The sequence below is a fragment of the Furfurilactobacillus entadae genome, from assembly GCF_045862745.1.
Taxonomy (GTDB): Bacteria; Bacillota; Bacilli; order Lactobacillales; family Lactobacillaceae; genus Furfurilactobacillus; species Furfurilactobacillus entadae.
The window spans coordinates 154,895-212,065 of record NZ_BQXN01000001.1; the positions used below are offsets into that span (position 1 = coordinate 154,895).

Annotated in this window: 54 protein-coding genes, 1 tRNA gene and 1 other RNA gene (2 of these 56 only partly in view); 37 read left to right on the plus strand and 19 right to left on the minus strand. The window is 48.1% G+C overall.

Annotation, left to right across the window (positions count from 1 at the left end):
• Positions 1-947 carry the 5' portion of a hypothetical protein gene (locus ACKTR5_RS00845; RefSeq protein ID WP_407878367.1) on the minus strand. Its footprint begins 712 nt before the window's first position, so the window shows 947 of its 1,659 coding nt (coding positions 1-947); the start codon lies at positions 945-947; its stop codon lies beyond the left edge, outside the window.
• Between the two features lie 386 nt (positions 948-1,333).
• A complete protein-coding gene (locus ACKTR5_RS00850; RefSeq protein WP_407878368.1) occupies positions 1,334-2,839 on the minus strand; it encodes an amino acid permease in 1,506 nt (501 codons plus the stop codon).
• Between the two features lie 154 nt (positions 2,840-2,993).
• Here ACKTR5_RS00850 and ACKTR5_RS00855 point away from each other — a divergent pair, with 154 nt between their 5' ends.
• The 5 genes from ACKTR5_RS00855 (at position 2,994) to ACKTR5_RS00875 (ending at position 7,925) form a co-directional block, all read left to right on the plus strand.
• On the plus strand, positions 2,994-3,341 hold the full coding sequence (locus ACKTR5_RS00855; protein WP_407878370.1) for a putative DNA-binding protein: 348 nt from the start codon (positions 2,994-2,996) through the stop codon (positions 3,339-3,341).
• A 37-nt stretch (positions 3,342-3,378) separates the two neighbouring features.
• Positions 3,379-4,842 carry a signal recognition particle protein gene (gene ffh / locus ACKTR5_RS00860; protein ID WP_407878372.1) on the plus strand — a complete coding sequence of 488 codons (1,464 nt, stop codon included), beginning with the start codon at positions 3,379-3,381 and terminating at the stop codon, positions 4,840-4,842.
• 166 nt (positions 4,843-5,008) lie between these two features.
• Positions 5,009-6,193, plus strand: coding sequence for an NAD(P) transhydrogenase subunit alpha (locus ACKTR5_RS00865; RefSeq protein ID WP_407878374.1), 1,185 nt, complete (start codon positions 5,009-5,011; stop codon positions 6,191-6,193).
• 2 nt (positions 6,194-6,195) lie between these two features.
• Positions 6,196-6,510 (plus strand): NAD(P) transhydrogenase subunit alpha, encoded by a 315-nt coding sequence (locus ACKTR5_RS00870; RefSeq protein ID WP_407878375.1) that lies wholly within the window; start codon positions 6,196-6,198, stop codon positions 6,508-6,510.
• Positions 6,507-7,925 carry an NAD(P)(+) transhydrogenase (Re/Si-specific) subunit beta gene (locus ACKTR5_RS00875; protein ID WP_407878377.1) on the plus strand — a complete coding sequence of 473 codons (1,419 nt, stop codon included), beginning with the start codon at positions 6,507-6,509 and terminating at the stop codon, positions 7,923-7,925. The genes ACKTR5_RS00870 and ACKTR5_RS00875 overlap by 4 nt, the downstream gene beginning before the upstream one ends.
• Positions 7,926-8,164: 239 nt before the next feature.
• Here ACKTR5_RS00875 and ACKTR5_RS00880 read toward each other — a convergent pair whose 3' ends face one another.
• From ACKTR5_RS00880 to ACKTR5_RS00895, 4 genes are all read right to left on the minus strand, one after another.
• Entirely contained in the window at positions 8,165-8,368 is a 204-nt protein-coding gene (locus ACKTR5_RS00880) for a DUF378 domain-containing protein (protein ID WP_407878379.1), read from the minus strand.
• Between the two features lie 182 nt (positions 8,369-8,550).
• Complete coding sequence (locus tag ACKTR5_RS00885) at positions 8,551-8,697, minus strand: hypothetical protein (protein ID WP_407878381.1); 147 nt, start codon at positions 8,695-8,697, stop codon at positions 8,551-8,553.
• A gap of 186 nt (positions 8,698-8,883) precedes the next feature.
• Complete coding sequence (locus tag ACKTR5_RS00890; RefSeq protein WP_407878383.1) at positions 8,884-10,203, minus strand: Ig-like domain-containing protein; 1,320 nt, start codon at positions 10,201-10,203, stop codon at positions 8,884-8,886.
• 178 nt (positions 10,204-10,381) lie between these two features.
• Positions 10,382-10,454, minus strand: a tRNA-Asn gene (locus ACKTR5_RS00895).
• Positions 10,455-10,583: 129 nt separating this feature from the next.
• Here ACKTR5_RS00895 and ACKTR5_RS00900 point away from each other — a divergent pair.
• The 5 genes from ACKTR5_RS00900 (at position 10,584) to ACKTR5_RS00920 (ending at position 15,736) form a co-directional block, all read left to right on the plus strand.
• Positions 10,584-10,817 (plus strand): DUF2187 domain-containing protein, encoded by a 234-nt coding sequence (locus ACKTR5_RS00900; RefSeq protein WP_407878385.1) that lies wholly within the window; start codon positions 10,584-10,586, stop codon positions 10,815-10,817.
• A gap of 171 nt (positions 10,818-10,988) precedes the next feature.
• Complete coding sequence (locus tag ACKTR5_RS00905) at positions 10,989-11,189, plus strand: cold-shock protein (RefSeq protein ID WP_407878387.1); 201 nt, start codon at positions 10,989-10,991, stop codon at positions 11,187-11,189.
• Between the two features lie 143 nt (positions 11,190-11,332).
• Entirely contained in the window at positions 11,333-12,280 is a 948-nt protein-coding gene (locus ACKTR5_RS00910) for a DMT family transporter (protein WP_407878389.1), read from the plus strand.
• A gap of 15 nt (positions 12,281-12,295) precedes the next feature.
• The gene (locus ACKTR5_RS00915) at positions 12,296-13,324 is read left to right on the plus strand and encodes a CAP domain-containing protein (RefSeq protein ID WP_407878391.1); all 1,029 of its coding nucleotides are present in this window, start codon (positions 12,296-12,298) and stop codon (positions 13,322-13,324) included.
• A gap of 279 nt (positions 13,325-13,603) precedes the next feature.
• A complete protein-coding gene (locus tag ACKTR5_RS00920; RefSeq protein ID WP_407878393.1) occupies positions 13,604-15,736 on the plus strand; it encodes a GH25 family lysozyme in 2,133 nt (710 codons plus the stop codon).
• A 76-nt stretch (positions 15,737-15,812) separates the two neighbouring features.
• On the opposite strand, the gene ACKTR5_RS00925 is transcribed toward ACKTR5_RS00920, so the two are convergent.
• The gene (locus ACKTR5_RS00925; protein WP_407878394.1) at positions 15,813-16,790 is read right to left on the minus strand and encodes a hypothetical protein; all 978 of its coding nucleotides are present in this window, start codon (positions 16,788-16,790) and stop codon (positions 15,813-15,815) included.
• A gap of 263 nt (positions 16,791-17,053) precedes the next feature.
• On the opposite strand from ACKTR5_RS00925, the gene rpsP reads away from it, so the two are divergent.
• The 5 genes from rpsP (at position 17,054) to rplS (ending at position 19,436) form a co-directional block, all read left to right on the plus strand.
• Positions 17,054-17,326, plus strand: a complete 273-nt coding sequence (gene rpsP, locus ACKTR5_RS00930; protein WP_407878396.1) for a 30S ribosomal protein S16 — start codon at positions 17,054-17,056, stop codon at positions 17,324-17,326.
• 20 nt (positions 17,327-17,346) lie between these two features.
• Entirely contained in the window at positions 17,347-17,640 is a 294-nt protein-coding gene (locus ACKTR5_RS00935) for a KH domain-containing protein (protein ID WP_407878398.1), read from the plus strand.
• A 36-nt stretch (positions 17,641-17,676) separates the two neighbouring features.
• Positions 17,677-18,201, plus strand: a complete 525-nt coding sequence (rimM, locus tag ACKTR5_RS00940; RefSeq protein WP_407878400.1) for a ribosome maturation factor RimM — start codon at positions 17,677-17,679, stop codon at positions 18,199-18,201.
• Complete coding sequence (trmD, locus tag ACKTR5_RS00945; protein WP_407878402.1) at positions 18,191-18,928, plus strand: tRNA (guanosine(37)-N1)-methyltransferase TrmD; 738 nt, start codon at positions 18,191-18,193, stop codon at positions 18,926-18,928. Before rimM ends, trmD begins: the two co-directional genes overlap by 11 nt.
• Positions 18,929-19,082: 154 nt before the next feature.
• A complete protein-coding gene (gene rplS, locus ACKTR5_RS00950) occupies positions 19,083-19,436 on the plus strand; it encodes a 50S ribosomal protein L19 (RefSeq protein WP_407878403.1) in 354 nt (117 codons plus the stop codon).
• A 141-nt stretch (positions 19,437-19,577) separates the two neighbouring features.
• Here the strand turns inward: rplS and yjeM are convergent, their stop codons facing one another.
• Both yjeM and ACKTR5_RS00960 read right to left on the minus strand, forming a co-directional pair.
• Positions 19,578-21,074: a glutamate/gamma-aminobutyrate family transporter YjeM gene (gene yjeM / locus ACKTR5_RS00955; protein ID WP_407878405.1), complete on the minus strand. Its 1,497-nt coding sequence runs from the start codon at positions 21,072-21,074 to the stop codon at positions 19,578-19,580.
• 58 nt (positions 21,075-21,132) lie between these two features.
• Positions 21,133-22,563 (minus strand): C69 family dipeptidase, encoded by a 1,431-nt coding sequence (locus tag ACKTR5_RS00960; RefSeq protein WP_407878407.1) that lies wholly within the window; start codon positions 22,561-22,563, stop codon positions 21,133-21,135.
• A 272-nt stretch (positions 22,564-22,835) separates the two neighbouring features.
• Here ACKTR5_RS00960 and ACKTR5_RS00965 point away from each other — a divergent pair, with 272 nt between their 5' ends.
• The 3 genes from ACKTR5_RS00965 (at position 22,836) to ACKTR5_RS00975 (ending at position 26,256) form a co-directional block, all read left to right on the plus strand.
• Positions 22,836-23,726 carry a YitT family protein gene (locus ACKTR5_RS00965; protein ID WP_407878409.1) on the plus strand — a complete coding sequence of 297 codons (891 nt, stop codon included), beginning with the start codon at positions 22,836-22,838 and terminating at the stop codon, positions 23,724-23,726.
• A 76-nt stretch (positions 23,727-23,802) separates the two neighbouring features.
• A complete protein-coding gene (gene glpK / locus ACKTR5_RS00970) occupies positions 23,803-25,308 on the plus strand; it encodes a glycerol kinase GlpK (protein WP_407878410.1) in 1,506 nt (501 codons plus the stop codon).
• 24 nt (positions 25,309-25,332) lie between these two features.
• Positions 25,333-26,256, plus strand: a complete 924-nt coding sequence (locus ACKTR5_RS00975; RefSeq protein WP_407878412.1) for a DMT family transporter — start codon at positions 25,333-25,335, stop codon at positions 26,254-26,256.
• A gap of 69 nt (positions 26,257-26,325) precedes the next feature.
• Here the strand turns inward: ACKTR5_RS00975 and ACKTR5_RS00980 are convergent, their stop codons facing one another.
• Positions 26,326-26,559: a hypothetical protein gene (locus tag ACKTR5_RS00980; protein ID WP_407878413.1), complete on the minus strand. Its 234-nt coding sequence runs from the start codon at positions 26,557-26,559 to the stop codon at positions 26,326-26,328.
• A gap of 64 nt (positions 26,560-26,623) precedes the next feature.
• On the minus strand, positions 26,624-27,454 hold the full coding sequence (locus ACKTR5_RS00985) for a Cof-type HAD-IIB family hydrolase (protein WP_407878415.1): 831 nt from the start codon (positions 27,452-27,454) through the stop codon (positions 26,624-26,626).
• 199 nt (positions 27,455-27,653) lie between these two features.
• Between ACKTR5_RS00985 and ACKTR5_RS00990 the strand changes: the two genes are divergently transcribed.
• The gene (locus tag ACKTR5_RS00990; protein ID WP_407878417.1) at positions 27,654-29,015 is read left to right on the plus strand and encodes an RsmF rRNA methyltransferase first C-terminal domain-containing protein; all 1,362 of its coding nucleotides are present in this window, start codon (positions 27,654-27,656) and stop codon (positions 29,013-29,015) included.
• Between the two features lie 90 nt (positions 29,016-29,105).
• On the opposite strand, the gene fni is transcribed toward ACKTR5_RS00990, so the two are convergent.
• The 4 genes from fni to mvk form a co-directional block, all read right to left on the minus strand.
• Positions 29,106-30,137 carry a type 2 isopentenyl-diphosphate Delta-isomerase gene (gene fni / locus ACKTR5_RS00995; protein WP_407878419.1) on the minus strand — a complete coding sequence of 344 codons (1,032 nt, stop codon included), beginning with the start codon at positions 30,135-30,137 and terminating at the stop codon, positions 29,106-29,108.
• 75 nt (positions 30,138-30,212) lie between these two features.
• A complete protein-coding gene (locus ACKTR5_RS01000; protein ID WP_407878421.1) occupies positions 30,213-31,292 on the minus strand; it encodes a phosphomevalonate kinase in 1,080 nt (359 codons plus the stop codon).
• Positions 31,293-31,372: 80 nt separating this feature from the next.
• On the minus strand, positions 31,373-32,353 hold the full coding sequence (gene mvaD, locus ACKTR5_RS01005; protein ID WP_407878423.1) for a diphosphomevalonate decarboxylase: 981 nt from the start codon (positions 32,351-32,353) through the stop codon (positions 31,373-31,375).
• A 44-nt stretch (positions 32,354-32,397) separates the two neighbouring features.
• A complete protein-coding gene (mvk, locus tag ACKTR5_RS01010; RefSeq protein WP_407878425.1) occupies positions 32,398-33,333 on the minus strand; it encodes a mevalonate kinase in 936 nt (311 codons plus the stop codon).
• 210 nt (positions 33,334-33,543) lie between these two features.
• On the opposite strand from mvk, the gene ACKTR5_RS01015 reads away from it, so the two are divergent.
• The 3 genes from ACKTR5_RS01015 (at position 33,544) to ACKTR5_RS01025 (ending at position 37,753) form a co-directional block, all read left to right on the plus strand.
• Positions 33,544-36,351: a helicase C-terminal domain-containing protein gene (locus tag ACKTR5_RS01015; RefSeq protein ID WP_407878427.1), complete on the plus strand. Its 2,808-nt coding sequence runs from the start codon at positions 33,544-33,546 to the stop codon at positions 36,349-36,351.
• 78 nt (positions 36,352-36,429) lie between these two features.
• On the plus strand, positions 36,430-36,930 hold the full coding sequence (locus ACKTR5_RS01020) for a cell wall elongation regulator TseB-like domain-containing protein (RefSeq protein WP_407878429.1): 501 nt from the start codon (positions 36,430-36,432) through the stop codon (positions 36,928-36,930).
• 91 nt (positions 36,931-37,021) lie between these two features.
• Positions 37,022-37,753 carry a DnaD domain-containing protein gene (locus tag ACKTR5_RS01025; protein WP_407878431.1) on the plus strand — a complete coding sequence of 244 codons (732 nt, stop codon included), beginning with the start codon at positions 37,022-37,024 and terminating at the stop codon, positions 37,751-37,753.
• Positions 37,754-37,845: 92 nt separating this feature from the next.
• On the opposite strand, the gene ACKTR5_RS01030 is transcribed toward ACKTR5_RS01025, so the two are convergent.
• Together ACKTR5_RS01030 and recU are read right to left on the minus strand one after the other, a co-directional pair.
• Positions 37,846-40,113 (minus strand): transglycosylase domain-containing protein, encoded by a 2,268-nt coding sequence (locus ACKTR5_RS01030; protein ID WP_407878433.1) that lies wholly within the window; start codon positions 40,111-40,113, stop codon positions 37,846-37,848.
• Positions 40,114-40,138: 25 nt separating this feature from the next.
• A complete protein-coding gene (gene recU / locus ACKTR5_RS01035) occupies positions 40,139-40,753 on the minus strand; it encodes a Holliday junction resolvase RecU (RefSeq protein WP_407878435.1) in 615 nt (204 codons plus the stop codon).
• Positions 40,754-40,897: 144 nt separating this feature from the next.
• On the opposite strand from recU, the gene ACKTR5_RS01040 reads away from it, so the two are divergent.
• From ACKTR5_RS01040 to ACKTR5_RS01060, 5 genes are all read left to right on the plus strand, one after another.
• Positions 40,898-41,458 (plus strand): DUF1273 domain-containing protein, encoded by a 561-nt coding sequence (locus ACKTR5_RS01040; RefSeq protein ID WP_407878436.1) that lies wholly within the window; start codon positions 40,898-40,900, stop codon positions 41,456-41,458.
• 68 nt (positions 41,459-41,526) lie between these two features.
• The gene (gpsB, locus tag ACKTR5_RS01045; protein ID WP_407878438.1) at positions 41,527-41,931 is read left to right on the plus strand and encodes a cell division regulator GpsB; all 405 of its coding nucleotides are present in this window, start codon (positions 41,527-41,529) and stop codon (positions 41,929-41,931) included.
• Positions 41,932-41,951: 20 nt separating this feature from the next.
• Positions 41,952-42,327, plus strand: an RNA gene (rnpB, locus tag ACKTR5_RS01050) — RNase P RNA component class B.
• Between the two features lie 135 nt (positions 42,328-42,462).
• Positions 42,463-43,620 (plus strand): THUMP domain-containing class I SAM-dependent RNA methyltransferase, encoded by a 1,158-nt coding sequence (locus ACKTR5_RS01055; RefSeq protein ID WP_407878440.1) that lies wholly within the window; start codon positions 42,463-42,465, stop codon positions 43,618-43,620.
• A gap of 176 nt (positions 43,621-43,796) precedes the next feature.
• On the plus strand, positions 43,797-44,891 hold the full coding sequence (locus ACKTR5_RS01060) for an NAD(P)/FAD-dependent oxidoreductase (RefSeq protein ID WP_407878441.1): 1,095 nt from the start codon (positions 43,797-43,799) through the stop codon (positions 44,889-44,891).
• On the opposite strand, the gene ACKTR5_RS01065 is transcribed toward ACKTR5_RS01060, so the two are convergent.
• The gene (locus ACKTR5_RS01065) at positions 44,884-45,291 is read right to left on the minus strand and encodes an RNase H family protein (RefSeq protein WP_407878443.1); all 408 of its coding nucleotides are present in this window, start codon (positions 45,289-45,291) and stop codon (positions 44,884-44,886) included. The two genes, ACKTR5_RS01060 and ACKTR5_RS01065, sit on opposite strands and share 8 nt — an antisense overlap.
• Positions 45,292-45,352: 61 nt before the next feature.
• Between ACKTR5_RS01065 and ACKTR5_RS01070 the strand changes: the two genes are divergently transcribed.
• The 7 genes from ACKTR5_RS01070 (at position 45,353) to ACKTR5_RS01100 (ending at position 53,261) form a co-directional block, all read left to right on the plus strand.
• Positions 45,353-45,733, plus strand: coding sequence for an EbsA family protein (locus ACKTR5_RS01070; RefSeq protein ID WP_407878445.1), 381 nt, complete (start codon positions 45,353-45,355; stop codon positions 45,731-45,733).
• 64 nt (positions 45,734-45,797) lie between these two features.
• Entirely contained in the window at positions 45,798-47,462 is a 1,665-nt protein-coding gene (locus ACKTR5_RS01075; RefSeq protein ID WP_407878447.1) for a formate--tetrahydrofolate ligase, read from the plus strand.
• 51 nt (positions 47,463-47,513) lie between these two features.
• A complete protein-coding gene (gene lspA / locus ACKTR5_RS01080; protein ID WP_407878485.1) occupies positions 47,514-48,002 on the plus strand; it encodes a signal peptidase II in 489 nt (162 codons plus the stop codon).
• Positions 48,003-48,058: 56 nt separating this feature from the next.
• The gene (locus ACKTR5_RS01085; RefSeq protein WP_407878487.1) at positions 48,059-49,015 is read left to right on the plus strand and encodes an RluA family pseudouridine synthase; all 957 of its coding nucleotides are present in this window, start codon (positions 48,059-48,061) and stop codon (positions 49,013-49,015) included.
• Between the two features lie 6 nt (positions 49,016-49,021).
• Positions 49,022-49,564 carry a bifunctional pyr operon transcriptional regulator/uracil phosphoribosyltransferase PyrR gene (pyrR, locus tag ACKTR5_RS01090; RefSeq protein ID WP_407878449.1) on the plus strand — a complete coding sequence of 181 codons (543 nt, stop codon included), beginning with the start codon at positions 49,022-49,024 and terminating at the stop codon, positions 49,562-49,564.
• A 29-nt stretch (positions 49,565-49,593) separates the two neighbouring features.
• Complete coding sequence (locus ACKTR5_RS01095) at positions 49,594-50,673, plus strand: carbamoyl phosphate synthase small subunit (protein ID WP_407878489.1); 1,080 nt, start codon at positions 49,594-49,596, stop codon at positions 50,671-50,673.
• Complete coding sequence (locus tag ACKTR5_RS01100; protein ID WP_407878451.1) at positions 50,673-53,261, plus strand: ATP-binding protein; 2,589 nt, start codon at positions 50,673-50,675, stop codon at positions 53,259-53,261. The genes ACKTR5_RS01095 and ACKTR5_RS01100 overlap by 1 nt, the downstream gene beginning before the upstream one ends.
• An 89-nt stretch (positions 53,262-53,350) precedes the next feature.
• On the opposite strand, the gene ACKTR5_RS01105 is transcribed toward ACKTR5_RS01100, so the two are convergent.
• Positions 53,351-55,054: an NFACT RNA binding domain-containing protein gene (locus ACKTR5_RS01105; protein ID WP_407878453.1), complete on the minus strand. Its 1,704-nt coding sequence runs from the start codon at positions 55,052-55,054 to the stop codon at positions 53,351-53,353.
• 169 nt (positions 55,055-55,223) lie between these two features.
• Between ACKTR5_RS01105 and ACKTR5_RS01110 the strand changes: the two genes are divergently transcribed.
• From ACKTR5_RS01110 to ACKTR5_RS01120, 3 genes are all read left to right on the plus strand, one after another.
• Positions 55,224-55,649: a MarR family winged helix-turn-helix transcriptional regulator gene (locus ACKTR5_RS01110; RefSeq protein ID WP_407878455.1), complete on the plus strand. Its 426-nt coding sequence runs from the start codon at positions 55,224-55,226 to the stop codon at positions 55,647-55,649.
• Between the two features lie 111 nt (positions 55,650-55,760).
• The gene (locus ACKTR5_RS01115; RefSeq protein WP_407878457.1) at positions 55,761-56,639 is read left to right on the plus strand and encodes a DegV family protein; all 879 of its coding nucleotides are present in this window, start codon (positions 55,761-55,763) and stop codon (positions 56,637-56,639) included.
• A gap of 77 nt (positions 56,640-56,716) precedes the next feature.
• On the plus strand, positions 56,717-57,171 hold the 5' portion of the coding sequence (locus ACKTR5_RS01120; protein ID WP_407878459.1) for a DNA-3-methyladenine glycosylase I. The gene runs 64 nt beyond the window's last position; only the first 455 of its 519 coding nucleotides appear in the window; it begins with the start codon at positions 56,717-56,719; its stop codon lies beyond the right edge, outside the window.

Here is a 57,171-nt window from a genome sequence, read left to right on the forward strand (position 1 = left end):
TTAGGCCACCGTAAGGAAGTGCCGGTTTTAGTTGTAAGGGCCCGATAGACTAACCAAATGAGGGCAATCGTGCAGATGAGGCCGAGACTCCACGCGTATGCGTTTTCGTATATTGAGTTATTAATAAGACTGTTAAAGACCGTTGTTGGAAGAGCGGCTACGGTGTAGCTAGAGGGCGGGAGGATCTTATTTTGAAGTGATAACGTAACGATGTTGGCTAAGGCAAGCGATGCACTTAGTCCTGACAGCACAGCAGCAAGACCGAACTGGCAAACTTCGGCCAGGTGAACTTGGCGGTGAAAAAGCCGCCAGATTTCTGCTAGTGCAACGAGTAAGACTGTGGCAAAAAGTGATAAGACGTGACTGTTAGCGATTGCACCCATGCCGAGCGCTAACCAAAGCCAGCCACGACGATTATGTTGCCAAATGGTCCAACAACCAAGGAGGACAATTGGGAAAAAAGCGTAAGCCAGCGCTTCACCTAAGGAGCTCCGGGCATAAAGGAGAATGAGATGATAGCCGTTAAAGAGGTAAACGCTCATCCCAGCCCAGCGATAAATCCGGTTGGTTGTCAGTGAACGGGCAAGGCAGTAAGCAGTGATCCCAGTTAAAAAATTAAGTAAGAAGAGCCCTGCAACCCATGCGTGAACGGGATTTGCGATAAAAAATCTTGGAACGGCAAATAAAAGGAGCGTTAGCCAGGGGTACATGCCAGAGACCGCGGTTAAGGCCTGATCAAGCCCAATGAAAGAAACAAGTGGCGGGAGCTGACCATGATGAAAGGCTTGGCTAATTGACTCGATTCGACTTAGGTGAATTGACCCATCCCACGAAAGCTTGAAGGGAACGTGTAGAAAAGCGGGAAGCGTTAAAATAATTGTGCTTAAGAAAATGAGGCCGGTGGTTAAAATAATGGAGCGCCACCGGGAGTGGTCCGTAGACGTCATTCGAAAATCTCCTTAAATTTAAAGCTAATCGCTTTTTTTGAAATATTTGGCTAAATGAGTTTTGCTTGTAAGTTAAATCCTCTGTGATTATAAAATAATGTTGATGGTGGTTCAAGCAATCAATCTACCTGAGTGATTTTTTTAATTTTACCAAAATGCCTTTGCAACAAGGAAAAATGTTAATCCAATAAAATATAAACGATTTTATAATAATTTAATCTTGATTCTTTGATAAAATAAATCTAAACAATAACGATGATCGATGGGCGGAAATGTTTACGATTCGTGATGTGATTATGTCTGCTGTTTTTAAGCTTGTGACGGTTTTAAGCGACAAAAAAGCCGCGAAAGCAATTTTTGCTTTCGCGGTAATTCCCGTGACTTCGTTATTGTTTAGGTTCATTTGGTTCAATCGTATGTTCACCACGTCCTTGAATTTGGGTAAACTTAGGGACTTCGTCATGGCGTAAATGGCGAACGTGCCAAGAACGGGTGACGTGACCCGTTTGCCGACGACTGTAAATAAATAGTGTTGCAGCGAGGACAATAAGAAAGAACCCACCCATCATGGCCGCGTACACGGGTTTGGTAATGGTTGTGCTACTAGTGGGTAGAAAAGTTGATCCAAAGACCAGTAGTGAACTGATCAATCCAAGGCCGCCAATAACAAGTTCGCTGCCAAAGCCACCGGGCACCTTAAACGTCGCCGTTGTAAACTGACGTTTTAACGAGAGCCGCAAAAAGGCTGTAAACATCAGAATGTACATCACTAAGTACAGCATAACCGTTAACGACATCGCCATTGAAAAGGCGGCGTTATTTCCGCCAAACCCAACGGTCAGGACGAGACCAATGAGGGTTACTAGAGCTCCCTGAAGGATGACAAGGCGAACGGGGACCTGATCTTTGTTGACGGTACTAAACCACGGCGAGAGGATGTTATCTTCCGCAGTGACAAGCAGTGATTTAACGGGACCAACGATCCATGAGCTGATTTCACCCAGCATTCCGACGGCCATTAAGAGGCCGAGCCCCTTTACGACAAGGCTTAGTGGTTGGCTTGTAATAATGTTGATCATTTTGGCAATGGCCTGAATTACCCCCTGGTTCAAGGATAATTCACGTGCAGGGACAACGGCGGCAACGGAAAGGCCACCAAATGAGTCAAGCACAATGGCAAACACGACCAACACAAGCATGATCAATGGATAGTTTCGGGCCGGTCGCTTGAGGTCCATGATGTAGGAAGCCGAGGCTTCAATGCCGGTAAAGGCAAGAATGTACGGCACAATGGTTGTTAATGAGACACTGTGGCTGAGCGTGGTGACGTTACTGCTGATACTAGTTGTAAATTGAAGTGGATGCCCTTGAAGGAGGTAGGCGATCCCAAGTCCTAACAAAATGAACGCCGGTAGCACGATTCCAAGCATAAACGTCCATTTGACGATGCGGTCCGTTCCGTTGATGCCCCGAAGCTGGCCCGCGGTCATGACCCAATAAATGAAGATAAATAATGCAAATTTAAGCCAAGGGTTTGTGTTTAAACTGGGAATCCCGACGGCATAGGCTAAAACCCCAATGACAAAATAAATCATCGTAATAAAATTAACGGTGATCTGAAGCCATTGAAAGAAAATGGCAATGAACCCAGCCCGCTGACCAAGCCCACCCTTGACCCAGGTATAGACACCACCATCGTGCCAACCGGGGACGGTGGCCATTTGAGCAGCGACAAGGGCAACAGGCAGGAACCAAAGAAGTCCAGCAGCCACCAGGAAAAAGGTTGCTAACAGGCCAGACTGTGCAAATGCGGGATACTCATCGGCTGACATGAGCATGGCAGCAGTGAGCGTAAAAAAGCCAAAGGCACTAAGCGTCGGTTGTGATTTCATGAGGCATACCTCGAATTTGTTTGATGTGTACTTCTAACGTATCACGATTGGTTAAAAAGGGCTACCTTATCCATTGCAATCGGTTTTTCTTAGTGTTCAAGCCGCAAGCAAAATGTTAAAATACCAAGGTATCGGTTATGATAAGGATGATTACATGGAAATTGCAAAGAACGATCGGATCAACTCACTCTTTGAGTTTTATGAGCCGTTGTTAACAGATAAACAGAAATCATACATTGAACAATACTATGGTGATGACTATTCACTGGGCGAAATTGCAGAGAACTTTTCGGTGAGTCGCCAGGCCGTTTACGATAACATCAAACGGACTGAGAAGATATTGGAAGGCTATGAAACAAAGCTTCATCTGTATGCCGATTTTTTAAAACGAAATCAGGATGCTGATGCCATCGCCGTGTACGTTAGCACCCACTATCCGACAGATAAGCTGTTAGCACAATTAGTGGAGCACCTTGAATTAACGGACAGTGAAGCTGAATAAAAGCAATTAATAAGTTAGTTTATTGGAGGAATGACGCATGGCCTTTGAAGGGCTTACAGAACGATTACAAAATGCAATGAAACACCTGCGCGGTAAGGGAAAGGTGACAGACGCCGATCTCCGTGAAACGATGCGGGAAATCCGGTTAGCATTATTAGAAGCCGATGTTAACTTTGACGTGGTGAAAACGTTTGTTAAAACGGTGCGGGACCGGGCCACTGGTTCCGACGTGCTAGACGGGTTAAACCCGGCACAACAGATCGTTAAAATCGTTGATGAAGAACTGACCAAGACGATGGGGTCGGATGCGACGGCGTTAAACAAGTCGCCAAAAATTCCAACCATTATCATGATGGTCGGGCTTCAAGGGGCCGGGAAAACCACCACGGCCGGGAAGCTCGCGAACAAGCTGAAAACAGAACAAAATGCCCGGCCACTGTTCATTGCGGCCGACGTCTACCGGCCCGCAGCCATTGAGCAACTGCAACAAGTTGCCCATGACATTGACGTGCCGGTCTTCCAGTTGGGAACCGATGTTGATCCCGTGGAGATTGTTCGCCAAGGGTTAGCGCAAGCTGATGAGAACAAGAACGATTATGTCATCATCGATACCGCCGGACGGTTACAGATCGATGAACAGTTAATGGACGAACTGGCTAACATCAAGGCGTTAGCGAAACCGGACGAAATTTTACTGGTTGTGGATGCCATGACCGGGCAAAATGCCGTGAACACAGCCACTGGGTTCAACGATAAGCTGGATGTTACCGGGGTTGTTTTGACAAAGCTCGATGGTGATACCCGTGGTGGGGCAGCCTTATCAATCCGGGCCGTGACCGGGAAACCAATCAAGTTTGTCGGTGAAGGGGAAAAGATGTCCGACTTGGACACCTTCCACCCGGACCGGATGGCCTCACGGATTCTTGGAATGGGGGACATGCTGACCCTGATTGAAAAGGCTCAGCAAGTTTCTGATGAGAAAACGGCCGCGCAACTGGAAGAAAAGATGCGGGAGAACTCGTTTGATTTTAACGATTTCCTGGATCAGATGGACCAGATGAACAACATGGGTGGTATGGAAAGCATCATGAAGATGATTCCTGGCCTAGCCAACAATCCTGCCTTGGCCAACGCCCAGATCGATCCAAAGGACATGGCGCACATGCGGGCCACGATTTATTCGATGACGCCGCAGGAGCGTGAACATCCTGACGTGCTGACACCAAGTCGGCGGCGGCGGATTGCCGCAGGTTCCGGACGGCCAATTCAGGAAGTTAACCGGATGATCAAACAGTTTGATCAGATGAAAAAAATGATGAAGCAAATGTCCAATGGGAACATGGGGGCACTTGATCAGATGGTTCCGGGCGGTCTTGGGAACATGCTTGGCGGTGGTTCTGGTATGTCTGGCCGTCTTGGCAAGATGGCGATGAATCGAATGGTTCGTCAAACGAAGAAGAACAAGAAAAAACGGTTGAAGAAGAACAAACGGAGCCGTTAAACAAGTGCGTGGATCACAAGAACTCATTGTTAAGATGAGTTCTTTTTTTGTGCTCTGACAGACAATGGACGGAGCGTTAAAGATAAATAGGGTTAGTCATTGTTTCAAACTTATGAAAGCGCTATGCTTAAGCTGTGAAAACACTTTCAAATTGGAGGGATGTTACATGGCTATCGTAGTTTCAACGCTAAAAGAGACTGCTGACGAGCACCGGGTTGCGTTAACGCCGGGTGTCGTTAGTCGTTTGATTAAGGCGCACTATGAAGTATTAATTGAACAAGGGGCCGGTGTTCAGGCCTTTTACCCCGACAGCGCGTACACAGAGGCCGGGGCAAACATTGTCAGCCGCGAGCAGGCGCTCTCACAGGCCGATGTGATTGCAGTTGTCAATCAGCCAGATCAGGCCACCGTGGCGCAGTTGACCGCGGGCCAGACGTTGATTGGATTATTAGCACCATTGACGGACCCGGACGGTATTCAGTCGTTGGCAGACCGTGGTGTAACGGCATTAGCGTTTGAATTGTTACCACGGACCGTCTCACGGGCCCAAACAATGGATGTCTTGAGTTCCCAAGCCAGTGTCGCTGGTTATAAGGCTGCTTTGCTTGCAGCGGATCGGTTCTCGCGGTACTTTCCAATGATGATCACTGCCGCCGGAACGGCCAAGCCTGCCAAGGTCTTGGTATTAGGAACTGGGGTTGCTGGTCTTCAAGCAATTGGGACAGCGAAGCGGTTAGGGGCCGTGGTGTCTGGCTATGATGTTCGGCCAGCGTCTCGCGGTGAAGTGGAATCACTGGGGGCCACCTTTTTAACGACCTCTGTTTCAGGCGCTGGCGAGGGTGGTTACGCCCGGGAGCTGACGCCGGAAGAAACACAACAGCAACAGGATGAACTCGCCGGGTTTATTGCCGAAAACAATGTGGTCATAACAACGGCGCAGGTTCCTGGGCGTAAGCCGCCAGTTCTTGTCACTCAGAAGTCGGTTGACGCAGCAACACCCGGAACCATTTTTATTGACCTTGCGGCAAGCGACCTTGGTGGAAATGTTGCCGGTTCGAAGCCTGCAACGACAGTAACAACGCCTGCAGGAGCCCAGATCATCGGGGCCGGTGACATGGCGAGTCAACTACCGGCCGCTGCTTCTGATATGTTTGCTAAAAACGTGCAGGCTGTTGTGAGTTACATCACCGCAGACGACACGTTAACGTTTGACATTGATGATGACGTTTTGGGCGAACTGATTGCAACAAAAGACGGTGAAATTATCAGTCATCGCTTGCGGGCCGCCATGAAGATGCCTGACCGACAACCGAAAACACCAGCCGGTGAACCAGCTAAGGACGGTGAGTGAAGATGAGTCAAGAATTATATTCGAATTTAGCCATTTTTGTTTTAAGCCTGCTTGTGGGCTTTGAAGTTATGAGCAAAATTCCGTCAACGTTACAAACACCAATGATGTCCGGTGCAAACGCGATTCACGGGGTTGTTGTGGTTGGTGCGTTTGTCATTGCTGCGGAGGCAAATAGCTGGGTCTTTTATGTTTTAGCCTTTCTCGGTGCCTTTTTCGCAGCCATCAATGTGGCCGGTGGTTACACCGTAACGGATCGGATGTTAGGGATGTTTAACCGACCAAAGAAGTCGAATTCAAAGGAGGATGATCAAAAATGAGTGGATTAATGACAGCCTCCTCGTTGGTCTATTTAGTCTCTGCTGTTTGTTATGTCATCGGGGTGCACATGATGCGGTCACCAAAGTCAGCCCGCCGTGGGAATGGCTTATCGGCGATTGGGATGTTTTTAGCGGTGATTATGGTCATTGTAACCCTATTGGTTGATGGCAAAATTACTGGAATCGGCTGGCTTGTGCTGATCTCAGGCCTGGTTCTTGGTGTTTGGTATGGGGTCAGTCGGGCACGAAAGGTTCCAATGACGGATGTGCCACAGTTAGTTAGTTTGTTTAATGCCGTTGGTGGTGGTGCGGCGGCCGTTATCGGAATTTTTGATTACACCGTTAAAGCAAACGGGGCTCATCTGGCAGTAGCATTTTCTATCCCAGTGTTACTCGATGTGATCATTGGTGGGATTACCTTCTCAGGGTCGCTGATTGCAACCGGGAAGTTATCCGGACATGTACCGGGAAAACCCATCACATTTCCAGGGGCCCGGATCGTTAATGCACTTGTTATTATCGCGATGTTAGTGGCCGCATGGTTAATGGTTGGCATGCCCACAAACGCGTGGTACGTTGTGTTAGGACTCGTTGCGAGTCTTATTTTTGGACTTTTGATGACCTTACCAATTGGTGGGGCCGACATGCCGGTTGTTGTATCCCTGTTAAATGCATTTACTGGGTTAGCCGTGGCCTTTGCCGGGTTTGTCATTGATAATCAGGTCTTGATTATTGCCGGTGCCTTAGTTGGGGCGGCAGGGACCATTTTAACGTTGCAAATGGCTGATGCCATGAACCGGTCTGTGGCCAACATTTTGGCCGGTGGTTTTGGGACTGGCGACAGCAATGGCAGTAGCGCCGCTGATGAAACACCTGTTAACGTTAAGGAAACGAGTGCTGATGATATTGGTTTGCAATTGGCTTACGCAAACAACGTGATGATCGTGCCGGGCTATGGGCTGGCTGCTGCGCAGGCACAACATGAAGTGGCTGAGTTGGCAAAGCTCTTGACGGACAACGGGATCAACGTGAACTACGCGATTCACCCAGTCGCTGGGCGGATGCCAGGGCACATGAACGTGTTGCTGGCAGATGTCAATGTTCCGTATAACCAGATGAAACAGCTTGAAGAAGCTAATTCAATGTTTGAAAATACGGATGTTTCCCTCGTGATCGGGGCTAATGATGTCACGAACCCACTGGCACGTGAAAAGGGAAACGCGATTTCCGGGATGCCAATTCTGGACGTTGATAAATCGAAGTCTGTTGTTGTCATTAAACGGTCGATGAGTACCGGTTATGCCGGGGTCCAGAACCCATTATTTGCGTTAGATAATACGCAGATGTTCTTCTCTGATGCAAAGAAAGGGTTACAGGACATTGTCGCTTCAACCAAGGAGTACATTAGCCAGTGATGTGACGAGGTTTATGGACAATTAATTTCCTTTGCGTGAATCCTTTTCGGAGAGCTCATCATCAGAATGGTTAACGGTTTGGTTAACAGTAGACACATTTGAATCGTGATTTTTATTAAAGTCATCCATTTTTTGGATGGCTTTTTTTGCCGTTGCTTAAATGGTTGATGGTAAATGAGCAGGTGAGTTTGCGAACGCTAAATAAAAAGGCCACACGAATGTGGCCAATATGAGCAGATTTATTTTGGTTTCCCAACGACTGAAAAGAATCGGAGGCAATAAATTGCGCTAATGCCAACAAGGATATAAATAATTCTGGAAAGAATGGCACCTTGCCCACCAAAAATTGTTGCGACTAAATCAAAACTGAACGCACCCACTAGTAACCAGTTTAGGCCACCGATGATCAGAAGAATTAATGCCGTAATATCTAAAGCTTTCATAAAAGCCTCCCTTATTGGTGAAAACTCGAGTTACAAAAATGCTTATGCATTTCATAAGGGAAATATATTATAACCGGGCGTAAAATTCAAAATAGGTGCTTTTGGAAAAAGGCATTATTTAATTGGTTACTTTTAAAAAGGCCCTATCAGCACCGTTTGGTTACTGATAAGGCCCTTGAAGGCTAACCTAGTGTTAAGATGATTGAACCAATCGCGGTAACAAGGCTTGCCACTAACAGACTAACTGCGATTAACTGCTGCCCCTTTAAAGCAACGCTAACACTAATTCCCATGAGTGTTATTGCAATTAAAATTAATAAAAGAAACATGGCAAGGGCTCCTTATCGCTAGATTGAACTAATAATTTACCCGTAGTCTAACATTGGCCATGAAGGAATTACATTATTCTTCCTCGAACATTATTAAGTAGAAAAAGTTTTTAAAAGCAAAAATAACCACCACCAGTTAATTGAATGAACTGGTGGTGGTTATTTTTTAGTGATTATTAATAACGACTAACGGGTCCGCCGAAGCCGGATAATTAGAAGGGCTCCTAACGCGAAACAACCGCCAACCATTAACGTAAGACCGATCTTTTCAGGTGTCGCTGTGTCTGGCAGCGCAGACTTTTTTTCTGATTGCTTTGGTTGGCTTGCAGAAGAAGTTGTGCTACTTGTCGAAACGTCGGCTGAAGACTGATCTTGGTTCGTACCAGGAATTGTGATCCCTGGTTTGTTTTTGTCGGAACTTGAACCGACGTTTGAGCTTGACGATGAGTTAGAGCTTTTACTTGAACTCGAGGATGAGCTAGAACTGCTGCTTGAGCTTGATGAACTCGAAGATGAGCTTGAGCTACTGTTACCACTGCCGCTTGCACTTCCGTTTGTTTGTGGAACGCTAGCGGTCGTTGATTCTGAGCCGGAACCGTTACCACTGGTTCCCCAAGTCATGGCAGCCTTATTTTTAAAGACTGTTTCGCCGTCAGAAGCGATGGCTGGATCAACAAACGAGGTGGTGTAGTCAATGACGTACATTTGTTCTTTGCCACCTGGAATGGTTAAGTCAAAACCATTGGCACTTGTACTATCTACATGGTAATCGGTGCCTTCTTTTAATTGGTTATCACGTTTATAAGTTGCCATGGTAACAGGATCAACCCAGTAGCCGGAGGAAACGGTAATACTATTCGGATTCAAAATTTGGTTTTCATCAACAAGCGTGTCCGTGACGTGAATGTTGGTGAGGGGGAGCTCATTACGATTTACAAGGATCGTCCACTTGATGATGGGGTCGCTGTTTTCATCCAGCGTTAAAGAGCCTTTTTTCGAGAGGTTTTTGCCAGAAACAGCCACGTTGATTGGACTTGTCTGTTGCCCTTCACTTGTTTCAAACGGAACCTTTGATTCGCCGGGATTAACGACGGCAGAATTTAACTTCGTGGTGAAGTTAATGGTTCCGTGAAGGTTGTCGAGGCTCGCTGCCGTTTCGTTAAAGGTCACTACTACTGAGCCATCAGCGTTAATGTTGACGGTTCCTAATTCGGTGCCGTCATCAGCGGTTAGCAGAATTTGGCTGGGTTTAGAAACAGAGAGTTCGTTAGGTAGCTGGATGACCATCTGATCACCAGCCTCGACCTTAGTCCCAGCAGGTGCTGCCCAGTCATACTGAACTTTGACACTACTTGCGTAACTAAAATCTGGACCGTTGGTAATTTGAGCGTTTGTTATGAATTCATTACCAAAAGTGGCAGCCTTTGTTTCGGCGACACTTAACGCGCCGGTGACAATAAAGGCAAGCAAAGCAAGAAGCCACCAAGGAAAATGGTTTTTCTTCATGAATAAATTCCTCCAATCATAATTTAAATAATTACAAAATAATAACCGCCTCTAATATACAACACCCCAAAGGAAACGATTTATTTAGAAATTATTTATAACTGCGAAATTTATAATGGTTCAAACAAAAATAGTCCATCACCAGGAGGACTGGTGATGGACTATTTCGATCATTTAACTCCGGCAGGCGGGCTCGAACCGTCGACAACCTGATTAACAGTCAGGTGCTCTACCAACTGAGCTATGCCGGAATAACAAGCCTTATTGTCGCGTATTCTTCGGGCGGTGTCAATTAAAATCATAAAACGAAGTAAAGGGGTTTTAGTAACGCATTTCCTAAAGGACTGATATGATGAAGTAATGAAGGGAAGCAAGATAAAATGACTGATGAAGAACCTACCAAAATGCAGTTTGCAATTGGCGATCGGGTGACGTGTCAACATTTCACAGGGTTGCCTGAAAACTTTTTGGGCACAATTTTGAAGGTGGACGAGCATGCGGTGCTCTTAACGTTACTGGCGACTGATTTTCCTAAAAGTGCCCAGCAAACGTTAATTGAGTTACACCATCGAATCGCGGTTGCGAAGCGATTGGTGGCGCCAATTAACCAGTGAATTTCGGTAAATCGTAATTGATGCTTGCTCTTGTCGGTAAATAGCGTTAAAGTATAGTCATTGTATTGATGGTTCGGTAGTAAGTGTACTAGTTCGTATGAATGACAACCTTTCTGGCCAGCTTTAGATGCAAAATTAATTTGCGCAATTGCGTATGGAGGTTTCATTCATATGGAACAAGGTACTGTTAAATGGTTTAACGCTGACAAGGGTTACGGTTTCGTAACTCGCGAAAATGGTGACGATGTATTCGTTCACTTCTCAGCTATCCAAGGTGACGGCTTCAAGACTTTGGACGAAGGCCAACACGTTACTTTTGATGTTGAAGACAGCGACCGTGGCCCACAAGCTACTAACGTTGTTAAGGACTAATTTATTAGCCTTTAAAGACCATTCGCTAATTGCGAATGGTCTTTTTTTATTCTAAAAATGAAATTCGCTAATGATTGGTCTAAGGTAACCGTTTGTTGGTATACTATGTGAGTTAAACGATACTAGGGAGGTTTGTCATAACCATGAATGAACAGCGTCGGCAAACATGGGGCGTCACATTAGCAAGTTTAGGCGCATTACTATGGGGAATATCTGGACCCATTTCCCAAGACTTATTTCAGCACGCTGGCGTGTCGCCGGAGTGGTTGACCGGATTGAAAATGACGATTTCTGGAATTCTTATTTTGGCAATGGTCACGGCACGCCAGAGATCACGCGTTTTAAACGTTTGGCGGAAGCGCAGCGATGCGCTCATGATGATCGTCTTTTCATTAATTGGAATGGCGGCCGTTCAATACGTTTACTTCTTAACGGTGCGGGCCTCTAGTGCGCCAACGGCAACCATTATGCAAACGTTGGGGACCGTGATGATCGTACTATGGGGGATCTTTTATCATCACGATTATCCACGGCCAGCCGACATTTTAGCGGTGACACTTGCATTATTGGGAACCTGGTTGCTCGTGACGAAGGGCGATTTGTTTCATTTAGCAATTTCGCCAGTTGCGTTGATGTGGGGGCTTCTCCTTGGCTTGAGTGGTGCGCTGAACACGTTACTGCCAGCGAGTTTACTGCGGCGTTACGATACGTTAACGGTGGTTGGTTGGTCGATGCTTTTCGGTGGGCTGACGTTTACCGTCATTCACCCAGCATGGCACGATGTGCCAACGTTAAGTTTTTGGAACTGGGCGGGCGTTGCCTTTATTGTTTTATTTGGGACGGCGCTGGCATACATTAGTTTTATTGGAAGTCTTAATTTGATTTCACCAACGGTGGCGGGGCTGTTAGACGCCTTTGAACCATTATCAGCAACCATCCTGGCCGTGCTATTTTTAAACGTCACGTTCAATGGTTGGGAATTGTTTGGTGGTGCGTTGATTTTAAGTACCGTCTTTATCCTGTCATGGGCAAAGCCGGCAGAAAATCGCCAACAGCCCGAAACTCATGCTGATGACGTGGATGCCCAATAAAGGGGAGGTAAACCGATGCAACGAATGTCTAAACGGTGGTCGTTAGTTCTTTTGGTATTGATCGGGCTGGGATTAGGAATGGCCCCCAAAACGGTCCATGCTGATCAGATAACAACGTCTGAACAACGACAGATCAAGTCATTACGGCAACGTTACGGTCAGTTAAGCCATCAAGCGTACGACGAGAGTAATAGTTATCAAACCAAACCGCAGTTTAAAACAAAATTACAACCGGGGAAACTGACATCACGGTATCAAGACCAACTGTTGGCCTACCTAAACTTTTACCGTTCACTGGCGGCGTTGCCAGCGGTGCGTTACGGGTTAAACACAACCGCTCAGGCGCAAACCGCGGCGGCAGATATGGCAGCTGCAAACGGCTTTTCTCATGGCTTAAAGGGGTTAAAGCGGCCCGGCTACGTAACAAAGGCGCAATGGCAAACTGGTCAACAAGTTACCATGAACAGTAACATTGGCGAAATGAACGTCCCGGAACGGCTAGATGCAACAATGGGCAATTACGTCCGGGATAACTTTAATGTGGAAGGGAATAACACGGGGCACCGTGCCTGGCTGCTATCACCCATCATTCATACGGTGGGGATCGGGGTGGCCTATAAACCGCAGGCAACGTTTGCATACAGTGATATTTATTTTGCAGATCAAAGTGATGATCAACGGTCGATTGTGCCAAATCGCGCTCAGGTGATCAATTATCCGACGGCGGGTGTTTTCCCAAGTGAGCTATTAAAGACGAAGGTCCCGTCCCGTCCCGTTTACTGGTCGAGCAATTTTACCGTTACTCAAAAGGCGACGGGAACGGTCAAAGTCACCGTGACGGATTTAACAACAAACAAGCGGATGACTGCTAAAAACGTTCACTTAGATCAGAATCAACACTTTGGTCATTTTGCTAGCATTCTAACGTACCGGCCTGCTGGACCTGTCACTGATGGACACCACTATCAGGTTAAGGTAACGGGCTTATCGCAATATCCAAAGGGCTATCAATACTCATTTTTAGCCTTTTCATTAGCAAATTAAACTAGCTAAATAAAGCGACCATTAATTGTTATAAATTTGTGGTCGCTTTATTATTTTTATATGGCATTTTTACTAATTGTAGATTACAAATTGCCGACAAATCCACCACATCCTAGTAGGTAAACAGTGCAATGCCCATACTGGCGGGTGTTGAAGAAGACTGTATATAGCAAGACGGTTTTATTAGCTTGCTTGCTGGAAAAAAAGGTTCATGGTAAAGTTTACGTAATGATTAAAGGATGATTTATTGAAAACGCAATATTTTTAAGGGGCATGCAAATGAGAATTAAGCTTTATAAAGCTGGTAAGTTCTGGGTCACCTCAGGAGTTGTTTTAACAACCTTAATCGTTGGTGGGATGAAGGCGTCTGCTGATGCAACTGTCAGCCAGCCAGCCGCAGCGACAACACCAACCGTTGCAAGTACAGTGACAACCGCTGACAAAGCAACGGCGACTTTGAATTCTAATGCTGATCAGCAAACAGAAACAGCACAGGCTGTGACTGCGGTTAGCGCAGGTTCAACGGCAGCTAGCAACCAAAGTAGTGCAACTGTGAGTGCAACTAGTGCAGGTTCAACGGCAAGTAGCAATCAAAGCAGTGCGGCAACAAGCTCGACTAGTTCAAATTCAACTGCAAGTAGCAATCAGAATAGCTCAGCAACAAGCACCGTTGATAACAGTAGTGAAGCAAAACGTGTCTCTGATGAATCAAGTTCATCAACGTCTGCTAGTCCCGTGAGCTCGGCATCAACAACTGATTCAGAAGCTGCAACGAAAACCGCAGCTTCGGCTACACGCGTTGTAAGAATGATGAGTGTTAAAACGACCAGTGCTGCTGTTACGAATGGTTGGACAACGGTAAATGGGATTACTCAATATAATGTAAATGGAAAGCCTGCAACTGGTGAACAAAAAATTGATGGCATTTGGTATTTGTTTGATGCAAAGACGGGTGCATTACAGTACGGTTTTCAGAACTTGCAACCCTATAATGAAAACAAAACTGTTTATTATGACACTCACGGCAAAATGGTGTATGGCGAAGCAAAAATAAATAACAATTGGTATTTATTTGATTCTATTACGGGTGCCATGCAGTATAACTTTCAAAATTTAACTAATTACGGTCATAATAAAATTGTGTACTATAATGGCAACGGCCAAATGGTTTACGGTGAAGCCAAGATTAACAATAATTGGTATTTGTTTAGTCGTGATGATGGCGCCATGCAGACTGGGTTCCAGAATTTAGCCAGTTATGGACTCAACAAGATCGTGTACTATAACGGCAACGGCCAAATGGCGTACGGTGAAGCCAAGATTAACAATAATTGGTATTTGTTTAGTCGAAATGATGGCGCTATGCAAACCGGGTTCCAAAATTTAGCTAGTTATGGGCTCAATAAAACCGTGTACTATAATGCCAACGGTCAAATGGCGTACGGTGAAGCCAAGATTAACAACAATTGGTATTTGTTTAGCCGAAACGATGGTGCCATGCAAACTGGGTTCCAGAATTTAGCCAGTTATGGACATAATAAAACGGTATATTATAGTAACAATGGCCAAATGGTGTATGGCGAAGCAAAGATCAATAATAATTGGTATTTATTTAGCCGTGACGACGGATCAATGCAGTATGGTTTTCAAAACTTGACTAATTATGGCTATAACAAGGTTGTTTACTACAATGCGCAGGGCCAAATGGTGTATGGCTCGCAAGTTATTAATGGCCGGACGTATAACTTTGATCGAGTAACGGGGGCGTTAATCGCTGATTCAATGATGAATGGGATCGATATTTCCAGTTACCAACCAGGGATCAACCTGTCGGCAGTGCCTGGTGATTTCGTTGTGATCAAGGCAACTGAAGGGACTTCTTATGTTAATCCGTATGAAGTTTCTCAATACGCTAGTGCGCAGGCCGCTGGGAAACTGGTCGGGTTGTATCACTTTGCTGATCCTGGTACCAGTGCTGCTGTGCAAGCAACGTACTTTGTGAACAACGTTAGAAACCAATTAGTTGATGGTCATGCTTTACCAGTGCTTGATTTTGAAGGGGCCGCGGTTTCACTTGGACCAGCATGGGCCGAAACGTTCTTAGATACAGTTGCTAATTTAACGGGTGAAACGCCAATGATTTACATGAGCAAGTCGGTCACCCGGGAATACGACTGGAGTTCTGTAGCAGCGAAGTATCCGTTATGGGGTGCTCAGTATGCTTCAATGAACGCTCAGTACGGCTATGATACTGATCCATGGACGGATAGCGGTTCGTGGGGCGCTTGGGGTAACAAACCAAGTATTTATCAATATAGCTCAACGGGACGTCTCAGTGGTTGGGGCGATAACCTGGATTTAGATTTGTCATACGTTGGGGCCTCAACCTGGGCACAATGGACTAACGCCTAAGTAAATTAATTTAACCAATCAAAAAGCGCGCTTCCTGGATGAGATTTTCCAGGAGGTGCGCTTTTTAAATTAGCGTTTAGAACGAACTGACTAATGATTGGATCTTGCTAACAATCCCATTGACGTTGCTGCTTTTAAGGGTGCTAGTGGCATCGCTTGGGGTAGTGGCACTTGAAAGATCATCTAACGTGCTCGAAACCTTAGTCAACTGTGAACTCATAACGCTTCGAGAAACGGCGTTCGCATTGCTCTGCTTAACCTCAGTTTGAAGTGTGTTAACCTGTGACTGGAGGTCAGAAATGCTGGCTTCATACTGGGTCCGATCATTACTACTTTTATAATCCGTTACCGTTTGTTGAAGGTTTTTAATTAAGGCTTGGGTCTCCTTAGATTGTTCCTTTAAACTGGTAATCTGGCCACTTAGTTTACTGTTCTCGGACGTTAACGTTGCCTGTTTGGAAGAAGCTTCCGCAGATGACGCAGCCGCTTTTGAGGAAGCCTCTGCACTAGATGACGCAGCCGCTGAGGAACTTGCTGCCAAACTTGATGAGCTGGCTGCGGCCGCTTCATTTTGCGCATGCTGATGTGCTGAAACACCCCAAATCACAAGGCACAACATGATTAGTCCAGCAATAACGCCATAGATGAGGCGGCGGTGCTGTTGCTTTTTAGCCGGCTTTTGCTGAGGTGTACTACTATTAACGGCTGCCTGACTAGCGGCGGCTGATTGCGGCGCCGATTCAACAACAATCGGGGAGCGCCCGTCTAAATCTGCTTCAGTGTTAACGATAATCAGCGTAAAGTACGCCCGCGCCACGTTGCCGCGGTCGTCCATAACTGCAACGGGAACCTGATGACGGCCAGGAACCGAAAAATCAATATTTTCAAGGTTGGCGTTCAAATGCGGGGTGAGATCAACACCGCGACCATCGACTGCGAGTGCACCGGCTGCTTGAAGTAGCCGGGCGTTTGTGGGACGGTTAAGGGCGTCTGATTTGACAATTCTTAACTCTGGATGATTAAAGGTGATGCGTGGGTTTGTGTTATTTTCCATTACAAGCTCCTTCACTTTAAAAATAAAGTGACGTTTTCGTCTGATATTTATCGTTAATGTATCATAAAATGACGCGGTAGATAATTATGTTTAAGAAATTTGGCGAGAGCTTAACCTTCTTAATGATATCTAATAAAATTCTGTGTTTCGTAGCAGGGAAACCCCGTTAGCAAGCTTTTTTGAAGTGTAAAGAAAAACCTCTTGACACCCTGTTGAGAGTTAGATAAACTAGACAACGTTAAGAAATTAGGGAGGAACTACAAATGTCAGTTAAAATTCGTTTAAAGCGCATGGGTTCTAAGAAGCGCCCATTCTACCGTGTTGTCGTTGCAGACTCACGTTCACCTCGTGATGGTCGGTTCATCGAACAAATCGGGACTTACAACACGTTGGTTAACCCAGCGGAAATCAAGCTTGATGAAGAATTAGCAATGAAGTGGTTGAACGATGGTGCCCAACCTTCAGATACTGTTAAGACAATCTTCTCACGCGAAGGTATCATGAAGAAGTACCACGAAGCTAAGTTTACGAAGTAGTCATTCGAGGTGCAATTTGCATGAACACTTATCAAAGTAATCAATTAACGCAGGATGAAGTGGCCGGCTTGCTGGTCACACTGGTTAAACCACTGGTTTCTCATCCAACGGCGGTTGCAGTGGCCATTCGGCCAAATGATCGGTTTACGGAGTACGCCTTAACGGTGGCACCGGATGATATTGGTGAGGTGATTGGCCGTCATGGTCAAGTTGCCCAGGCCATTCGAACGGTCCTTTATGGGGTTCGGACAACGGATCAAAAACGGAATCGCTTATTGATTGTTGATGAGAATAAGAAAGGGCCTGAGAGTTAATCTCAGACCCTTTCTTTGTAGACAAAAGGAGGGCATATGGCCTTTTACACGATTGGAAAAATTGTTAATACCCAAGGATTAAAGGGAGAAGTTCGGGTGATTTCATCAACCGACTTTCCGGCTGACCGATTTGCGAAAGGGAAGACGGTCTACGTAACGGCCAATGAACAGAGCGCACGGCAAGAAGCGTTAACAATTGCTTCTATGCGAACACATAAATCCTTTATTTTGCTGAGTTTTAAGGGTTTAGCCGACATCAACTTGGTGGAAAAATATAAAGGTGCAGACCTTTTTGTTGCTGGCGAAGACCAACATCCATTACCAGACGGACAGTACTACTATCATGAAATCATCGGCCTACACGTCATTGATGAGCAGCAGCAAGAAATCGGAACGATTTCTGAAATCATGGCCCCTGGCGCAAACGATGTCTGGGTCGTTAAACGACCCGGTAAGAGTGATTTATTATTACCCGTTATTGACCAGGTCGTTAAAACGGTTGATGTCGCTAACGGTGTCGTTCACGTTGAAATGATGGCGGGGTTAGACGATGAGGATTGATATTTTAAGTCTGTTTCCAGATATGTTTGGTCCAATGACGGAATCTATTGTCGGTAAGGCTGGTGAAAAAGGGATTCTGGACATTAACGTGACAGATTTTCGTGACTTTACCAGTGATAAACACCATCATGTTGACGATACGCCTTATGGTGGCGGTGCTGGGATGTTGCTTATGCCACAACCCATTTTTGATGCAATGGATCATGTTGAAGCAGAAGCTGGTGACCGTGGCCGGGTGATTTTATTAGATCCTGCCGGCGTTCCCTTCACTGAGGCGGTAGCAGAAAACTTTGCGAAGGAAGACCACCTGACATTCATTTGTGGGCACTATGAGGGCTATGACGAACGGATTCGGTCACTTGTGACGGATGAAGTGTCACTTGGCGATTACGTCCTGACAGGCGGTGAATTAGGGGCCATGGTCATGATCGACGCCACGGTGCGCCTTATTCCCGATGTGTTAGGAAACACGGCCTCAGCGCCTGGCGATTCATTTAGTAATGGATTGTTAGAGTATCCCCAGTACACACGGCCAGCTGACTTTCGTGGCCAGACCGTTCCTGAGGTGTTAACAAACGGAAATCATCAGTTAATTGCTGAGTGGCGGGAAAAAGAATCACTGCGGCGGACATACCAACGGCGCCCAGACCTGTTAAAGACCGCTAACTTAACGGTGGCCCAACAACGGCTTTTAAACGATGTGATCGACGAGGAGACGCGGGGCTAATATCTGGTGTAAGTACAATAATGTGTAAAGGAACGGCCCTTTACAGGTCATCGTCACTATGGTATTCTTGTTTATGGCAATTTTTGCCCATAATACCGATGTTCCGCTTGTAGGGAGCCTGCAATGAATGTTGAGTTGAAAGGAAGAGCTCAATATGAGACAGAACCAATTAATCGAAAAAATCACCGCTAGCCAACTTCGCGATGACATGCCTGACTTCCGTGCCGGAGACACGGTTCGTGTATACGCACGAATCGTTGAAGGAACCCGCGAACGGATCCAATTGTTTGAAGGGGTTGTTGTTAAGCGCCACGGCGCCGGCATCTCTGCTACGTACACTGTTCGTAAGATCAGTAACGGGATTGGTGTTGAACGGACTTTCCCTGTTAACTCACCACGTGTTGATCACGTGGAAGTTACTCGTCACGGTCGCGTTCGTCGGAGCAAGCTTTACTACTTACGTGCATTGCACGGTAAGGCTGCCCGGATCAAGGAAGCTCGTCGTTAGACGTGTGCCTAAAAAACGTCACTACAATTATGTAGTGACGTTTTTTGTTTGCCATTCAATCCTTAATAAAAAGGACCAGCGCTCTCTTTTACTTTAAGAGAGCGCTGGTCCTTTTTGAAACTCGTGGATTAAGCTTTAATGCTAGTCTTCGATGTTTTTATCACGGTTCGCGTAGAAGGCCCACGCGATACTCCCGAAGACAATTGGACCAGCAAGTGTTGCGATGGCCGTTACCCAATCCTTAACAATAAATGGTTGTAAAATGGTGAACCCGATTCCAATACTGAGCGTGATCATAACAACGGTCACAACGAAAATCATCCACCGGTGTGAGTGATAGGCGACAAATGGCCGTGGTAAGTCTTCACGTTTAAAGTATGGGAAGGCGCCGACTAAGAACAAGTATGGCAGGGTCGTTGAAACGTTACTCATGGACGTTAACACGCTGTAGAAGAACTTGGAGTCCTGGTGCGTTAAAACGGCAGCAGAGGAAATTCCAACGATGAAGACGATAACGGCGGTGGCTTGCATCCACATTGCAAATTCAGGCATGCCGTGACTGTTCAACTTCGTCATTTTCTTTGGCCACAGTTCTTTTGGTGACCCTAAGATGAAGGACTTCAATGGTGAGTAAATTAAAACGAAGAAGGAACCTAAGTAGGCTAAGAACATACTAATCCCAGCAAAACGGGAGAAAATTTGCCCCATGATCCGGGCACCATGACTGGATAAACCAATAGCGTGGCCCAACGAGATCCCGAGGTTTTCTTCCAGAACATAGGTGATGTTCCCTAAGTTAACGTTTGTTTGGTCAATGACTGTGTGCCAGTTAGCGGAAACACCCCAGAGGAAGATGGTCAGTGAATAACCGATCCCAATCACTAAGGTCCCAATCAAAATCCCACGGGGGAACGTTTTTTCAGGTTTGTCTAGTGAGTCGGTAACCCCACCAAGGGACTCTAACCCACCGTAAGCAAAGATGGCATAGATAACGAAACTAATCATGGCAATTGGTGCTTGGAACTGTGTGTTTGGAGAAGTTGCAAAGTCGGAGAAGTGGTGAATTGGTTGTGCTAACGTGAAGTGGTTAGCGAATAAGATAATCAGGCTGGCAACGATCAAAATGACGTTTAACGCCATAACCGCAATCCCACCAACAGATGAAACACGGGCAATGAAGTTCATCCCCCGTGAAGCAGCCCAGGTGATGGAAATAATCCACAGGACGGCTAACAGCGCAATGGTCAGCGTTGAGTTTAACCCGAAAATGTGCCAGCTCGCAGTCGTATCATGGCCGCTAATGATCGTTGACAGGGTGATCCACACCTTTTGGGAGATCATAACCTGCCAGATGATCCAGGCAGATAACCAGATAAACGTGGCGATAAAGGACCACTGTTCACCAATTGAAGCATCTAACCAGGAATAAATCCCACCCTTTGATTCTTTTAATGATGAGCCGTATTCAGCAAACATCAAGCCACTGGGCAGGAAGAAAAGCAGAGCACCGAGAATGTACCAGAAGATGGCACCGTAACCCATCTGTTGGAAGGCTGTTGGGGTGTTCCCAAAACCAAAGATGGTTGTAAAAATCATCAGGACTAACGCCCCAAGTGACAGGGTCTTTTTCTTTTCCATGTGTTCACAATCCTCATTTCACTATGATGACCATGGCTGATCACCACAGAAGTTATTCTTATAAGTTCTCGTCGGTTGAAAAATTAAGTGGTGAAAAATCGGTGCTGGCGGTGACTAGTGTACTGATCAAGTCACGGTAAGCTGATAGTGCGCGCTTAGCTGCTTGATCATTGGCCGCCGTTAGAAAATCCGTTAGTTCAGTGCCTGTAAGTGTCATGGCGGTAGCGTCACTGGCTGCCAGCTGTGAACCAAGCGTCACCCGGAGATCTGTGCGCACCTGTTGATACTGTCGTTCAAAGTGTCGGTAATGTGCGTCCCACAAGGTGCTAGCTAACTTGAACGTCCAGTAAGCACTGGTGGGGGCATACCGTCCGGTTCCACGTTTGTACGCAGTGGGGGTGTCATTGATCGCCGTGTAAAACGGGACGTAGTTGCTTTGGGCAGCGACACCCATAGCGAGCCACTGGACCCCCTTCAGTTCGGTCGGCATGGTTGGCCGGAGTTGAAGGATGTGGGACTCTTGCGTCTTAGCGAGACTAATGGGACGAAAATCATGGGGATGGTGCGCACCACGGCCAACTGGGTCGTAGTCTGTACCCTCGTAATGATTACTCAAGAAATCCTGAACTTCATGAAGGGAAATTTTATGACTTGCCCGACGAATGAAAGGGAGTTCTTCATTAGTAGGTTCCTGATCAATTTCGGGGTTAAACATTCGTTGACCAATCCAAACCCGGGGCGTGTTGTACATTTCATCGCTGACACTATGGGTTCCGAAAATGTGTCGGAAGTTGAACCCTTCACGATCTGGATTCAGGTTGTGATCATTCACAAAGTCCTTAATTCCAGCTGCAAACATAAAGTTATCGGAGTCCGTAAAGTCAACGGTTTGAATGGCCAACTGGTTGGCAACAACGGCATAACCATCATCCGGAATCCGTTGGGCGACCCATTGATGGCCCGCAGCCGTTTCCATGTACCAAGCTTCGTGATCATCCGCAAATAAAATCCCGTTTGATTCCGTTGTTCCGTGCTGTTCGAGGAGGGCACCCAACCGGGCAACACCCTCACGTGCTGTGGTAATGTACGGTAACACGACGGTGACCATGGCCTCTTCCTGGATGCCATCTGCAACAAAGGGATCAGCGGCTAGGACCGTTTCGTTAGAGTAGGCACTTTCTGTCGCTGACATGGCGACGTTAGCACTGTTGATCCCGTCCTCTTCAAACAAACCGTACTTGTCCGTCCATTCAGGGGTTGCGGTGTAACGTAACGCTGTTAACGGTAGCGTCGTTGTAAACCCGTTATCCTTTGACTTATATATGGGCGCAACGGTCGTCGTTTGTTCTTCATGAACGACAAAGTGTTTCGGCCACGAAGCCTTACTGTCCTCGTTTCGGCCAATCATGATGGAGCCGTCGAGTGATGCCTGACGGCCGACCAAAATACTGGTGCATGCAGAGGGGCGCCGCTCGTCATCTGACGTCATGCGCAAAACCTCACTTTCGTTGAATATAATGTATAAATTTGCAAGAACACATTGAATTGATTGTAGCAGAAACCCCGTGAACTGTACATGACCCGACAGCATTTTGCCTGCTGAATAGTTCGCAATTTAATCGCGTGGTGAGCAGCAAATGATTTGGGGAGGCAAAATATTTCTCAAACACCGGTGAACCTAGTGGTCAAACGGTTGGTCCGTGTGGTTTAATTATGAGCGTTAACTAAATCAACTGAAACTAATTCAAGGAGGACACTAATATGGCGCGGATTTTGAAACAAGATGGCCTGATCAAAATTGTGATTTTAATTTTTTCGTCCATTTGTTGTGCCGTCGCACTGAATGAATTTTTAGTGCCGAGTGACATCTTTTCAGGTGGATTAAACGGGATCGCCCAATTACTCCACTGGGGTTTAAACGTTGCCAATCTGCATGTCGCCACCGGGTGGTTTATCCTTGCCTTTAACATTCCGATCGGCATCGTGGGCTGGATCAAAATTGGCCCCCAATTTACCGCGTGGAGTTTTATGAACTCAATTTTAACTGCGTTGATCAGTTTAGTTTTGCCAACAGCCAGCGTGTCCCATAACCCACTATTAAACGCTCTGTTTGGGGGAATCTTAACGGGGATCGGAATTGGTTTTCCGTTTCGTTACGGTTTTTCAACGGGCGGGATGGATATCATTGCACTCATTCTTCAAAAGACGACTGGCGGGAGTATTGGCACATTGACCATGGCCCTAAACTCGGGAATTGTGGCTGTTGCCGGCTTCTTCATTGGCTGGGAAAATGCGCTATTTACCATTATCACGCTATATGCAACGTCACGAATGGTGGATACCATTTATACGCGTCATCAAAAATTGACGGCCATGATCGTGACGCAGCACCCGGATGAAGTGCTTGCGGATTTACGGCGCCACCTGTTTCGTGGAATCACCGTTATTCCGTCAAAGGGGGCATATACAGGTCAGGGGAACACAACGTTGATGGTCGTCATTACCCGTTATGAACTGTATGATCTGCGGACGTCCGTTTCCAACACAGATCCCGATAGTTTCATGAATTTAATGAACACGGTGGACGTTAGTGGTAACTTTTATGATGAGGCTTCACAAGAACGACTCCGCGAGATTGAGCGGAACCGGTAACAGGAGCACAAATTTTTGGTAAAATGGGGTTATTGCAAACAATTAAGTGGGCAACAGCCCTGAATGGAGTTGCGACATGAATGACGAACAATACATGATGGCGATCGATCAAGGAACGACAAGTAGTCGGGCAATGATTTTTGACCATAATGGCATGGTTGTTGGAAAAGCGCAGAAGGAATTTCCGCAGTATTTTCCGCAACCGGGGTGGGTCGAACATGATCCTGAAGAAATCTGGAGCAGTGTACAATCTGTTATGGCGGATGCACTGATCCAGTCAAATATTGCCCCATACAAAATTCGGGGGATCGGCATTACTAACCAACGGGAAACCACCATCATTTGGGATAAAAAGACGGGCCAGCCAATTTATCACGCGATTGTGTGGCAGTCAAAGCAGACCGCCAGCATTGCAAACGAATGGAAAGCGGCTGGGTTAACGGAAATGATCCGTCAAAAGACCGGGCTTGTGGTCGACTCGTACTTTTCTGCGTCAAAAATTAAGTGGTTATTAGACCATGTGGACGGTGCTCGTGAGCGGGCAGAGCGCGGCGAGTTACTATTTGGAACCATTGATACGTGGTTATTGTGGAAGTTGACCGGTGGGAAGGTTCACGCCACCGACTATACCAATGCCAGTCGGACCATGTTGTACAACATTCATGACCTCTCGTGGGATGATGAGTTGCTGGCTGCGTTTGATGTCCCTAAAGCACTGTTACCGGATGTTCGCAGCTCCTCTGAAGTTTATGGTTACACAGCCAATTACACGATGTCAGGTGTTGCCGTCCCGATTTGTGGGATTGCGGGTGACCAACAGGCAGCGTTAGTGGGTCAGACCGCCTTTGACAAAGGAAACGTTAAAAATACGTATGGCACCGGGGCGTTCATCGTGATGAACATTGGTGCCGAACCGACGTTATCTAACCAGGGCTTATTGACGACCATTGCCTACGGGATTAATGGTGAAGTGACGTACGCGCTGGAAGGGTCCATTTTTGTTGCGGGGTCCGCGATTCAGTGGCTTCGTGATGGGATGAAACTGGTGGAAAATGCTGGTGATTCGCAAAAGATGGCGGAATCAGCACCAGAGGATGACCATGTTTATGTGGTTCCGGCGTTTACCGGCTTAGGGGCACCATACTGGGATCAAGACTTACGTGGAGCCGTGTTTGGTCTGACTCGGGGGACGACTAGGGAACAATTTGTTCGGGCAACCTTACAAGCGATTGCGTACCAAACCCGTGATGTTGTGGATACGATGGTGGCTGACACCGGGTTATCCATCAATACACTTCACGTTGATGGTGGTGCCGCACAAAATGATTACCTCATGCAATTTCAGGCTGATATTTTAAATACGACCATCAAACGAGCAAAGATCAATGAAACAACAGCGCTGGGTGCGGCATTTTTAGCTGGTTTAGCCGTCGGTTTCTGGGCCAATCAGGATGAACTGCGTGCCTTGTACGCGAGTGGTGAGCAATTCACCCCCCGAATGGCGCCAGCCCGGCGTGATCATTTGTATGCAGGGTGGCAAACGGCCATTAAGGCTGCTCAAGCATTTGAAACCACGGATTAAGTTAAGGGAAGATAAGGAATTAACATGAAGGAACAGAATTATTCAAAGGGGATTTTTTGGGCGGCCTTTGCCTCCACCATGTGGGGGATTTCAGGGACCATCTTGCAGTACATTTCGCAAACACAAAACATTCCGGCAACGTGGTTTTTATCCGTTCGGACATTGGGGGCGGGGCTTGTCCTACTTCTAATTGGCTTTTTTCAGGAAGGGCGCCATATTTTTGATATTTTCAAATCATGGCGCCAAATCGGTTGGTTGGTTGCGTACGCACTTTTCGGACTGATGGCGAACTTATTTACGTTTTACATGAGTATTAAGACGGGGAACGCGGCGGCTGCCACGATTTTGCAGTATTTAAGCCCGCTGTTCATTGTCTTAGGGGCCTTATTATTCAAACGGGAACGGCCGTTACGCTCAGACATGATCGCGTTTGCGATTGCGCTTGTCGGCGTGTTTTTAGCCATCACCCGTGGGAACATTCACACCTTGTCCGTCCCAGTTGCCTCACTATTGTGGGGGATTCTTGCCGGGGTCACGGCAGCGTGTTACGTGGTCTTGCCACGACAAATCGTTACCGTTCACTCGCCGATCGTTGTACTAGGTTGGGGCATGCTGATTAGCGGTGTTCTTTTTAACCTGTGGCGGCCAATCTGGGTTAATCCACCTAAGATCACCGTTGGCTTGATTCTTTCAATTAGTACTGTGATCTTAGTGGGAACCATCTTGGCATTCTCTACGCTCCTATACAGTTTGAACTTTGCACCATCAGCCGTTATTAGCATTGTGGATGCCGTTCAACCAGTGGTCACATTTATCTTAAGCATCATTTTCTTCCACTTACAGATCAGCACAATGGAAGTCTTGGGTTCTATCTTGGTGGTTGTTGCGGTGTACCTGCTTCAACGGTGGCGCGGCCAGGCAGAATCACAAATTGACCGTAGCAATTAAATTAATTGGTATATACAAAATGTAAGCATCAAAAAAGCTGTGTCCAGATGAACACAGCTTTTTTGATGCTTACATTTTTTTGATGACCCGGTACTGTTTCTTTTTGTCTTCATCAGATCGATTACTCGTGGCGATTTGATCTTGATCAAAAAGAACGTAGGGGTGCCCATCTTGTTCTGAAACAATGACTAAGCTATGGGGATGCTTACTCTTGTAAATCTGGGCGCTTTGATACACTTCGTTATAATCATGTGCGTTGGCGATGGCATCGCCGGGGTTAAACAGGACGCTTTCTTCTATCATGGTAAAACCTCCTTTGTTCCATTCGGGCTCCCTTAAGCATGGTGGTTCGGCGGCAAAAATGCAATCATTCTGCCTTGGAAAGAGCGGCCGGCAGAGCCAAATAATCCTGTAAGTAATGGGCAACACCGTCATGATCGTTATCGACGGTGGTAACGTCTTGCGCGATGGCCTTGATATCGCTGATCCCATTGGCCATTGCGACACCCCAACCGGCGTAATCGATCATGGTCCGGTCGTTATTTTCATCACCAAAGGCAATGATGTCGTCACGGCTAATTTGGTAGGTCTTTGCCAAGAACGCTAACCCAGTGGCCTTTTCAATGCCTTTATGAGCAACTTCAAGGACGGGCCAACTGCCGCCCCAAACGTTGAGATCAATGTGGTCGCCATAGCGGCTGAGCAAGTCGTCAATTAAATTTTGGCGGTGGTGTTCATCAAAGTAAAGGGTCAAGGCAGTGGGATCAGTTGTTAGGTTGGCTTTATTTAAAACCTGTTCACTGGTCAGCCCCTGAGGGAAGAAGTCGATCGTGCCGTCACTAGCATGGTTAGCCCAAACGTGTTGTTTGTTTTCAGCGGCAATCGTTTCAATGCCTAAATCCTGCTGGTGAGCAAGTAGATCTAGGGCAATGTCACGATCAATGGTGTACTGGTATTCTTGCGCCCACGTTTGGTGGGGCCGGTGCCCCAGTGAACCATTGAAATTGATCATTGTGCTCGTGAGGCCGAGCTGATCGTAATATTGCTGTGAAATGCGGTAGGGGCGGCCCGTGACGATACTGACAATGTGGCCAGCAGAAACGGCCTGACGCAGTGTTTGAACGGTCAAGTCTGAAAGCTGTGATTGATTATTCAGCGTTGTCCCGTCAAGATCAAGGGCAATTAATTTTCGTGTCATTATGGGTAAACCTCCTGAGCGAATGCGTGTGGTTAAAACCACGTTAATGCCATCTAATGTACCGTATTTAATGTCCCCCTGCAACTAATGACGTGAAAACGTGACGATAGCAGGATTTCGGTGTAAGATGTGAGGAATACGGTTCGTGTGAGTCCTTAGATGACTCGGCGAACGATCACGATATTAAGGAGTTTGTTAGATGCAATTACCTACGGGATACGAAGAGAAGTACCGCCGTTTGATGGGGGACACCGAGGCAACGGCCTTTTTTCAAAGTTTTGACCAGCCGGTTCGCCACGGGTTTCGGATTAATCCACTGAAAGCCCAATCGAAACCAACTGAACTGTCGTTAGCCGAACCGACCGCCATTTTGAATGGCTTTATTGGCCGGGTCAACGGGCACACGCCAGACCATACAACCGGCGTCGTGTACAGTCAGGAACCCTCAGCCATGTATGTTGGTGCGGTGGTGGACGCGAACCCAAACGAGCGGATCCTTGATTTATGCGCCGCCCCTGGCGGTAAAACGACACAATTAGCAGCTGGCCTACAGCAGACGGGTCTTTTAGTGACCAATGAAATTTTTGCAAAGCGGGCGGCCATTTTGTCAGAAAATGTCGAGCGTTGTGGCATCATGAATGCAGTGGTGACAAATGAGACCCCCGCACGTTTAGCAAAACAACTACCAACGTTTTTTGATAAGGTCGTCGTGGATGCGCCCTGTTCAGGTGAAGGGATGTTTCGGAAGGACCCGGCAGCCATGGATTACTGGACGCCAGATTATCCAGCAACGTGTGCCACACGCCAACGAGAAATCTTAACGGAAGCCGTTAAGATGGTGCGTCCTGGTGGCACACTTGTGTATTCCACCTGTACGTTTGCGCCAGAAGAAGATGAACAGATGATGGCGTGGTTACTTGCAACGTACCCTGAATTTGAACTGGTTGACCTCCCGGCATTACCTGGGTTGGAGCCAGCACGGCCGAGTTGGGCCGATGACGATCCCCGGTTGGCACGCGCCGGCCGGTTATTCCCGCACCACGTTGCTGGTGAAGGGCACTTTGTGGCCAAACTGGTTCGCAAGGCGTCAGAAACCGATGGAGTCAAAAAGTTAAAGCCAGTGGCGTTACCGCGGCCTGATCGGGAAGCAATTGACTTGTGGCAGGCATTTGTGACAGCACATTTACCAGCTGATTGGCACGAACGGACGCTGACGGTGTTTGGTGAGCAACTCTATGCACTCCCAGCCGGGACACCAGATTTAGGCCGGTTACGAATTGTCCGACCTGGGTTGCACCTTGGGACGCTTAAAAAACGGCGGTTTGAACCAGCGTTTGCCTTGGCTTTAGCCATTCACCCTGCTGATTATCAGCCACGCGTGGCGTTAACAACGGCGCAGTGGGCAACCTACGTGCATGGTGACGTGGTGAATTTAACGGATGCAGCCGGCACAACGGGCTGGGCGTTAGCCACAATAAATGGGAACGGCATTGGGTTTGGCAAGGTGGTTGGGAACACGCTAAAAAATGGTTACCCAAAGGGCCTTCGCTTCCAAGCATAATGGCGTTCAACAAATAAGCCTCAAACAAAAACGACTGAAACCTCCAAAGCGGGAGGATTCAGTCGTTTTTTACTGTGGCTTTATCACACATTATAAATGGCGCTGTGCTTTGTAAGAAAGAAGCGTGGGGGAAAGAATGAACGGAACATCGCGGACGGCAGGTGTTGTTGCTGCGCCCGTTAGCGTGTACAACGTGCGTAAGGCCTGTTGCCAAGCAACGATGGTCTCCAGCAGGGCCTGCTGGCCATCGTGCATAAGAACGTGAAGAAATTGACCAGCGACACCAACACAATCGGCACCAAGCATTAAGGCCTTTAACACATCAAGGGGTGTTTGAACGCCTCCGGATGCCGCGATGTGGAGATCGGTTTGGGCCACCTCAAGAAGTGACTCTGGCGTTGTTTGTCCCCAATCAGCCATGTACGTTAACTCTTTTGCGTGGCGTCGTTCATTTTCGATGGTTGCAAAATTAGTCCCACCACGACCACTCACGTTGACATACTGAACACCAACGGCCTTGAGTTGTGCTGCCGTTTCGCGACTCATACCAAAGCCGACTTCCTTAACGATGACCGGAACGGGGAGGGCAGAAACAAGCGCTTCGATTCCGGCTAACCAGTGAAAGTCGGTGTCGCCCTCTGGCATCACAGCCTCCTGTGCCGTATTGATGTGTAATTCAAGGGCGTTTGCTTCAAGCATGTCCACCACGCGCTCTGCGTCAGCGATGGTGTGGCCAGCGCCAAGATTAGCAAATACGAGCCCGTTGGGGTTTGCCTGGCGAACAACGTTAAACGTGGCCACTTGCTGGGGTTCTGCGAGCGCAATGCTTTGCGAACCGACGGCCATTGCGAGCCCAGTGGCGTTGGCCACTTCAGCTAGCTGCTGGTTAATGCGCCCGGTTCGGGCTGAGCCGCCTGTCATGGCTTCAATGTAAAAGGGGGTCGCCATGGACAGACGGCCAAACATGGTGTGTAGATCAACATCAGCTTCTGCTAGCTCGGGTAAGCCCTGATGGATGACGCGAACGTCAGCAAAGGTCTCACTTGTGGTGTACTGGTGTGTCGCAATGGCGAGGTGCTCATCCTTCCGGTGTGCATGTTGTGATTCCGTGGTTTCTGCCATAACGGCCTCCTTTAGTGGATTATTCAATAGAAGGCTGGTGCAGTTGACTGCCCAGCCTTCGGATTGTTTGTTCGGTTAAACGAGGTCCATCACGTTATGGACACTCAGTGGTAGGGCCGTAATGTCTTCTGCTTCCCAGTCGTGAAGAAGGGTATCAACAGCTGCATGACGATCAATCAGGACAATGCCACAGTCACCACCACCGGCACCTGATGTCTTAGCGGCACTGCCATGGTCCTCAGCGATGGCGCACAGCGTGTTTAGTGCGACGGTTTCGATCGGCACGTGACTGAAAGAACTCAATTGTTGGAGTAACTGCCGGTTGACCCGTAATTCAGTTTGGATGACATCGATGTCACCATCGCGGAACCCCTGAATCATGCGGTCTAGGCAATCACGGCTGGCGGTAAGGAACGCTTGATACTTTGCTTGATCAACGTCACGCGCATCAGAGACTTTATCCACTAAGTGGGACGTTGACGCTGGTGAACCAGTCCATCCAATGAGTAACCGCAAGTCAGTCGGAGGGGTCAATAATTCAACGGCTAACCCGGGCCATTCAAGTGCCAACAGGTCAGTCAATGAAAATTGTTGCCGTTGTTTAGCTAACCACTGGTGGTCAAAGGAGTGGTACGCAATCCAGCCGCCATAAACGGACGCTGCAATGTCACCCAGTGAGCCATTCCCCTGAACGTCGAGGTGGGCGATGGCAGCGAGTTTAAACAAAATGTCCTTGGTCAACGGGAGTTCATAAAATTTGCACAGGGCTTTAACCGTTCCAACAGTCACCGCAGCCGATGATCCGAGGCCAAACTTCTTACCATCCTTACTGTCTAACTGTGAATTGACGGAAAGGTGATAGAACTTTAGTTCACGGCCACAGGCGCGGGCGTAATTTTCAGTCAGTTGAATGGCTGAAAGTAGGTAATGAAACGGGTTATCCCGGTTATCAAAGACCAGTTCGTCACCGGCGCGCCGCCAGTTGACAGAGGTCTCTTTATACTGTTCGGAATCAATGGTCCCAAAGTGCTGACTTTCTTCAATGGTGACCGTCACAAACTGATTTAAAGCAACGATAATGGCTGGAAAGCCAGCCTCAACCACGGCGTATTCTCCGGCAATATAAAGTTTGCCAGGCGCTTGTACGCTAATCAATTCATCATGTCCTTTCAAGACAAAAAATTGCTGTACCGGCAATGAATCCCGTACAAGCATTTTCTGTGGTATCAATTTAATTAAAGGTAGGTGAGCCCTGGGCCGGGTTTAGCGACAACAAGTTGCTCATCACCAAATAGTGGGCGTAAGCGGGCCAAAATCGTTGGTACATCTGCCTGTTCACAGATGACCTTTACGTTTGGACCAGCGTCCATCGTATAATAGCAGTTTACCCCCTCTTGACGCAAGTCGGTAATTGCGGACATTGCGGTAAGGGTGTCCCCGTTGAAATACGTGAACGGTGGCGTTGCACTAAGCGTTGTTGCGTGCATACACATCGCGTTATGCTCGGCAATTTCGCCCACACGGTTTATGTCTTTTTTAAGTAGTGCCGCCGTCATGGGGGCGATATCCGCATTGGCTTGCTTAACCCAGTCAGCAAAGTAAGGCGAGGTTTGTGACTGTTTCATGCCATTTGTACTGCCCACTTTTTTGGCCGTCTTTGACACAACGATCGCAATCATCCGCAGCGGCCAGGTGACCGTTTCCTGAAGGGGTTCTGCAAACGAGGTCAGATCATCATGACCGGCATGCCACTGAACAAAGCCACCAAAAATTGAGCGTGACGCTGACCCTGAACCGCGCCGGGCAAGGCGTGAAAGGGTTTGACCGTCTGTAGGTAATCCCGCTGCTTTAGCGGCCGCGCCGGCCAGCGCAGCAAAGCCCGACGCCGATGACGCAAGCCCGGCTGTTGTAGGTACATGGTTGGCCGTTTCAATGTGAGCAAACGTGGTGATCCCCGCCGTTTGACGAATGAAATCCATGAAGTGCCGGATGCGCTGTTGGCCGGTGGCTGGTAACGTTAACCCATCTAAGGTGAGCTCATCAATGGTCAACGTTGGGTCAAAGTGAACGGTGGTCGTTGAATAAAAATGATCCAACGTCATGGAAATGGAGTCGTTTGTGGGGAGCATCAGCTGTTCATCAGCTTTCCCCCAGTATTTAATTAACGCAATGTTTGTGTGGGCCCGTGCGGTGACGGGGCGATCCAAAATGGTCATGAGTAAGTGTCCTTTGGTTAAATCGATGATGATGAAACGACGGATTAGCGACTAAAGGGTTCGATCCACGTCGCCGATGCACCTTGGTTTTGAAGGGCGTCAGCAACGGCCTGTGCTTCAGCGGCGGAATGGGTGAGGGCAATCATGCAACCGCCAAGACCACCACCAGTGAGCTTGGCGCCCAGTGCGCCCGCTTGGTTAGCGGCGTCAACAAGGCGCTGAAGCACGGGATGGTTTACCCCAAGTGCCGTTAGGTCTTGTTGAGCAGCGTTCATAATGGTGCCCAGTTCATGCGCACGATCATGTTGAAGACACACGGCCGCTTCACGCGTTAACGTGCCAAGGTGGTTAATGAGCTGTTGGCCCACACCGGGGCGTTCAGGATCGGTGAGCAATTCATTCACGGAATTGACTGCTAACCCCGTTTGCCCAGTTACTCCGGTGTCCCCAATCACAAGGTGAGCGTTTAAATGAATTGGAATGTGTGTTAGGGGTTGGTCTTTGATCAGCCACACTGGTTCTGTTGCGCTAACGGTGGCTGCGTCGATGCCTGAAGGCGAGCCATGGGTGATCATTTCTTCGATGTTCACGGTGGCTAGCAGGTCCTGCTGATCGAGCGGTGTTTCAAAGAAGTCGTAGACTGCCCGAACGATTGCTGTTGCGATGGCAGCGGATGAGCCCATCCCACGTTCTTCGGGAATTGTGCTCGTTAGCGTTAATGTAAACGGTTGTGTCTCAGCGTGAAACCGTTGAAATAAGCGGTCAATTAAGACACGAATGCCTTCAAACGCGCCCGGTAGTTCAGCTAACGCACCCGTAAAGTAATCGCTAACGAGTTGACGATCACTAACGCTTTCTTGGATGGTGGCTGTAACCGGTAAATGTTGAAGTGGAATGGCGATGGCAGGTTGATGGTGAACAACACTGTGTTCACCAAGTAAAATAATTTTGGCATGTGCATGGCCGGTGCCAACACGCATATCGATCACCTCGAAACGAAAATTTGGGGTCCCTAGGGCGAATTGACGTCCGCTAACCCATCTAGCACCAATCATACCATAGTTTTTACGGGTTTTATGCGTGTGATCTGCTTTGCCTGATGGCAGAAACAGAGTAAACTAGACCTAGAGATTATTTCTTCGGTACGCAGTTGGTTGCCGAAGTGACGAAAGGCGTTTAAGAGACTAATAATGAATAATGACACAACGTATGCTGTCGTTGACATCGAGACGACCGGAACCAGTGTAAAGGATGGAGACCGGGTCATTCAGATCGGGTGCGCATTCATCCGCCACGGGAAGGTTATCGATCACTACAGCACAAAAGTTAATCCCGGGAAACCCATTCCGGGCAACATTACCCATTTAACAACAATTACAAATAAGGATGTTGCACAGGCGCCGTACTTTGATGATCTGGCGGGGTCTTTGTATGCAATGCTTCAGGGAACCGTGTTTGTAGCCCATAACGTAAACTTTGACTTTCCGTTTTTAAACGCTGAGTTTGCGCGCGTCGGGTATCCGAGTTTACAAATTCCCGCGTTAGACACCGTGACGTTGACCCAAATTTTATTCCCAACGTTAACCAGTTTTCGGCTCCGCGATTTGAGCGCCTACTTTGCAATTGAACATGACCATCCCCACACGGCCGATTCTGATGCGGATGCAACCGGCATTTTATTGATCCAGCTGTTCGAGCGGTTGGCATCATTACCGGTTAACACGTTGCGGCAATTGGTGAATCTAAACTTAACGTTGCCAGCTGATACCGCCAGTGTCTTTAGTGATGCACTGGATTTTGCCCGCCAACACCCACGAAAATTACCGGCAGGACAGTATGTTCGAAATCGGTTAGTTCTTCATGAAGCGACTGCAATCAAGGCCGTTGACCTGGGGCAGCCACGAGCTTACCCCAAGTCAAAGCTAGCTAAGCAAAAGCTGTGGGGAACGGCCCTTGGTTGGCGTGATGCACAAGCAAAGATGATGAACCAAATTTTTAATAATTACAGTCATGAAGACACGAAGAACTTGATCATTGAAGCACCGACGGGGATTGGAAAATCCCTTGGCTACGCAGTTCCGTTCACATTCCTCTCCCAAACGGGGAAGGCCACGGTCATTTCCACGCAAACAACGGTGCTTCAGGAACAATTTATGACGAATACGGTGCCTAAGTTGCGAGCCATGCTTCCGTTTGATTTTAACGTTGTTGCAGTTAAGGGTAGCCACCATTACATTGATCTGAACCGCTTTGCGGCAAGTTTGACGATCCCTGAACACTCACAACAAAGTCAGTTTTTGAAGGCGCGAATTCTGGTTTGGTTATTGCAAACGGAAACAGGTGATCTGGATGAATTACACCTGAACTCGTACCGGGCGCAACTATTTGACGAAATTTGTCACCATGGGTTGGCGTCGATCAACGAAAAGGATCCATTTTATGAGGATGATTACCTTCGGCGGCTGGACCAACGCATTCGCCAGGCGACCCTTGTTGTGGTTAACCACGCGTACCTAACAACACATGCACCACAACTCGATAACTTACTTAATAAGCCGTATTTATTGGTGGACGAAGCCCAACACTTGCCGGATGTAACAACCATCAATCAGCGCACAACGGTGAAGTTTCACGATGCAATGTCCTTGTTGCACCACGCCCAGGCCAACATTTTTAATCAGCATGACCATCATTTAACGGCACTATTTAAGGATGATAGTCGGGCCACGACCGTCCTGAATAATTTGGCAGGGATTTTGTTAAAACTTGATGCAGATACTGACCAGTTTGCCCAGTCTCTGTACCGCCAATTTTTGCTAACCGCACAAGTTAGTGCACATGGTCAACGGTTGGTGGAACAATTGGTTGATAACGCGGCGTTAAAGACGCTAATGAATCAGACCGATGGGGTGTTTAGTGACCTCCTGAAGGGTGATCAGCAGATGATGACCGTGCTGGCATTGTTAACGAAACAATTTACGGCACAGAGTAAAAAGTGGCTGAATTCAGACGTTGCGTTGATGCACGAATTTAGTACCACTGTCGACCGGATCCATGAATTGCTAGATCAATTACGTGAGTTTTCCGAACAATTGGGAGATCCGGCCACGACAAACGTGTACTGGATTCGTCAAAGTCAGTACGGTGATTCTGCCAGTTTGGAATTAAGTGGTGGCTTGTTAATGGCAGGCGGCTGGCTGCGCGAACACATTTACAGTCATTTCCAACGGCCAACGTTTACCGGCGCAACGCTGTTTACATCGTCACGAGCAAACTACTTGATGACCGCGCTCGACCTTGATAAGGACGAAACGGCGACAAAACGGTTGCCGGAACAATTTGATTATAAAAAGCAGGCCCGGTTGTTTGTGGCCACGGACGCACCGGCCATTGCCATCAACCACCCAGAGATTCAATCAACTTACTGGGCTGAAACAGTGGCCAAATTGGTGAAGGAAAGTGATCGGCAGACCCTCGTGTTGTTCAACTCACTAGCGGCCGTCAACGCTGTGTATGGCGCGCTGACCCACGGATTGCTTCCAGCAAAGTATGCGGTGTATGCCCAGGGCGTGACGGGGAGTCGTGAGAAGAACTTAAAACGGTTCACAACGGAAGACCATGCTGTCTTGTTGGGTGCGGCCAGCTACTGGGAAGGAATCGATTTGCCGGAGCATGCGCTTGAACTATTGATCGTTACCCGGCTACCGTTTGACGCCCCAACGGACCTCTTAGTTGCTGCAACTAATGCCCGGTTAGAGGCGACTGGTCACAATCCGTTTTATGCTGCCGCGCTCCCAAAAGCGACGCTACGCTTGCGTCAAGGGATTGGTCGTTTAATTCGAACAGAGACGGACCGCGGGGTGATCGTTGTGCTTGATCCGCGGTTAATGACCAAACGCTACGGGACAACGATGCAAAAAGCGTTACCAACGGGGTTAACGGCCATTCCGCAACGAACGAGTGAAATCATCAAACAAACACAAAATTTCTTTAGATGAAGTTAAGGTCGTTGTCTCGGTGATTAAATTTGCTATAATGAACAAAGCAATTATCGAAAAGTGAGATGGGAGTCAACCATGCGGCGTCAGCAACATCAACGAAGAAACTGGTCACAAATTACATTATGGGTTCTGTTAGCCCTGATCTTGGTGTTAGGGAGCACGTTCATTGTCTTTCATGAAGCGCTGCGACCGGGAAAGACCGCGGCCAGCCAAACGATTCAAATTGCCCAAAAAGCGGGTGTCACGGGCGGCACAGATTTCTTAACGTATAATCGCCAACAAACTTACTATTCAGTTAGCGGAAAGAACCGTAAGCAACAAGCGGTTTATGCCATTGTTGCTAAGAAATCTGGTCATGTAACGACCGTCAAGCAGTCTCAAGGCAAGACAAAAACGGCCATTTTACGCCAGGTCTGGCAGAAAGTTAAACCACAAAAAGTGTTAAACATCGGCCTTGGCCTAAAGGCTAACCAACCCGTGTGGGAAGTTACGTACCTCAACGCAAAGGGCGATTTATGTTATAACTTGTATGACTACCATAACGGGAATACCGTTCAATCGATTCAGAACTTGTAGGGCATGCAACTAATTATTAAAGGGCGGGGCGTAGTGGCCCCGTCCTTTTTTGAATTTAAAAAGTGAGTGAACTTTAGAAAGGTGTTAAACGATGGATGAGTTTTCAAAAGCGTTACTCCAAGCCGGCACAACGATGGTTAACAACCTTGTTTTAACGCGGTACCGTGACCTTGGCATGAGTAATGAAGAACTGATTGTTTTTTTGCAGTATAAACGATCATTAGATCGCGGAATCGATTTCCCGGATGCGCAAGCAGTTGCGGATGTGATGGGAACGACAACGGCCGCTGTTTACATGCACTTGGACAGTTTACTGAAAAAGAAACTTCTGTTGATTGAATCCACAACGGATTCATCCGGGAAGCTGCGTGACCGGTACGACTTTACGCCGCTGTATGACCATCTAGCAGGCCTTACTCAACATCTGAGCGGTGCCGCGGCTACCAGTGCGGCAGTGGCGGCGCCGAAGTCAACATCCGCGCGGGAAGACGTCTTTAATCGAATTGAAGTCGAGTTTGGCCGCCCACTAAGTCCCACGGAACTGCAAACTATCGCCCGTTGGTTTGATGAGGATCATTTTAAACCAGAGTTGATTTTATTAGCACTCCGGGAAGCTGTTTTAAACCAGGCGTACAGTCTGCGGTACATTGACCGGATCTTGTTAAACTGGCGACAGAAAAACATCACCTCGGCCGGCCAGGTCGAACGTGATTTGGCAGAACGGCGGCAACAGCGAAGCACGCCAGCAAAGGCGAAGCCGACCACTAGCGGTCCAACCATTCCGTTATTTAAGGTGTCGGAACCGGCGCCGGACTCTCAATAAAAGTAGTTGAGTACCGTGGTGACATTAGAAAACGACAAAAAAAACTGATTTCCCAAACGGGAAATCAGTTTTTTACTTTATAACTCAGCGGCTTATTGCGCGTGAGATTGTGATGAGGCAGCTGGCGTACTTGTGCTCGATGAAGTACTCGATGAAACGCTACTTGATTCACTGTTGCCATTATTACCTGATCCTTGAGAGGACTGTGTTTCAGAACTCCGACCATCAGATTCATTAGTTGATGACGTTGAGCTGGAGGACCCATTAAAGGATGAGAAGGAGACAGCGGATGATGATGAACCAGTCGCGCTACTTTGATCCTTGCTATTACCGTTTAAATATTGCCGCCAGTTTGAACCAGCCACAACCAGTTCGTTAACGCCATTATGCTTAACAACGTCCACAGAACTTGGGCGGGTCCAGTCGTCATTCTCCTGGGTTTGCGCCATGTAAAGCTGCAAGTTCTTGTAAACGGACTCGGCAATGGCGAGCTGCGCGGTGGTCATGTAATGGCCCGGCTCGTTTGGTTGATCATACCCAGTCCAAACGGAAATTGTGCTGTGTTTAGTGTACCCAGTGTACCAAGCGTCTTCAACGGCGTTTGAAGGAACGGTCGTCACACTGCTTGAGTAACCAGACTGTCCGGTCTTACCAGCTTGGTGAAGCCCGGAAATTTGGGCATTCGGTGCCCAGTCGCCGGTTGGCACGCCCTTTAACATGTCCGTTAACATGTAAGCGGTGGCTTCACTCATTGAGCGGTGTGATTTAACTGAGAACCTATGGGTCGCACCATCTTGCGTGACAACCTTATTGACTAAGTGAGGGGCGTAGTAGGTTCCGCCGTTTGAAAGTGCGGAGAATGCGGCTGCTTCTTGTTCACTAGAAACGTAAACCCCGATCCCGTTAGAGTAAACCAGTGGGTCCTTGAAGGACATCCCGTTAGCAGCCATGAACTTCGTGGCATTATCCAGGCCAACGGCTTCTAATGTGCGGATGGCTGGGATGTTCCGGGACTCAACCAGTGCTTTTCTCATGGTGAGGGCACCCTGATATTGTTGGTCCCAGTCGTTTAATGCCGTGTTGGTTCCTGGATAGTTGTACTTAGTATCTTGAACCGTTTTAAACGTTGGCCACTTATTGTACTCAATGGCCGGGCCGTAATCCATGAACGGCTTAATGGTCGATCCGGATGACCGGTCCGTTTGGGTCGCCCGGTTTAACCCGAACGCAACGTTTTGCTTCCGACCACCAATCATGGCCGTTACTGCACCCGTTTCGGGGTCTGTCATGGTAACACCAACCTGCAGTAATTCGCTGGGGAAGTCCACGTACTTATCGGTGTTGACGATGTCGTACAAGCGTTGTTGAGCGCCCATGTTCAGGTTTGTGTAAACCTCCAACCCATCTTTATAAGGGTTGTAGCCCTTGTTATCTAATTCCTTGATGACTTGTTGCAGGTAAGCGTCAATGACCTTGTCATCAGAATCAGTGTCATTAATGGAGTGGTTGACGGAGATCCCTGACGAAATGGCTGTGTTAATCCCGGCGTTCATCTGGGCTTTTGAAATGACCTTATTTTCATACATCGCCTTTAAAACGGTGTCCCGACGTGCTTTTGCAAGGTCAGGGTGGGCGACTGGGTCATAGTTTGTTGGTGATTGGGGCATCCCGGCAAGCGTGGCTAACTGAACGTAATCAAGATCGCTAAGTGACTTATTATAGTAGTACTTAGCAGCGGTCCCCATGCCGTAGATCCCGTTCCCCATGTAAACTTTGTTAATGTAGAATTCGAGAATTTGATCCTTTGAGTAGTGCTTTTCAACGTAGTAGGCAAGGGCGGCTTCTTGAGCCTTCCGCTTCAACGTTCGGTCGGATGCGGCCGTTGAGAAGACGGACAGCTTAACTAACTGTTGGGTCAGCGTGGAACCACCTTGCATACCAAGCGAACTACCACGGGCGTTGGACAATGCTGCACTGATGATCCGAGTTGGATCGATCCCAAAGTGATGCTTGTAGAACCGTTTGTCTTCAATGGAAACAACGGACTGTTTCAGTTCCTTAGGAATTTGATCAGAGTGAACGTAGGTCCGGTTTTGCGACCCCAAGTTAGAAACGACCTTACCGTCGCTATCCAAAATTTCTGTGGAATTTTGGCTGGTCAGTTGGGCCGTGGTAATCTTTGGCGCCCCCGCTGCGTAAACAGCGAATAGTCCCACACCGGCGAGAATTCCGGCAAAGATGATGCCAAGGGCCCAGTAAAGAATGGTCCGCCATAATGGTCGGGGACGTTTGGGACGGGGCGCTTTAGTACCGTTATCATTACCGTGGTAACGACCAGTACGGGTATTATTGTCAGACATGTTACATTGCTCTCCTTAAATACAATTACTTCAATTGTTGGATCAGTTGATCGACAGCTGTCAGGTACGGAATGAGCGGATTCAATTGGTAGGGAATGGCAATGCCTACCTCATCAAACACACTCCGGGGGATCGATTTTCGACCACCAGTTTCCTGGGCATCCCAGTAACTGATGAGCGCCGATGCTGGTAGTAAGAACGTGACGTTTTCCGTTGTAAATCGGATGATGGCAAAACCGATGCCACCTGCTTTAAGACAAGCACGAAGGTGAGTGACCTGGTGCTTATGGAAATTTTTAAGCGGAAAGGCAGTTTGGCTCTTAGTCTCCTTAGCGTCAAAATCAATGTAGTGCCCGCGGTAAACACCATTGTAGTCTGTTGTTGACGGTTGGCCGAAGTAGGCTTCCTTAATGGTTGCCGCCGCCCGTCGTGGATAATCAACTTTAACAATTTGAACTGGTGTCGGCTTTTTATGGACAACAGCAATGCCGTGCGCCAAATAATATTGGTTGCTTTCATTCAATTCTGCTTCTAGTGACATCCCACGCTCACCGTAGTTGGTTGCGGCGGGAATGCGCTGGGCAGCTGAATGCTGACTAGGTCCATGATAGGTTGACCCGTTTGGATAACGGATGTTCAAAAAGACCACACTCCTTTACAATGCACTTATTATATCAGATTTGATGACGTGGCCGTCATTTGGATTAGATGGTAACGTAGTCGTAACATTTAGTCCACATCCTTATCATTAAATGTTGTAAACTATTATTGAAGGGGTGATCAAATGAGCCGATTATGGGTAAGTGGCTACCGAAGCTATGAACTAGGCGTTTTTGGGACAAAAGATCCTAAATTAGCGGTGATTCAGTTTGCCCTAAAGCAAGCGTTGATCAATCAAATTGAAAATGGTGTGGATTGGATTATTACTGGTGGGCAGCTTGGGGTTGAACAGTGGGTTGTGACGGTTGCAAATGAGTTGAAAACAGACTACCCACAACTAAAGGTGGCCGTGATGTTGCCGTTTGCCGAATTTGGTGGCAACTGGAACGAAGCCAATCAAGCCCAGTTGTCAGCACTACTTGAAACGGCTGATTTTACGGCGAGTGTGTCCGATCAGCCCTATCAATCGCCTCAACAATTAAAAAATTATCAAGCCTTCATGCTTTCACACACAGACGCTGCCCTTTTAGTATATGATGAAGAACATGAAGGGAAACCAAGCTATGATTACCTTGCCATCAAGGCATTTAGCGAGGACCATCCCTACACAGTAACGTTAATTGATTTTGATTGGTTGCAAGAAAGTGCCAATGAATATCAAGAAAATCAGCAACAATCGTTTTAATTTCGATTGAAGTGCGCTACAATAATTCAAGTCGTGTTTCGACAGACAGATGATGAGGTGTAACATTCATGCAAGAAATCAACTTTAGCACGCAGGACATTCTGCAAAAAGAATTTAAGGAAAAACGAATGGGATCGGCTTACGACCCAACGGACGTTGATAGTTTCCTTGATTTGGTGATTAAGGATTACGAGACCTTTAATCGTGAAGTTTCACAACTTCGTGCGGAAAACGAACAGCTATCAGGCAAGGTTGACGATTTAACGCGCCAAGTGAGTGCTGCTCGTCAGTCAACGCCAAGTGCACCGGAAACGGTGAGTCAGGCTAACAACAGTGTCACTAACATGGATATTTTGAAGCGACTGTCCAATTTGGAACGTCACGTTTTCGGATCCCAGTTAGACAACGGCACAAATTCAGCTTCTCAGCAGACGGGGTTTGACACACCGTCACATTCTGGTTGGAGCAACTAATTTAATGTGATCGATTTGCAAATTTCGGGTAATTGGGCGTAACTTATGTTGCGTCAGGAAAGTCCATGCTCGCACAGGCTGTGATGCCTGTAGTGTTCGTGCTCAGTGAAAAAATAAGCTGGGGTACCTTCTTTGAAGGTAACGGCGGGAAAAAACGGCTAAGGCTTCGGCTATGCTTGAGTATCCCTGAAAAGTGCCACAGTGACGATACCAGTGCGGAAACGTGCTGGGTGGAACGCGGTAAACCCCTCGAGCGGGAAACCCAAACTACGGTAGGGGAGCTTCACATAGGTAACTGAACTGATTGTGGGGGAGGATCTTTGATCCTGAGATAGATGATTACCACGGAGTAGACTGCGCCTGAGGTCTACAAAGTACAAAACATGGCTTACAGAAATTTGCAACAGGCAGCGGCTTCCCATGTGTGGGAAGCCGTTTTTTTAGGCAAAGTTATGGTAAGATGAAGCAACCATCATTACCGTTTTTACGATGAAGTAACGACGCTAAACGACACAATTTTAAGGAGCAAACATGCAAACGTTTGAGTTAATTGCCACTTGTGCGGCTGGAATCGAAGCCCTGGTCGGCCGCGAACTACGCGATTTAGGGTACGACGTGCAGGTCGAAAACGGTCGGGTACGGTTCCGCGGGACGATTAAAGATATTTTGACGGCCAACCTTTGGCTACGGACCGCCGACCGCATCAAAATCGTGGTCAAAGAATTTTCCGCAGTGACCTTTACGGAATTATTTGATAATACGCGGGCCATTCAATGGGATGAATTACTCCCAATGGATGCGCATTTTCCTGTTGAAGGGCGGTCACATAATTCGCAACTGCACAGTGTACCGGATGCACAGGCCATTGTGAAGAAGGCCATCGTTGACCAATTGAGTGATATTTATCACCGGCGGTCACGGTTGCCTGAAACGGGCGCAACGTTCCCCCTGGAAGTGGTCATTAACAAGGATGAGGTCATGCTGACCCTGGACACCACTGGTGACTCACTGTTTAAACGGGGTTACCGGGTTGGAAAAGGGAATGCGCCATTAAAGGAAAACATGGCGGCAGCATTGATCTTATTGACCCACTGGAATCCAAGTGACATGCCATTTGTTGACCCCGTCTGTGGGTCAGGAACGCTAGCCATTGAAGCATCATTGATTGCACGAAATATCGCCCCTGGTTTTAACCGGCGCTTTGTGTGTGAAGACTGGCCGTGGGTTCCAACCACGGTGGCTGACGAAGTTCGTGATGCTGCCGACGATCGTGCCGATTATGACAGTGAATTTGACATTTCCGGGAGTGACATTGATCCAGAAATGGTGGCCATTGCTAAAAAGAACGCGCAGGCGGCGGGCTTGAGTCAAGACATAACGTTTACGGTTGCGGATGTAACGACGTTTGAAACGGATAAACTAAACGGGGTTATTGTGGCTAACCCACCATACGGGGAGCGATTGAGTGACGAGGCCAGTGTGCGGGAATTATACCGTGGCATGGGCCGGGCCTTTAAGCGGTTACCGACATGGAGCAAGTACATTTTGACAAGTGACCTTGATTTTGAAACGTCTTACGGCCAACGGGCAACCAAAAAGCGCAAGCTGTATAACGGGGCCCTCCGGACGGATCTATATCAGTACTGGGGAAAGCCCATCTGGCAACATGATGAACCAGCCGCTAAGTAGTGGGCTGCGCTAATGAGCTAAAAAACGTCATTCAGAGATTATTTCTCTGGATGACGTTTTTACTTGGCGTAAATTAAGGGACATTAAATGTGTTTCTGTTAAAGATTCAGGAAAGCACGTGGGGTCTTTGGGAGAGGTATGCTAAGCTTGATGTAATTGGGAAGGACGACGAAGACATGACAAATAAAATTGCGATTATTGGTGGCGGGATCGTGGGAAGCACCGCTGCATTTTATCTCCACCAGGCCGGTGCACAAGTGACCCTCTTTGATGAAGGGACGGGGCAGGCAACCAAGGCAGCCGCAGGAATTATCTCCCCCTGGCTTTCAAAACGCCGGAATCAGCAGTGGTACCGGTTGGCCACGGCGGGGGCAGCCCTTTTTAATGAACTGGTGATGGATGCCCATTTGACCCATGATGTGTATGCAAAGACGGGGACCATTTTGACCCGGGCTAATCTGGATGATTTAGATGCGCTGGAAGCCTTAACTTACGAACGCCGTGAAAACGCACCGGATCTGGGTGAAATATACCGTTTAAATGAAGGCTCCATCCGGGCAATGTTGCCGTTTGTTCAGCACACCGCTCCAGGGATTTTGATTACTGGTGGGGCTCGCATTGATGGTGAGCAGTTCTGTTTGGCACTTCAACGGGCCGCTGCTGTGACCGCTCGTCATGAACGAGTGGCACTAACACCTAATGGGGCAGTCCAAACGGCCGCGCAGATTGAGTCATTCGACGCAGTGATCGTGGCTGCTGGAGCGTGGCTACCCGAGCTATTAGCGCCGCTGGGGTTAGCGGTTGCGGTCCGGCCACAGAAGGGCCAGTTGATTGAACTCTCCCTGCCGAAACGACCGCAAGATGATCAGCAACCGGTGTTAATGCCTGAGGGTGAACGGGACTTTATTCCCACTGGCCAGGGACGGTTGATCGTTGGGGCCACGCATGAAAATGACCAAGGATTTGACCGGACTGAATCTGATGAAATAAAAACGGATTTACTTGCCTCTGCCCAGCGCGTTATTCCTGACGTGCAGGCGGCTAACATTACCCGTGTTCGTGTCGGTACCCGTGCGTACACCGCGGACTTTGCACCATTCTTTGGGGCAGTTCCCGGTCACCCAACCCTGTTTTCTGCGAGCGGTTTAGGGTCATCTGGGTTAACGACCGGGCCCATTATTGGTCAGCAGTTGGCGGCGATGGCGTTGGGCCAACAAGTCAACGTAACGGATTACACCAAACCGTTAACAAACTACATGCACGTTATTTAGTGGCGTCATGGAGGGCTTGAAGGGCCAGTTGATGGGCACCACGATTTTCCCGTTCCGGGAGCCACTGTGTAATGACCAGTTGAAACTGATCTTGCAGTGCGAGTAGTTGCGCGGTTAATTCCGGGTAATGTTTGGTGACACCCTTACCAACGGCGTCAGCGACAAGCCGGCTATCGGTAAAAAACATCACGGTATCTGTTGTCTTCGCCACGGTCGCTGCGGCTTTAAACCCTGCTAGAGCGGCCTGAAATTCCGCCGTGTGATTATCCGCGGCACTGACTGTCTGCTTGAGCTGCTCTTGGTGGCCATTCGTAATGAGTAAAATCCCGGCACCACTTGGTTGGTCGGGATGGGGATGTTGTGCGATACTAGCAGCATCGGTGTAAAGTTTAATAATCATCTTTGTCCTCAAAAAATTTGGTAAAATAAAGGTTATAACAGAGAAAGAGGTAAGTGCCATAATGGCAAAACAACGGTTTTATTATCGCCCCAGTGGCTTAACAGCTGTGACCATTTGGTCATGGGTCACGATCTTCTTTTGTGCAGGGGTAACGTTCCAGTACGAAATGGCTAAGTTTAACTGGCCAGCAATTGGTATTGCCGTGTTGTTTGCTGGGCTTCTCGCATGGCAACTGCTCGGCCGGCAAATTGTGCTCGACGGTCAAAATTTACGGGTGCGGCGGTTACTTGCACCACGGGCGTTAGTGATCAATGTCCACCAATTAACGCACCTGACCTTTAACGGGCGGACAATGAGTTTTAGTGTCGCAGGGAAGCCTTACGCAATGCGCATGACTAAACGGGCACTTGCTCAATTGCAAGAACAGTTACCAACAGCCTAAAGCCATAGTAGCACATTGCTAATAATGACAGCCGACAATGTGAAGATTAGAAAGGATGACGTCCATGACACAACCAAAAGACATTGAAATTGCACAAAGTACGCCGCTTAAAAAAATTGCGACGATTGCAGAAACGGCGGGATTAACACCAGATGAAATCGAACCGTACGGTCATTATAAGGCAAAGATTGATCTGCCCTTAGCCTCAAAACGACCAAATGGAAAATTGATTTTAGTGACGTCCGTTAATCCCACACCAGCTGGTGAAGGAAAAACGACCGTCACCATCGGTCTTGGGGATGGGCTACGGAAAATTGGTAAGAAGGCCGTCTTGGCCTTACGGGAACCCTCACTTGGTCCCGTGATGGGAATGAAAGGTGGCGCGACCGGCGGGGGGTACGCACAAGTTGCGCCCATGGCTGACATCAATCTCCATTTTAATGGTGATTTTCACGCGTTGACCACCGCTAATAATACGTTGGCCGCCCTCATTGATAACCACATTCAGCAGGGAAACGCGCTTCACATTGATCCACGCCGGATCAGTTTTCACCGTGTGTTAGATATCAATGACCGTGCGCTACGAAACGTAGTCATCGGAATGGGTGGGCCCACATCAGGAATGCCGCGGGAAGACCACTTTGACATCACGGTTGCTAGTGAACTCATGGCAATCTTGTGTTTAGCCAGTGACCTTCATGATCTTAAAGTACGGATCAACCGGATGGTGGTGGCCGAAACCACGGATCGTGAACCGATTACGGTTGCGGACTTACAGGTCGGTGAAGCCATCGCCTTGTTACTAAAGGAAGCCATTAAGCCAAACTTGGTTCAGACGTTAGAAGGCACACCGGCCATCATTCACGGCGGTCCGTTTGCAAACATTGCCCACGGCTGTAACAGTGTCTTAGCCACCCGGACAGCGCTCCAATTAGGTGACTATGCCGTCACAGAGGCCGGTTTTGGTGCCGACCTTGGCGGCGAAAAGTTTTTGGACATCAAGGTCCCTGTCTTGGGACAAGTACCAGACGCCATTGTTTTAGTGGCAACCGTGCGGGCGTTAAAACTCCACGGTGGGGCAGCCCTTGCCGACTTAACAACCCCGGATCTAGCCGCGTTGAAAGCGGGCTTGGCTAACCTGGGGCAACACCTGCGCAGCATGCAACGGTACCAAGTGCCGGTGGTGGTCGCCATCAACGCGTTTGCCACAGACACACCAGAAGAGCTTACCATGATTCAAGACTACTGTGCTCAGTTTGACGTTTTAGCCGTTGAGGCGGACGAATGGGCACACGGTGGGGAGGGAACAACTGCGTTAGCACAAGCCGTCGTAACGGCAGCTGACCAGCCAGCCCACTTTACACCACTGTACCAGGACGATGATGATGTCGTTACCAAGGCAGAGACCATTGTTAAAACGATCTATGGTGGGCAAAACGTTATTTTAGAACCACACGCGAAGGCACAATTACGGCGATTCGCGAAGTACGGTTGGGATAAGCTGCCAGTTTGCATGGCCAAAACGCAATATTCATTGACGGACCAGCCCAAACGACTGGGGGCACCGACTGACTTTGACATCCACATCCGTGAATTTCAGCCACGGTTAGGGGCCGGGTTCATGGTGGCGTTAACGGGGTCGATCCTAACGATGCCGGGACTACCAAAACACCCAGCAGCCTTAGACATGGGCATCACAGACGACGGGGTTATCTCGGGGATTTTCTAAGCCATTTTGGTGATCAAAGAAAGGGAGTCGTGGCACTTGCCACGCACACATATGCTATATTACTGGTTGTTAATCATCGCGTTGGTCGGAGCCGATCAGGGCATTAAATATTACATTACGACACAGGTCTCCTTAGGGAGTACCCACACGTTTATTCCAGGGGTTCTATCACTCACGAATTTACGTAACGATGGCGCTGCATGGTCATTACTTGAAGGCCGCTTAGATGTTTTTGTTATTATCACCATTGTGGCGATTGTCGTACTCTTGTACGCCATGGTGCGGTTACGTCACCAGCGGCTTTACATGATGGGCATTACGATCATGATGGCCGGAACGTTAGGCAATTTCCTTGACCGGATCCGGTTACACTATGTTGTTGACATGTTCCAATTTGATTTCTTAAAGAGTTTTCCAATTAGCAACTTTGCGGACTGGTGCTTGACGGTAGGCGTGGTGCTTCTCATCATCGCCGTTTTAACAGACCATGATGGGGACGCAGAACCAAAGCATGAAAGTCATCCACGGCACGCAAAGTAACAAAATGATCATCTAGGAGTTTTATGAACGAGAAAGTAGAGAACACGATGGCAGAGATGGACGATTTAAACGGTGAGCCAACGTTACAGCCTGAGGCACTGACCCAGACCTTTAGCGTAACGGCGAATGAAGCAGGGCGGATCGACAAGGTGTTAAGTCAGTTAGCAGGAATCACCCGCTCACAGGCGCAAGTCGCCATTAAAGACGGCCGGGCACAGGTAAACGGTGCGGTGGTCAAAAATCGGCAGGTAGTTGCTGAAGGTGACCAAGTGACGTTTACGGCAAAGGCAGCAGTGCCCATTAGTACAGTACCAGAAAACATCCCACTGGACATTGTTTATGAAGATGACGATGTCTTGGTGGTCAATAAACCACAGGGGATGGTCGTTCACCCTGCACCAGGCCATCCTGACCACACGTTGGTTAACGCGCTCCTGTATCACAGTCCGCTATCGACCATCAACGGTAGTTTACGGCCAGGAATTGTTCATCGAATCGATAAGGATACGTCGGGTCTGCTCATGGTGGCTAAAAACGACATGGCACACCAGAGCTTGACGGCCCAATTAAAGGCGAAAACAAATGAACGGCAATACGTTGCGTTAGTCCACGGGGTGATTCACGAAGAGGACGGAACCATCGACGCTCCGATTGCACGATCACCAAAGGATCGAAAGAAAATGGCCATTGTTCGTGATGGTCGACACGCAATCACCCATTTTCACGTGTTAAAACGGTACCGTCAGTACACATTAGTCAGTTGTCGATTAGAAACCGGGCGAACCCACCAGATTCGGGTCCACATGGCCTACATTGGTCATCCATTGGCGGGTGACCCGCTGTACGGACCAAAGAAGACGTTACCAGGAGCTGGTCAGTATCTAACCGCGCAGACACTTGGCTTTTCACATCCACGAACCGGCGAAGCTATGCGCTTTGAAATTACGTTACCGGTGTGGTTTACCAACATGCTAGATCAATTAGATGCTCAGGAACAATCAACGAAGGGGTAAGGATAGATGGCAAAAGAAGTTGTGGATGCAATGGCAATGCAACGTGCACTGACACGAATCACCTACGAGATCATTGAACGAAATCGGGGGATCGGAAACTTAGTGCTGATCGGGGTTAAAACGCGGGGCGTCTTTTTAGCAAACAGAATTGCCGCACGGTTACAACAACTGGAAGATACGGTGGTTCCCGTGGGCGAACTAGACGTTAGCGGATACCGCGACGATGTGAACGGCACACAACCGGATGGAAAAACAGCGATTACGAAACTCAACACGAGCATTACTGATAAGAAGGTTGTGTTAGTTGATGATGTTTTGTACACCGGCCGCACCATTCGGGCCGCACTAGACGCCATCATGGACCTTGGGCGACCAAACAGTATTAATCTAGCTGTCCTGGTTGATCGTGGGCACCGTGAATTACCCATTCGGGCAGACTTCGTTGGGAAAAACATTCCGACGGCGCAAAACGAACACATTCGCGTTGCAGTGGAAGAAATTGACGGTCACGACGGGGTCGAAATTATGACCGGAACGGACGCTGACTAAGTTCACAACGTGGAGAAAGGATCGTGCAGATGACAGAACGCTATTTAATTCTCTCGGATGGCACAGCCTATAAGGGTGAAGCTTTTGGGTCACCCGCGACGACTAGTGGCAACATTGTGTTTAATACGAGTGTGACTGGTTATCAAGAAATTATTACGGACCCCATCTACCATAATCAAATCATTGTCTTCACAACGCCAACCATTGGGGCTGTTGGTGTGAATCATGAAAGCTATGAATCCGTTTTACCAACAGCCAAGGGCGTTGTTGTCCGTGAAGTGGCAGAAGTGTCGACTAATCGCCAACGATCACTCAGTTTAGATCAATTTTTACGGGTCAATAATATTCCCGGCATTGCCGGAATCGACACGCGTCAGCTGGTCAAAAAGCTTCGGACACATAGCGGACTAAACGCCAGTATTGTGGATGTGGCGGATGAGCATGCGTTTGATCAGTTAAACGCCACGGTGTTGACGAATCAGCAGGTGGCCCAGGTGGCCACACCGCGCCCGTATGCTAATCCTGGGATGGGCCACAACATTGTGGTGATTGACTTTGGGTTAAAAAGCGGGATTCTTCGCGAGCTTGCTGTCCGTGGTGCAAATGTGACGGTGGTTCCGTACACAACCAGTGCGGATGAGGTGCTTAACCTTGATCCTGATGGGGTCGTTTTATCAAGCGGCCCCGGTGATCCACGGGATTTATCTGCGGATGTGCTGACGATGATTCAAACACTTGAAACGCGGGTGCCATTACTCGGTATTGGCCTGGGTCATGAATTATTCGCGCTTGCCAACGGTGCTGACATTGAGCGGCTACCGGTTGCGCACCAGGGGATGAACCATCCAATTCGAGAAATTATCACGAATCAAATTATGTACGCTGCCCAGGCGGAAGAATACGGTGTCAACCGTGACACGATTGACCGCGATCAGCTATTAATCACTCACATTGACCTAGTTGACCGCTCTGTTCAGGGATTGCGGCACCGGGATTATCCAGCCTTTTCTGTCCAATTTTTCCCGGACGCTGCACCAGGACCATGGGAAGCGACCCAAGTCTTTGATGACTTCATGGAATTAACAGGGATTCGAGGTGAGCAACGGTAATGGCAGACGAAAAAATGCAAGTTACGCAAACAACCGAACAGGTCGCAGCGTTTAATGCTGCTGAACGGTCCGCAGAACAGTCCACAGCCCCGTATCAGCGTCTTCTGGTGCTCGGTGATGGCCCAAATGACTTTGGCCATGAAACGGAGCTGGATGCCGCTGCGTACCAAACGTTATCGGTCTTAAAACGGCGGAACCTAGACGCGGTGTACTTAAATAACAACCCGTATTCGTTTACAATGGATAACCCTTGTGGCGCAACCGTCATCATGGGGGACCCAACGGATCCGGCAACAGTTCGCCAGGTTATTGAGAGTGAAAACATTACCACCCTGGTTCCGACAGTCGGTGGAAGCCTTGCGATGCGTGTTGTTGAAGAATTGATCGCCCATGATTACCTGGATGAAAAACACATTAATGTGCTCGGGATGCCGTTAACGACGGTTCGCCTGATCAACAATCCGGCATTAATGAACCAGGCACTAAAAGAACTGGGCCAACCGGTGATTGCATCGCAAGTTGCAAGTACGGTAACGGAAGCGTTCGACATTGCTCGACAAATAGGCTTTCCCGTCATCGTTAAGTCTGTTGCACCGCGTGGCGAGGGTGATCGGGCCCTAGCGGAAAATGCGGATCAATTAGATGCTGCACTGGACGCGGCCTTTGAACGTTCACGGACCCGACAGGTGATTGTGGACCAAAGTATCGTGGGGCTAAAGGAAGTTTCCTTTGAAGTTCTTCGGGATGTTCGGGGCACTGAACTCTTACTTGGCGCCATGGAAGACATGGACCCTGTGGGCATCCACGCAGCAGATTCCATCGAAATCGCCCCAATTCAAACGTTAACTGATCGTGAATACCAGAAGCTACGGCAGGCGGCGTTTCGTGTTGCCCGGCGGTTACATGTCGTTGGGGTCACTCACGTTCAGTTTGCCCTTGATCCAGTTCATGACAACTACTTCATTATGAAGGTTAATCCGTATTATGACCGTGTGTCTGCAATTTTATCCCGAGCCAGTGGGTATCCCATTGCTTTGGTTGCTGCCAACGTTATGACCGGAGTTGCGTTGTCCGAGGTTAAGTTACCAAGTGGATTTGCAAAGCGAACGGCGCTAATTGAACCGGTTTTGGATCATGTGGTGGTTCGGTTCCCAGTCTTTTCATTTGATGAAGCCAACCGCCGTGGCATTCAAGTTGACCGGCACTTAACCACCATTCAAAAATCGGTGGGGGCAACGTTAGGCATCGGGCGGTCATTAGAAGAGGCCACGATTAAGGCCATGCGGGCTGCCCACTACCATAATCGTGACTTTGCCTTTGATACGCTATCACAAATGGCGGATAACGATCTGATTCAGCAATTGATCCACCCGCAGGATAACCGGGTCATGCTGTTACTTGAAGCCATCCGCCGCGGGTATCAGTCGGATGAATTAGCGGAGTTAACGAAAATTGATGAATTCTATTTTCAAAAATTCCGTAAACTGTATGATCTTGAAATGACGGTCGCGGATCATCCAGGGGAAGTCGCCTACCTTCAACGGGCAAAGTACTATGGGTTTAGTAACGGATTGGTTGCGCAACTCTGGAATTCAACGACAGACGCCGTGATGAACCAGGCCCATAATGCCGGCATTGTGCCCACGTACAAAACGGTTGAGCCAACGGCCGGTGAATTCTCCGAGGTGGTGCCGACCTTTTATTCAACGTATGAACTTGAGAATGAAAGCACGCAACTTGCGGACGAATCCGCACTTGTGGTCACCACGGGATCCTTTCGGTTAGGTGACGGGGCCGCCGGGGACTATGTCATGAGCACGGTTGTCAGTGAGTTACACCAGCAGGGCATTAAAACGGTGGTGGTGAACAATAATCCAGACGCAATCAGTTTGATTCCACAGTTAGCGGATAAGCAATACTTAGAGCCGCAGGAACTGGCTGATATTTTGGCAATCATTGATCTGGAACACCCGAAATGGATCTTTGTGCCGGGAAACCGGTTAAAACTGATCGGGGCGTTAAAGTTACGACACGAAAATGTGATCGTTATTAATAAGGATAAGGCGTACAAACCAGCTCAGGATGGGAAGCAATTTCTAACGCGGATCGTGTTCCACACCAACCAGATTGGTGTGGCGGATCCTCAAGAAATTGGGCAAACGGCGTATTCTGAGCCAGTCTACACGTTGAAAGCTGATCCGCAAGGAGTGCCTGGCATTCAGGCAGAACCGGGATCAATGCGGCAGACCGGGTATTACAGTACACTTTTTTCCGCATTAAGTGGTCATGCACGCATGGTTACAACAGCCTTGCCATTCCCACAATTAGCGTTTCTAAATAAGGGAACCGGGGTCAACTGGGTTCGCTTGCTTGTTCGCTTTTTACTGGATAAAACGACGGCGGCAGACCGGCAGCATCTGAGCCAAGGGGCGTTTCACACGGTGTCCACGGCTGACGTTCAAATGAAAGATGAGCCAGTTGACTTAACGGTTCGTTGGCACCCAAGCTTGCCGTTGGTGGGGCCGCAATTTCGGCTCGGTGCACGGCTTATTGTGCCGTTTCCAAGTCACTTTAATATGCAAAATTAGGGTCCATCAAAAAAAGCGTTCGTTTACCAGCCACTTCAGTAAGGGGCTAGTGAACGAACGCTTTTTAACTGACGAATGTTTAACAACGCTTACCCGCGAATCTGCTCAACCAGTGCAGCGTCTGGGGTAACGTAAGCTGTGTGTTGTCCTTCATAGATCACAAAGCCTGGTTTAGCACCATTAGGCTTGTGAACACGTTTTACCGCAACGTAATCAACGGGGACGCTTGCAGAGTCTCTGGCCTTAGAGAAGTAAGCGGCGAGCTCAGCAGCCTCCGTGATTGTTTCAGCGGAAGGGTCAGTTGCGTGAATAATAACGTGGGACCCCGGAATGTTTTTAACGTGAAGCCAGGTGTCCGTCTTCTTCGCAGTATGCAAAGTCAGCTTATCGTTTTGGAGGTTGTTTTTACCGACGGAGATAAGCGTTCCATCGGTTGCATGAAACTGTTCGGGTTGGCTAACCTGGAGCCGTGGCTTTTTGCTCCCACGTTTCCGATGAACACGAATGTAGCCTTGTTGTTGTAACTCTAGCCGAATTTCATTAATATCCTTTGGGCTTGCTAATTCAATCTGCGCCTGAATGTTACTTAAATAATCGATTTCAGTTTGAGTCAAGGCAATTTGCTCCGTCACGTAGGCAACGGCATTCTTTAACTTTTGGTACCGGTTAAAGTACTTTTGAGCATTTTGTGACGGCCCAATTTGATTCGATAACGCAATTTCTAGCGGCTTGTTCTCATCATAAAAGTTGGGCAGGGTGATCGTCGTCATGCCCCGTTCAACCTGGTGCAAGTAGGTGGTCAATAGCTCACCCTTGATTCGAAAGTCGTCAGCGTGGTTTGTTTCAGCCATTGTTTGTTCAAGCTTCTTTAGCTTTGAACGATTTTTCTTCAATTCGTTTCGAACAATGCGAATCAGGTTTCCCGCTTGCTCGTTGACCCGTTCCCGTTCCGCCCGGTCTTGATAGAAGAAATCAAGTAAATCGCTCAGCGAAGTAAACGTTTGGGTGCTGGTGACCTGCTCGTCATGGGTGGGAAAGGCACTGAAACTGGTCTTATTGTTAGCAAGGTGATTCAGCGTTGGCGTTGGGTGGTCAAATTGAGCAAAGAACTGGGTAAACAGCGTTGCTGGCTCACCCGGTTCATGTAAGGCATGTGCCAGCGCGAGTGCAGTATCATGCGCCAGCCCTTGAAAAGTTTGTTGAAGTTGGCCGGCCAAGACATCTGCGTTCGGGTAATCGCGAACTAGATCCGCGACCGTTGCCGTCGTTGAAAACGGGTCAACGTCGTCTTGCTTCGGGGGTGCAATGTAGGTCGCACCAGGGAGTAAAGACCGAACCCGGTTTTGGTCAGGACTAACGTGTTTGATCAGATCCAAAATCCGGTTATCGCCGAGGTCAATCAAAAATACGTTACTATGACGGCCCATCATTTCAATGACTAGGGCGATGCTTTCGCGATCACCCAGTTCGTTGCGGGTCGAAAAGGTTAACCGAACAATCCGGTCGTTTTCAATTTGTTCAAGGTTCGTTAAAATCGCACCATCCAGGTACTTTCGGAGCATCATGGTGAAGTTACTTGGTGTAGCTGGATTAGCGTACGGGATGTGGGTGATTTGAACCCGGGCGTACGTTGGGTGTGCGGATAATAGTAAGGGGTGATTCGTGCTGTTACTGCGAACGGTCAGCACCACTTCGTTTGGATACGGTTGTGAAATTTTGGCCACGCGACCGCCGGCTAACGTTTGGTTTAGCTCGGCAACCATGGCATGGGTAAAGGCGCCATCAAAAGACATAAGCGACCTCCTTTATGATTAATCAAAATGTTTAAAACAGTCTTTATCATTATAGGCGTCTCCAAATGACAAGGCAAAGCAAAGCGTCGAGAACGATTGCTTGTTGAGCGCAATTTTGATATTGTATAATGCAAAATGAAAGTAAAATCAAAATTTGGGTGGTTAATTTATGAAATCAAGTTTGACCGCATTACGTGACAGTGAAAAAATTCACCGGGCACAGCTGCTTGCTGTAACAAAACGGGATCAGTTAACAATTGCAGAGTGGCAATTACTGGAACAGTTAGCTGCTGGGTACACAACGCAAGAACAGTTGTCAGGGGTGACGGAACTCGATACATCGACACTGAGTCGCCAGTTGAAAAGTCTTGGCAATAAACAGATGATCGAAAAAGAGGCAACCGGCCGCGATCACCGGCAGTTGATCTATTCTGTAACGGAGACTGGTCATAGCGCGCTAACCAACATTGAAACAGCAAATCGGCAGTTAACGGATCAGGTGTTTGATAAATGGACCGATGAAGAGAAGAATTTGTTACAGATTTTGCTTAACCGGTTAGAAACTAGCTTATCACGGACAACAAAAAACGATTAATCGCGCAATCATTGATTGATAAAATCACCACGTGTAATGGTAGTCGCTTCTTTTGTTCTATGGTAGAATTGACAAATACTTTTGTGAAAGAAAAGAAGGGCGACGAAAATCATGAAGATTGCTGTGGTCACAGACAGTACGAGTTACTTGTCGCAAGCCGAAATTGACGATAACGACATTCATATTGTTCCCATCCCATTTGTGGTCGACGGAAAGACCTTTGATGAGGGTGTCGACATTACCACTGAAGGCTTCTACGAGTTGCTACGGGAATCAAAATCATTTCCAAGCACTTCCCAACCACCGTTGGGCGCAATGCTGGAGCTTTATAACCACTTGGCTGATGAAGGGTATGATACGGTAATCAGTATTCACCTGGCCTCCACGATTTCTGGCTTTGTTAACTCATTGCAAGGGGTTGCAGCAGAGGTTTCCGACCGAATTCGGGTGATTCCGTATGATTCACAAATTACCGTTCGGTTAATGGGTTATTTGGTCTTGGAAGCGGCGAAGATGGTAAAGACTGGTCATGACGCTGATGAAATCATTGCACGGCTAGATGCAATGCGGGCAACAATGGGTGAATACTTCATCGTTGATGATCTGCAAAATCTAGTGCGTGGCGGCCGGCTTTCAAACGCTTCTGCCTTCATTGGTTCTGTTTTAAAGATCAAACCATTACTAACGTTTGATGACGATAGCCATGAGATCGTGGCTTTTGAAAAGGTTCGTTCAACAAAGAAGGCCCTTGCACGGGTTGAAACGTTATTTACGGAAGCTCAACAACAGGTAGACTATCCCTTACGTGGGTTAGTTATTCATGGCAATGATCCGGTTGCCGGACAAACGTGGCGTGATCAGTTAGCAAAGGAATTTCCTGAAATGCCGTTTGAACTGAGCTACTTTGGTCCCGTAATTGGTGCCCATTTGGGTGAAAAGGCCTTGGCCTTAGCGTGGATCATTGATTATGAGCAAGCTTATCAAGACTAAAGAGCAATTAACGTCGTGGCAATCTGCTGCGACTTTTTTTGTTGTTACGGTAAATTGGGGTTTATGGAAGGATTGCAATGACAAAATCAAGTGGTGTTAAGGAATACGATCAAAATTTTGGCCATGAAACACACGATGATCAAAAGATGTTTGAACTGTTAACCGTTGGTGTTTTCCAGGTTGGCTTGAGCTGGCAAGCGGCAGCCAGTAAGTTGCCCGTATATCGCCGGGTCTTTCATCAAATGGATATTCCGCAGGTGGCAGCCATGGATTTAGAAGTACTTGACAGTGTCATGGCAGATCCAGACATGATCCATAACCCGCGAAAGATTCGTGCCGTGATTAAAAATGCCCGGGCGATTATGGCCATTCAACGGGCGGGTGGTAGTTTTTCAGACTACATGTGGGCCTTTGTCGACGATGTCCCACACATTGCAGACTATGAAACAACAGATCAGGTGGAAACGAGCACACCGTTTGCTGGTGCAGTCGCTCGCGACATGAAAAAGCATGGTTTTACGTTTGTTGGGCC

Excerpts from the sequence above, each read along its gene's own strand:
- ACKTR5_RS00920 (WP_407878393.1), top strand. The coding sequence starts at position 13,604 with ATGAGAATTAAGCTTTATAAAGCTGGTAAGTTCTGGGTCACCTCAGGA.
- fni (WP_407878419.1), bottom strand. The coding sequence starts at position 30,137 with ATGGCAGAAACCACGGAATCACAACATGCACACCGGAAGGATGAGCAC.
- ACKTR5_RS00870 (WP_407878375.1), top strand. The coding sequence starts at position 6,196 with ATGAGTCAAGAATTATATTCGAATTTAGCCATTTTTGTTTTAAGCCTG.
- ACKTR5_RS01110 (WP_407878455.1), top strand. The coding sequence starts at position 55,224 with ATGAAATCAAGTTTGACCGCATTACGTGACAGTGAAAAAATTCACCGG.
- ACKTR5_RS01065 (WP_407878443.1), bottom strand. The coding sequence starts at position 45,291 with ATGATTATTAAACTTTACACCGATGCTGCTAGTATCGCACAACATCCC.
- ACKTR5_RS00980 (WP_407878413.1), bottom strand. The coding sequence starts at position 26,559 with ATGATAGAAGAAAGCGTCCTGTTTAACCCCGGCGATGCCATCGCCAAC.
- ACKTR5_RS00960 (WP_407878407.1), bottom strand. The coding sequence starts at position 22,563 with ATGACGTCAGATGACGAGCGGCGCCCCTCTGCATGCACCAGTATTTTG.
- ACKTR5_RS01100 (WP_407878451.1), top strand. The coding sequence starts at position 50,673 with ATGGCAGACGAAAAAATGCAAGTTACGCAAACAACCGAACAGGTCGCA.
- ACKTR5_RS01075 (WP_407878447.1), top strand. The coding sequence starts at position 45,798 with ATGACACAACCAAAAGACATTGAAATTGCACAAAGTACGCCGCTTAAA.
- ACKTR5_RS01030 (WP_407878433.1), bottom strand. The coding sequence starts at position 40,113 with ATGTCTGACAATAATACCCGTACTGGTCGTTACCACGGTAATGATAAC.
- ACKTR5_RS00915 (WP_407878391.1), top strand. The coding sequence starts at position 12,296 with ATGCAACGAATGTCTAAACGGTGGTCGTTAGTTCTTTTGGTATTGATC.
- ACKTR5_RS00965 (WP_407878409.1), top strand. The coding sequence starts at position 22,836 with ATGGCGCGGATTTTGAAACAAGATGGCCTGATCAAAATTGTGATTTTA.
- ACKTR5_RS01020 (WP_407878429.1), top strand. The coding sequence starts at position 36,430 with ATGCGGCGTCAGCAACATCAACGAAGAAACTGGTCACAAATTACATTA.
- ACKTR5_RS01070 (WP_407878445.1), top strand. The coding sequence starts at position 45,353 with ATGGCAAAACAACGGTTTTATTATCGCCCCAGTGGCTTAACAGCTGTG.
- rplS (WP_407878403.1), top strand. The coding sequence starts at position 19,083 with ATGAGACAGAACCAATTAATCGAAAAAATCACCGCTAGCCAACTTCGC.
- lspA (WP_407878485.1), top strand. The coding sequence starts at position 47,514 with ATGCTATATTACTGGTTGTTAATCATCGCGTTGGTCGGAGCCGATCAG.
- ACKTR5_RS01095 (WP_407878489.1), top strand. The coding sequence starts at position 49,594 with ATGACAGAACGCTATTTAATTCTCTCGGATGGCACAGCCTATAAGGGT.
- rpsP (WP_407878396.1), top strand. The coding sequence starts at position 17,054 with ATGTCAGTTAAAATTCGTTTAAAGCGCATGGGTTCTAAGAAGCGCCCA.
- ACKTR5_RS00990 (WP_407878417.1), top strand. The coding sequence starts at position 27,654 with ATGCAATTACCTACGGGATACGAAGAGAAGTACCGCCGTTTGATGGGG.
- trmD (WP_407878402.1), top strand. The coding sequence starts at position 18,191 with ATGAGGATTGATATTTTAAGTCTGTTTCCAGATATGTTTGGTCCAATG.
- ACKTR5_RS00925 (WP_407878394.1), bottom strand. The coding sequence starts at position 16,790 with ATGGAAAATAACACAAACCCACGCATCACCTTTAATCATCCAGAGTTA.
- gpsB (WP_407878438.1), top strand. The coding sequence starts at position 41,527 with ATGCAAGAAATCAACTTTAGCACGCAGGACATTCTGCAAAAAGAATTT.
- ACKTR5_RS01055 (WP_407878440.1), top strand. The coding sequence starts at position 42,463 with ATGCAAACGTTTGAGTTAATTGCCACTTGTGCGGCTGGAATCGAAGCC.
- ACKTR5_RS00905 (WP_407878387.1), top strand. The coding sequence starts at position 10,989 with ATGGAACAAGGTACTGTTAAATGGTTTAACGCTGACAAGGGTTACGGT.
- mvaD (WP_407878423.1), bottom strand. The coding sequence starts at position 32,353 with ATGACCATTTTGGATCGCCCCGTCACCGCACGGGCCCACACAAACATT.
- ACKTR5_RS00975 (WP_407878412.1), top strand. The coding sequence starts at position 25,333 with ATGAAGGAACAGAATTATTCAAAGGGGATTTTTTGGGCGGCCTTTGCC.
- ACKTR5_RS00900 (WP_407878385.1), top strand. The coding sequence starts at position 10,584 with ATGACTGATGAAGAACCTACCAAAATGCAGTTTGCAATTGGCGATCGG.
- ACKTR5_RS01115 (WP_407878457.1), top strand. The coding sequence starts at position 55,761 with ATGAAGATTGCTGTGGTCACAGACAGTACGAGTTACTTGTCGCAAGCC.
- ACKTR5_RS00890 (WP_407878383.1), bottom strand. The coding sequence starts at position 10,203 with ATGAAGAAAAACCATTTTCCTTGGTGGCTTCTTGCTTTGCTTGCCTTT.
- ACKTR5_RS01040 (WP_407878436.1), top strand. The coding sequence starts at position 40,898 with ATGAGCCGATTATGGGTAAGTGGCTACCGAAGCTATGAACTAGGCGTT.
- ACKTR5_RS01025 (WP_407878431.1), top strand. The coding sequence starts at position 37,022 with ATGGATGAGTTTTCAAAAGCGTTACTCCAAGCCGGCACAACGATGGTT.
- ACKTR5_RS00880 (WP_407878379.1), bottom strand. The coding sequence starts at position 8,368 with ATGAAAGCTTTAGATATTACGGCATTAATTCTTCTGATCATCGGTGGC.
- ACKTR5_RS00865 (WP_407878374.1), top strand. The coding sequence starts at position 5,009 with ATGGCTATCGTAGTTTCAACGCTAAAAGAGACTGCTGACGAGCACCGG.
- ACKTR5_RS00850 (WP_407878368.1), bottom strand. The coding sequence starts at position 2,839 with ATGAAATCACAACCGACGCTTAGTGCCTTTGGCTTTTTTACGCTCACT.
- ACKTR5_RS01015 (WP_407878427.1), top strand. The coding sequence starts at position 33,544 with ATGAATAATGACACAACGTATGCTGTCGTTGACATCGAGACGACCGGA.
- mvk (WP_407878425.1), bottom strand. The coding sequence starts at position 33,333 with ATGCGTGTTGGCACCGGCCATGCACATGCCAAAATTATTTTACTTGGT.
- ACKTR5_RS00910 (WP_407878389.1), top strand. The coding sequence starts at position 11,333 with ATGAATGAACAGCGTCGGCAAACATGGGGCGTCACATTAGCAAGTTTA.
- ACKTR5_RS00875 (WP_407878377.1), top strand. The coding sequence starts at position 6,507 with ATGAGTGGATTAATGACAGCCTCCTCGTTGGTCTATTTAGTCTCTGCT.
- ACKTR5_RS00935 (WP_407878398.1), top strand. The coding sequence starts at position 17,347 with ATGAACACTTATCAAAGTAATCAATTAACGCAGGATGAAGTGGCCGGC.
- ffh (WP_407878372.1), top strand. The coding sequence starts at position 3,379 with ATGGCCTTTGAAGGGCTTACAGAACGATTACAAAATGCAATGAAACAC.
- rimM (WP_407878400.1), top strand. The coding sequence starts at position 17,677 with ATGGCCTTTTACACGATTGGAAAAATTGTTAATACCCAAGGATTAAAG.
- ACKTR5_RS00885 (WP_407878381.1), bottom strand. The coding sequence starts at position 8,697 with ATGTTTCTTTTATTAATTTTAATTGCAATAACACTCATGGGAATTAGT.
- pyrR (WP_407878449.1), top strand. The coding sequence starts at position 49,022 with ATGGCAAAAGAAGTTGTGGATGCAATGGCAATGCAACGTGCACTGACA.
- ACKTR5_RS00985 (WP_407878415.1), bottom strand. The coding sequence starts at position 27,454 with ATGACACGAAAATTAATTGCCCTTGATCTTGACGGGACAACGCTGAAT.
- yjeM (WP_407878405.1), bottom strand. The coding sequence starts at position 21,074 with ATGGAAAAGAAAAAGACCCTGTCACTTGGGGCGTTAGTCCTGATGATT.
- glpK (WP_407878410.1), top strand. The coding sequence starts at position 23,803 with ATGAATGACGAACAATACATGATGGCGATCGATCAAGGAACGACAAGT.
- ACKTR5_RS01060 (WP_407878441.1), top strand. The coding sequence starts at position 43,797 with ATGACAAATAAAATTGCGATTATTGGTGGCGGGATCGTGGGAAGCACC.
- ACKTR5_RS00855 (WP_407878370.1), top strand. The coding sequence starts at position 2,994 with ATGGAAATTGCAAAGAACGATCGGATCAACTCACTCTTTGAGTTTTAT.
- ACKTR5_RS01085 (WP_407878487.1), top strand. The coding sequence starts at position 48,059 with ATGGACGATTTAAACGGTGAGCCAACGTTACAGCCTGAGGCACTGACC.
- ACKTR5_RS01105 (WP_407878453.1), bottom strand. The coding sequence starts at position 55,054 with ATGTCTTTTGATGGCGCCTTTACCCATGCCATGGTTGCCGAGCTAAAC.